The organism is Cupriavidus sp. YR651, assembly GCF_900101625.1.
Lineage (GTDB): Bacteria > Pseudomonadota > Gammaproteobacteria > Burkholderiales > Burkholderiaceae > Cupriavidus.
This window is the reverse complement of sequence record NZ_FMYZ01000005.1, coordinates 226,125-283,795: the sequence shown is the minus strand read 5'-3', so window position 1 is coordinate 283,795 and position 57,671 is coordinate 226,125. Positions and strand designations below refer to the sequence as shown.

At 63.7% G+C, this 57,671-nt stretch carries 48 protein-coding genes (2 of these 48 cut by a window edge); 21 read left to right on the top strand and 27 right to left on the bottom strand.

Going from position 1 to position 57,671, the window contains the following annotated elements; all coding sequences use genetic code 11:
- The 5 genes from BLR29_RS16350 to aspA form a co-directional block, all read right to left on the bottom strand.
- A protein-coding gene (locus BLR29_RS16350) for an AMP-binding protein (protein ID WP_092138061.1) crosses the window boundary here: on the bottom strand, positions 1-1,646 show its 5' portion. The gene continues 1,186 nt to the left of window position 1, outside the view; only the first 1,646 of its 2,832 coding nucleotides appear in the window; it begins with the start codon at positions 1,644-1,646; its stop codon lies off the left edge, out of view.
- 191 nt (positions 1,647-1,837) lie between these two features.
- A complete protein-coding gene (locus tag BLR29_RS16345) occupies positions 1,838-2,737 on the bottom strand; it encodes a hypothetical protein (RefSeq protein ID WP_092138060.1) in 900 nt (299 codons plus the stop codon).
- 80 nt (positions 2,738-2,817) lie between these two features.
- Entirely contained in the window at positions 2,818-4,284 is a 1,467-nt protein-coding gene (locus BLR29_RS16340) for a cysteate racemase (RefSeq protein ID WP_092138059.1), read from the bottom strand.
- A 51-nt stretch (positions 4,285-4,335) separates the two neighbouring features.
- Complete coding sequence (locus BLR29_RS16335; protein ID WP_092138058.1) at positions 4,336-5,649, bottom strand: dicarboxylate/amino acid:cation symporter; 1,314 nt, start codon at positions 5,647-5,649, stop codon at positions 4,336-4,338.
- 55 nt (positions 5,650-5,704) lie between these two features.
- A complete protein-coding gene (gene aspA, locus BLR29_RS16330) occupies positions 5,705-7,138 on the bottom strand; it encodes an aspartate ammonia-lyase (protein ID WP_092138057.1) in 1,434 nt (477 codons plus the stop codon).
- A 255-nt stretch (positions 7,139-7,393) separates the two neighbouring features.
- Here aspA and BLR29_RS16325 point away from each other — a divergent pair, with 255 nt between their 5' ends.
- Positions 7,394-8,347 carry a LysR substrate-binding domain-containing protein gene (locus BLR29_RS16325; protein ID WP_092138056.1) on the top strand — a complete coding sequence of 318 codons (954 nt, stop codon included), beginning with the start codon at positions 7,394-7,396 and terminating at the stop codon, positions 8,345-8,347.
- A gap of 13 nt (positions 8,348-8,360) precedes the next feature.
- On the opposite strand, the gene pcp is transcribed toward BLR29_RS16325, so the two are convergent.
- The gene (gene pcp / locus BLR29_RS16320; protein WP_092138055.1) at positions 8,361-9,008 is read right to left on the bottom strand and encodes a pyroglutamyl-peptidase I; all 648 of its coding nucleotides are present in this window, start codon (positions 9,006-9,008) and stop codon (positions 8,361-8,363) included.
- Between the two features lie 92 nt (positions 9,009-9,100).
- Here pcp and BLR29_RS16315 point away from each other — a divergent pair, with 92 nt between their 5' ends.
- Positions 9,101-10,036, top strand: coding sequence for a LysR family transcriptional regulator (locus BLR29_RS16315; protein ID WP_092138054.1), 936 nt, complete (start codon positions 9,101-9,103; stop codon positions 10,034-10,036).
- A gap of 1,563 nt (positions 10,037-11,599) precedes the next feature.
- Here the strand turns inward: BLR29_RS16315 and BLR29_RS16305 are convergent.
- Positions 11,600-13,138, bottom strand: a complete 1,539-nt coding sequence (locus BLR29_RS16305) for a sensor domain-containing diguanylate cyclase (protein WP_092138052.1) — start codon at positions 13,136-13,138, stop codon at positions 11,600-11,602.
- A 214-nt stretch (positions 13,139-13,352) separates the two neighbouring features.
- Here BLR29_RS16305 and epsC point away from each other — a divergent pair, with 214 nt between their 5' ends.
- Positions 13,353-14,288, top strand: a complete 936-nt coding sequence (gene epsC, locus BLR29_RS16300) for a serine O-acetyltransferase EpsC (protein ID WP_092138051.1) — start codon at positions 13,353-13,355, stop codon at positions 14,286-14,288.
- Between the two features lie 54 nt (positions 14,289-14,342).
- Here the strand turns inward: epsC and BLR29_RS16295 are convergent, their stop codons facing one another.
- The 8 genes from BLR29_RS16295 to BLR29_RS16260 form a co-directional block, all read right to left on the bottom strand.
- Positions 14,343-15,695 carry an LLM class flavin-dependent oxidoreductase gene (locus BLR29_RS16295; protein ID WP_092138050.1) on the bottom strand — a complete coding sequence of 451 codons (1,353 nt, stop codon included), beginning with the start codon at positions 15,693-15,695 and terminating at the stop codon, positions 14,343-14,345.
- A gap of 2 nt (positions 15,696-15,697) precedes the next feature.
- Positions 15,698-16,627, bottom strand: a complete 930-nt coding sequence (locus tag BLR29_RS16290) for a TauD/TfdA dioxygenase family protein (protein WP_092138049.1) — start codon at positions 16,625-16,627, stop codon at positions 15,698-15,700.
- A gap of 21 nt (positions 16,628-16,648) precedes the next feature.
- Positions 16,649-17,446: an ABC transporter ATP-binding protein gene (locus BLR29_RS16285; protein ID WP_092138048.1), complete on the bottom strand. Its 798-nt coding sequence runs from the start codon at positions 17,444-17,446 to the stop codon at positions 16,649-16,651.
- 20 nt (positions 17,447-17,466) lie between these two features.
- Entirely contained in the window at positions 17,467-18,273 is an 807-nt protein-coding gene (locus tag BLR29_RS16280; RefSeq protein ID WP_092138047.1) for an ABC transporter permease, read from the bottom strand.
- Between the two features lie 12 nt (positions 18,274-18,285).
- Positions 18,286-19,119, bottom strand: coding sequence for an ABC transporter permease (locus tag BLR29_RS16275; RefSeq protein WP_092138046.1), 834 nt, complete (start codon positions 19,117-19,119; stop codon positions 18,286-18,288).
- A gap of 2 nt (positions 19,120-19,121) precedes the next feature.
- The gene (locus BLR29_RS16270) at positions 19,122-20,222 is read right to left on the bottom strand and encodes an ABC transporter substrate-binding protein (protein WP_092138045.1); all 1,101 of its coding nucleotides are present in this window, start codon (positions 20,220-20,222) and stop codon (positions 19,122-19,124) included.
- Positions 20,223-20,434: 212 nt separating this feature from the next.
- Positions 20,435-22,165, bottom strand: a complete 1,731-nt coding sequence (gene araD / locus BLR29_RS16265) for an L-arabinonate dehydratase (protein ID WP_092138044.1) — start codon at positions 22,163-22,165, stop codon at positions 20,435-20,437.
- A gap of 18 nt (positions 22,166-22,183) precedes the next feature.
- A complete protein-coding gene (locus BLR29_RS16260; protein WP_092138043.1) occupies positions 22,184-23,590 on the bottom strand; it encodes an MFS transporter in 1,407 nt (468 codons plus the stop codon).
- Positions 23,591-23,877: 287 nt separating this feature from the next.
- On the opposite strand from BLR29_RS16260, the gene BLR29_RS16255 reads away from it, so the two are divergent.
- Positions 23,878-24,966, top strand: coding sequence for a mannonate dehydratase (locus BLR29_RS16255; RefSeq protein WP_092138042.1), 1,089 nt, complete (start codon positions 23,878-23,880; stop codon positions 24,964-24,966).
- Positions 24,967-24,995: 29 nt separating this feature from the next.
- On the opposite strand, the gene BLR29_RS16250 is transcribed toward BLR29_RS16255, so the two are convergent.
- On the bottom strand, positions 24,996-26,015 hold the full coding sequence (locus tag BLR29_RS16250; protein ID WP_092138041.1) for a LacI family DNA-binding transcriptional regulator: 1,020 nt from the start codon (positions 26,013-26,015) through the stop codon (positions 24,996-24,998).
- Between the two features lie 221 nt (positions 26,016-26,236).
- On the opposite strand from BLR29_RS16250, the gene BLR29_RS16245 reads away from it, so the two are divergent.
- The 4 genes from BLR29_RS16245 (at position 26,237) to BLR29_RS16230 (ending at position 31,252) form a co-directional block, all read left to right on the top strand.
- On the top strand, positions 26,237-27,451 hold the full coding sequence (locus BLR29_RS16245; protein ID WP_218132703.1) for a UxaA family hydrolase: 1,215 nt from the start codon (positions 26,237-26,239) through the stop codon (positions 27,449-27,451).
- Between the two features lie 47 nt (positions 27,452-27,498).
- Complete coding sequence (locus tag BLR29_RS16240) at positions 27,499-29,028, top strand: UxaA family hydrolase (protein ID WP_092138259.1); 1,530 nt, start codon at positions 27,499-27,501, stop codon at positions 29,026-29,028.
- Between the two features lie 76 nt (positions 29,029-29,104).
- The gene (locus tag BLR29_RS16235; RefSeq protein ID WP_092138039.1) at positions 29,105-30,094 is read left to right on the top strand and encodes a Bug family tripartite tricarboxylate transporter substrate binding protein; all 990 of its coding nucleotides are present in this window, start codon (positions 29,105-29,107) and stop codon (positions 30,092-30,094) included.
- A gap of 24 nt (positions 30,095-30,118) precedes the next feature.
- Entirely contained in the window at positions 30,119-31,252 is a 1,134-nt protein-coding gene (locus BLR29_RS16230; RefSeq protein ID WP_092138038.1) for an L-talarate/galactarate dehydratase, read from the top strand.
- Positions 31,253-31,425: 173 nt separating this feature from the next.
- On the opposite strand, the gene BLR29_RS16225 is transcribed toward BLR29_RS16230, so the two are convergent.
- Both BLR29_RS16225 and BLR29_RS16220 read right to left on the bottom strand, forming a co-directional pair.
- Complete coding sequence (locus tag BLR29_RS16225) at positions 31,426-32,316, bottom strand: LysR substrate-binding domain-containing protein (protein ID WP_092138037.1); 891 nt, start codon at positions 32,314-32,316, stop codon at positions 31,426-31,428.
- Positions 32,313-33,254, bottom strand: coding sequence for a TIGR03571 family LLM class oxidoreductase (locus BLR29_RS16220; protein WP_092138036.1), 942 nt, complete (start codon positions 33,252-33,254; stop codon positions 32,313-32,315). The genes BLR29_RS16225 and BLR29_RS16220 overlap by 4 nt, the downstream gene beginning before the upstream one ends.
- A gap of 394 nt (positions 33,255-33,648) precedes the next feature.
- Here BLR29_RS16220 and BLR29_RS16215 point away from each other — a divergent pair, with 394 nt between their 5' ends.
- From BLR29_RS16215 to BLR29_RS16200, 4 genes are all read left to right on the top strand, one after another.
- Entirely contained in the window at positions 33,649-34,023 is a 375-nt protein-coding gene (locus tag BLR29_RS16215) for a hypothetical protein (protein ID WP_092138258.1), read from the top strand.
- 78 nt (positions 34,024-34,101) lie between these two features.
- Positions 34,102-35,286 (top strand): efflux RND transporter periplasmic adaptor subunit, encoded by a 1,185-nt coding sequence (locus BLR29_RS16210; RefSeq protein ID WP_092138035.1) that lies wholly within the window; start codon positions 34,102-34,104, stop codon positions 35,284-35,286.
- The gene (locus tag BLR29_RS16205; RefSeq protein WP_092138034.1) at positions 35,283-38,474 is read left to right on the top strand and encodes an efflux RND transporter permease subunit; all 3,192 of its coding nucleotides are present in this window, start codon (positions 35,283-35,285) and stop codon (positions 38,472-38,474) included. Before BLR29_RS16210 ends, BLR29_RS16205 begins: the two co-directional genes overlap by 4 nt.
- The gene (locus tag BLR29_RS16200) at positions 38,471-39,862 is read left to right on the top strand and encodes an efflux transporter outer membrane subunit (protein WP_092138033.1); all 1,392 of its coding nucleotides are present in this window, start codon (positions 38,471-38,473) and stop codon (positions 39,860-39,862) included. The genes BLR29_RS16205 and BLR29_RS16200 overlap by 4 nt, the downstream gene beginning before the upstream one ends.
- Before the next feature lie 214 nt (positions 39,863-40,076).
- Here BLR29_RS16200 and BLR29_RS16195 read toward each other — a convergent pair whose 3' ends face one another.
- Complete coding sequence (locus BLR29_RS16195) at positions 40,077-40,985, bottom strand: LysR family transcriptional regulator (RefSeq protein WP_092138032.1); 909 nt, start codon at positions 40,983-40,985, stop codon at positions 40,077-40,079.
- 127 nt (positions 40,986-41,112) lie between these two features.
- Between BLR29_RS16195 and BLR29_RS16190 the strand changes: the two genes are divergently transcribed.
- Genes BLR29_RS16190 through BLR29_RS16170 form a run of 5 tightly spaced genes read left to right on the top strand, consistent with a single transcriptional unit; the run spans position 41,113 to position 47,235 of the window.
- Complete coding sequence (locus BLR29_RS16190) at positions 41,113-42,117, top strand: Bug family tripartite tricarboxylate transporter substrate binding protein (RefSeq protein ID WP_092138031.1); 1,005 nt, start codon at positions 41,113-41,115, stop codon at positions 42,115-42,117.
- Entirely contained in the window at positions 42,110-44,206 is a 2,097-nt protein-coding gene (locus BLR29_RS16185; RefSeq protein WP_255371279.1) for an acetate--CoA ligase family protein, read from the top strand. The genes BLR29_RS16190 and BLR29_RS16185 overlap by 8 nt, the downstream gene beginning before the upstream one ends.
- Before the next feature lie 3 nt (positions 44,207-44,209).
- Positions 44,210-44,980, top strand: coding sequence for an enoyl-CoA hydratase/isomerase family protein (locus BLR29_RS16180; RefSeq protein ID WP_092138029.1), 771 nt, complete (start codon positions 44,210-44,212; stop codon positions 44,978-44,980).
- The gene (locus BLR29_RS16175) at positions 44,977-46,392 is read left to right on the top strand and encodes an aldehyde dehydrogenase family protein (protein ID WP_092138028.1); all 1,416 of its coding nucleotides are present in this window, start codon (positions 44,977-44,979) and stop codon (positions 46,390-46,392) included. The genes BLR29_RS16180 and BLR29_RS16175 overlap by 4 nt, the downstream gene beginning before the upstream one ends.
- A gap of 24 nt (positions 46,393-46,416) precedes the next feature.
- Positions 46,417-47,235 (top strand): enoyl-CoA hydratase, encoded by an 819-nt coding sequence (locus BLR29_RS16170; protein ID WP_092138027.1) that lies wholly within the window; start codon positions 46,417-46,419, stop codon positions 47,233-47,235.
- 236 nt (positions 47,236-47,471) lie between these two features.
- On the opposite strand, the gene BLR29_RS16165 is transcribed toward BLR29_RS16170, so the two are convergent.
- The 4 genes from BLR29_RS16165 to BLR29_RS16150 are packed head-to-tail and all read right to left on the bottom strand — an operon-like array spanning position 47,472 to position 50,552.
- The gene (locus BLR29_RS16165; protein ID WP_092138026.1) at positions 47,472-47,765 is read right to left on the bottom strand and encodes a Dabb family protein; all 294 of its coding nucleotides are present in this window, start codon (positions 47,763-47,765) and stop codon (positions 47,472-47,474) included.
- Entirely contained in the window at positions 47,759-49,246 is a 1,488-nt protein-coding gene (locus tag BLR29_RS16160) for an aldehyde dehydrogenase (NADP(+)) (RefSeq protein ID WP_092138025.1), read from the bottom strand. Before BLR29_RS16160 ends, BLR29_RS16165 begins: the two co-directional genes overlap by 7 nt.
- A gap of 18 nt (positions 49,247-49,264) precedes the next feature.
- The gene (locus BLR29_RS16155) at positions 49,265-49,726 is read right to left on the bottom strand and encodes a nuclear transport factor 2 family protein (protein WP_092138024.1); all 462 of its coding nucleotides are present in this window, start codon (positions 49,724-49,726) and stop codon (positions 49,265-49,267) included.
- 16 nt (positions 49,727-49,742) lie between these two features.
- A complete protein-coding gene (locus BLR29_RS16150; protein ID WP_092138023.1) occupies positions 49,743-50,552 on the bottom strand; it encodes an RraA family protein in 810 nt (269 codons plus the stop codon).
- Positions 50,553-50,751: 199 nt separating this feature from the next.
- On the opposite strand from BLR29_RS16150, the gene BLR29_RS16145 reads away from it, so the two are divergent.
- Entirely contained in the window at positions 50,752-52,356 is a 1,605-nt protein-coding gene (locus BLR29_RS16145) for an IclR family transcriptional regulator domain-containing protein (protein WP_092138022.1), read from the top strand.
- A 15-nt stretch (positions 52,357-52,371) separates the two neighbouring features.
- Here the strand turns inward: BLR29_RS16145 and BLR29_RS16140 are convergent, their stop codons facing one another.
- From BLR29_RS16140 to BLR29_RS16125, 3 genes are all read right to left on the bottom strand, one after another.
- Positions 52,372-52,623 (bottom strand): DUF1488 family protein, encoded by a 252-nt coding sequence (locus BLR29_RS16140; protein WP_092138021.1) that lies wholly within the window; start codon positions 52,621-52,623, stop codon positions 52,372-52,374.
- Positions 52,624-52,688: 65 nt separating this feature from the next.
- The gene (locus tag BLR29_RS16135) at positions 52,689-53,006 is read right to left on the bottom strand and encodes a hypothetical protein (RefSeq protein ID WP_092138020.1); all 318 of its coding nucleotides are present in this window, start codon (positions 53,004-53,006) and stop codon (positions 52,689-52,691) included.
- Between the two features lie 515 nt (positions 53,007-53,521).
- Complete coding sequence (locus tag BLR29_RS16125; protein WP_092138018.1) at positions 53,522-54,847, bottom strand: aminotransferase-like domain-containing protein; 1,326 nt, start codon at positions 54,845-54,847, stop codon at positions 53,522-53,524.
- 79 nt (positions 54,848-54,926) lie between these two features.
- Between BLR29_RS16125 and BLR29_RS16120 the strand changes: the two genes are divergently transcribed.
- The 3 genes from BLR29_RS16120 to ydfG all read left to right on the top strand — a co-directional run bounded on the left by BLR29_RS16120 (position 54,927) and on the right by ydfG (position 56,964).
- Positions 54,927-55,556 carry a LysE family translocator gene (locus BLR29_RS16120; RefSeq protein WP_092138017.1) on the top strand — a complete coding sequence of 210 codons (630 nt, stop codon included), beginning with the start codon at positions 54,927-54,929 and terminating at the stop codon, positions 55,554-55,556.
- A gap of 104 nt (positions 55,557-55,660) precedes the next feature.
- Positions 55,661-56,179: a metal-dependent hydrolase gene (locus BLR29_RS16115; RefSeq protein WP_092138016.1), complete on the top strand. Its 519-nt coding sequence runs from the start codon at positions 55,661-55,663 to the stop codon at positions 56,177-56,179.
- Between the two features lie 35 nt (positions 56,180-56,214).
- Entirely contained in the window at positions 56,215-56,964 is a 750-nt protein-coding gene (gene ydfG, locus BLR29_RS16110; RefSeq protein ID WP_092138015.1) for a bifunctional NADP-dependent 3-hydroxy acid dehydrogenase/3-hydroxypropionate dehydrogenase YdfG, read from the top strand.
- A gap of 30 nt (positions 56,965-56,994) precedes the next feature.
- Here the strand turns inward: ydfG and rhmD are convergent, their stop codons facing one another.
- Positions 56,995-57,671 carry the 3' portion of an L-rhamnonate dehydratase gene (rhmD, locus tag BLR29_RS16105; RefSeq protein WP_092138014.1) on the bottom strand. The gene runs 511 nt beyond the window's last position, so only the last 677 of its 1,188 coding nucleotides appear in the window; its start codon lies beyond the right edge, outside the window; the stop codon is at positions 56,995-56,997.

Here is a 57,671-nt window from a genome sequence, read left to right as displayed (position 1 = left end):
TCTTCACCCGCGACATAGGCATAGTCCCCCGTGTTCAGCCAGTCGCGATCGAACAGCAGCCGGGTTTGCTGCGGATTGCGGAAATACCCGCTGGTGGCCGAGGGGCCGCGGAACTGCAGCAGCCCCTCGTGACGCTCGGCCAGCTCCCGGCCCGTGGCGTCGACAATGCGGACCTCGTGGCCGGGCAGGGGGCGGCCACAGGAGGGGTATTCCAGCGGGTCGTCCTCGTCCGCGCCGGCGGGAACCGCCACGGCAGCGCGCGCGAATTCCGCGCGGCCGATACGATCGACAACCAACCCGCGGCCCGGCGGCGGAAAGGTCAGGCCCAGCGAGGCTTCCGCCAGGCCGTACACCGGGCTGGCGGCTTCCGGGCGCAGGCCGTACCGCGCAAAGCGCTGCAGGAAGGCGCGCACGGTCGGCACGCTCACCGGCTCGGCGCCATTGAAGGCAAAGCGCCAGCTACTCAGGTCGAGCCCCTCCAGTTCGGCATCGCCCAGCTTGCGGACGCAGCGCTCATAGGCAAAGTTGGGGCCGCCGGACAGCGTGCCACGATATTTGTGGATGGCCAAGAGCCAGCGCTCGGGCCGCGCCAGGAAGGCCAGCGGCGACATCACCACCAGCGGATAGGCGTAGTAGAGGCTGCCCAGCCATGCCCCGATCAGGCCCATATCGTGGTAGAGCGGCAGCCAGCTGACGAAGACGTCCTGCGCGCTGACGTCCAGCGCCTGGCCCATGGCCCGCAGGTTGGCCAACAAGTTGGCATGCGTGAGGACGACGCCCTTGGGGGAGCCGGTGCTGCCCGACGTGTACTGCAGCAATGCGATGTCGTGCGTGCGTACGGTGGCGTGGACTGGCGCGCCGGCACTGGCTTCCAGCTCCGCCGGTGTCAGCACGCTGTGCAGCATCCCGGTGCTGGCCTTGAGCAGAGCGGCCAGCGGCCTGGCCTGCGGGACCGTGATCAGGATCGGCACCTGCGCATTGGCCAGAATGCCTGCATGGCGCTGCAGATGGTCGCCAATCTGCGCCAGCCGCACCGGCGGATAGAGCGGCACCGGGATGCCGCCCGCCAGCAGGACGGCGCAGAAGCAATAGAAGTACTCGGGGCTGGTGGGCAGCATGATGGCCGCGGCCATGCCCGGCCGCAGGCCGTGCTCGGCCAGCCTTGAGGCGATGGCCGTGGCGCGGCGGTGCAATTGCGCAAAGCTGATCGACGTGTCCTCGCCCGCGCCGTCGTGCAGGATGATATGAGCGCGATCAGGGTGGCGACGCAGATGCCAGTCCAGTACGTCCAGCAAGGTGTCGGCGCTGTCAGGGGCTTGCGCCGGCAGCGGACGGGCGCGCTGCAGGATCGCGCCGCTTGTGCCGGGGGGCAGGTCCTTGGCGGCGAGCAAGGCGCGCAGCAACGCGCGCGGCGTGTCGGCCTGGGCCAGAACCTGTTCGGGCAGGCTGACGCCAAAGCTGTGCTCGATGCGGGTCAACAGCTCGGCGCGCGTGAGGCTATCGAAGCCCAGATCCCCTTCGAGGGTGCTGTCCAGCGACACCGGCATCCCGGCATCGGCCGGCTGGCGCATGGCCACCGACATCTCCCGGACAAGGCCGAGCAAGGCTTCATCGAATGTTTCCCGAGGAGGTAAATCCTGTCTCATGCGGGGACTGCGGCTGGGACTGACACACCCTTAAGATAGGCGTCGTGGAGGAATTGTCGAGGCGGGCGCAAGGCCGCAACTGTCGGATTCAGCACTCGAAGGCGGGATTCCGCGTTCGATCTCTTCCTGCCCACCCAGTGTCTGAACGAGATCGGCGTGCGCGGTGCCGGGACACTGTCTCCGGCTCGCGGTCATGAGGCGGACTTTTCCGCCATGGCGCGCCGCAGTTGCGGCAGCACCAGTGTCTCGAGCCCCGATACACCGTGCCCCTGTGCCCAAAGGTGATCGTCTACGAACGCCGCAAAAAATGGGTAGCCGCGGGTATGCAAGAGAGGCTTGCCGTCGGCCTGTGGCGCCATCGCCCACCTCAGGCTTTCGGGGAGGTCGTCGGCTCGAATGGGCGCGCGGAAGCTGCCGAGCTTGACCTTCTCGTACGTGATGGCTTTGAACTCGGGGAATGTCGACGCCATCTTGTCCATGCGGCCAAAGTACTCGGCCTCGTAACCCCGGCAGCCTGGGCAGTCAAACGACCCGACATAGAGGAAGACGATGCGCGAACTCCTGGATGCATGGTATTCGCCACCGGTAGCGACAACCTGGTCATTTGCGGCCGGCGAGGAGGGTTTCTGGCTCGGGCTCGATCTTGCAAGTCGCGCCGCTTTGGCTGCAGCACGTAGATCGGCGATCTCGGCGGGATCGAGCTTGGTGAAACGCACCATCCTGGCAGGCTTGCCCGTCGCCTGAAATGTACCGCTCAAGGATGTTTCGCCGGCGTTGAGCGTGACCTGAATCGCGGAGGACGCCGGCGTGATGAAGTTCAGCAGGAGTTGGTTCCCATCGACCTTGCCTGTCCAGCCCTTGACCGGAGCCATGCCGGCGTCAAGCCAGCCATAGACGGCGTCGTCGACCCGGATCGCACCGGCGTCCGAGCGAGCCCCGGTGATCAGCAGGAGGCGTTCACGCTCCTGACCTTCGACGGACACCAGCCAGTATCCGTCGAGTGCTTCACCAACCTGATCCGCGGCAAAGACGTTGGCGGCATAGCTCACGCCAAGGCCGCCTGCCAAATAGATGAAATGCCTGCGCTCCATGTCGAACCTCCTCGATCGCATACTTCTTCAACATAGCAATGGGCGGGGTTCGTGTCCAATTTCTCCGGTCGCTCTTGCACTCAGACGCGTTGGTGAAGGCGGTCGTTGTCGGCAACCCCCGGCCGAGCAAGCTGAACGCAGCGCTTAGCGAGCACATCCGTGGGGTCCACCAATGCAACGGTCTCCTCGGCAACCCGAAAGTTGTCGGTCTGAGCGAAGATAAGTGGAAGCTCGGTGCAGCCAAGGATCTGGACCCTGGCATCTCGGCCTTGAAGATGCGAGATGGCGGCTCGCAGCTGGTCTGCACAATGGCCTTGGGTGTAGCCTGCCTTTACGCCTTCGGGCCCATAGATGGCATCCATGACCATCTCCTGATACGCGGGCTCCGGTGCTACCAACTCCAACTGTCCTGCTGCGGCATCGTGATAGACCCGGCTTTCGACAGTGCCCGACGTAGCCAGCAATCCCACCTTGGTACATTTTCCGTACTTGTTGACGATGTGCGTGACCGTCTCGGTCAGCATATTCACAATCGGCACGGAAAGATGTGGCTGGATGCGTTCCACATACGCATGCGCCGTGTTGCAAGGTATTGCGATGGCATTCGCTCCCTCGGACTCGAGGCGCTTGCAGGTCGCGTAGAGCGCGACAGTGGGGTCGGCCTCGTGGCGAAGCAGGTTTGCCGTTCGGTCGGGAATCTGAGGATTCTGCTCGACAACCATCTTGATATGGTCCTGGTCCTTTGACGCAGTCGTGTTCTTCACCACCTTGCCCATGAAGTCCACGGTTGCGGCGGGGCCCACTCCACCTACGATGCCGAGCTTGAAGACAAGATTGACCTGCCCGTCGGCAAGCGAGGTTGCGTAGTCGGCGTAGACCTGGTTCACATCGACGATTGCGATTCCGCGCCGCTGCAGTGCCGAGGCGACCAGGGAAAGCTCGGTCATGCCCGGAACAATCAGTGCCGCTCCGGCATCGACCAGTTCCTGGCATGCCTGATGTATGTGCTCGAGGCACAAACCTTCGGTATTCCCCGCCTTGATGCCGTCAATGCCATACATCGCCTCCATCAGCGTTGCCTGCGTGGCATCGGTTGGATAGACGATGTCGTAGCGCTCTCCAAACTGCGCCTCGAAGAGCCGGGCATGGCGAACGTAATCGGAAGCCAGTATGCCAATTCGACCTCCATCAGGAAGGGCGTCTCGCAGAGCTTGTCCGAGCGCGTCCATCATGTTCACGATGCGCACGGACAGTTCCGCCTGAAGCTCCTCGCGGAACGTGTGCGAGGCAAAGCATGGCATCAAGACAGCATCGGCCGTCCTGCTCTCGAACGACTGACAGGTCTTGAAGACGTAGAGCTTTCGTCCCGTCATGCTCGCATCGCGCGTCAGCGGCACGGCAACGTCGCGAAACGGGTGCTGCTCGAACAGGAAGTGATACCGGCCCTGGTCCGCCATGACGGCGCGGCTCTTCACGAGCTTGAGGAACAAGTCAGCCCCGGCAAGCGTCCCAAGGCCGCCGATGATTCCGAAGGTAAGGTCTTGCATTCTGTTTGGAGGATTTGGTTGTCGAGACTGACTTCAATACTCAGTTCAAGCTTAGGTGATGGATACGCGGTTTGTCGTCTGAACTGCGAGTACACCTTCTGCAGCGTCCACATCCTCCGCACCATGGGATGCAGGTGATGTTTCATTCTCAAGTTTGGCAACAACGGCCGTAGCGACGCTGTTTCCCACGACATTGGTAGCGGTTCTTCCCATGTCAAAGAACTGGTCGATACCGATGATGAGCAGCAAGCCAGCTTCCGGCAGATGGAACATGGGCAAGGTTGCCGCGACGACCACGAGCGATGCCCGCGCGACGCCGGCCATGCCTTTGCTTGTCACCATGAGAACCAGGAGCATGGTCAGTTGCTGCATCAAGCTCAGTTCGATGTTGTACGCCTGGGCGATGAACATCACCGCAAACGCCTGATACATCATCGACCCATCGAGGTTGAACGAGTAGCCCAGCGGCAGAACAAAGCTCGAGACGCGCTTGGACACGCCGAATCGCTCAAGGGCGGTAATGGTCTTCGGATACGCGGATTCGCTGCTGGCCGTGGAGAACGCAAGCAGGATGGGTTCGCGAATGAGCTTGGCGAGCTGACCCGTGCTGCGGCCGAGAAACAGAAAGCCCACGCCGAACAAGATTGCCCAGAGGATGGCAAGACCAAGATAGAACTCGCCAATCAGCTTGCCATAGCTGACGAGGACGCCGATGCCTTCCACGGTAATGGACGCAGCCATGGCAGCGAAGACACCAACCGGCGCGAAGCGCATGACATAGTCGGTGATGCGAAACATGACCTTGGTCAGTTCTTCAATGGCGCTGACGATGGTCGACTTGCCAGTGCCCTTGACGAATGCGAGTGCCGAACCGAAGAACAGCGAGAACACCAGGATTTGCAGTATCTCGTTGCCGGCCATGGCCTCGAAGATGCTCTTCGGGAACACATGGGTAATGAATCCCTTGAGACTGAAGTCTCCGGTCTTGAGATTCGTAGCTGCAGCACTCGCTTCGGGAATCGTCAGGTTCAGGTGCGCGCCGGGCTGGAACAGGTTGACCAGCAGCATGCCCAGTGCCAGGGAGATTGCCGAGGCAGAGACAAACCAGATCATGGCCTTGAGGCCGATTCGACCAACGGCGCCCCCGTCGGCCATGCTGGCCAGGCCGCCAACAAGGGTTGCAAATACCAGCGGCGCGATAATCATCTTGATCATGCGCAGGAAGATGTCGGTCACGATACTGAAGTAGCTGGCCATCTCCTTGGCCGATTGAGCATCCTTGGCTAACGTGTGGCACAGCCAGCCAACGGCTATACCCGCAACCATCGCGGCCACGATATGCGTGGTCAATCGTTTTGTGTTCATTGTTTCCTCCACCCACTGATAGTGTTGCCAGGAATTCTCGGGGTTCCCTGGTTCTTTACTTGCTGAAGGCGATCGGCGCGCGGGGAGCGGTTAGCACCTCGGGCCGAAGAATCTCGCTTAGCGCTTCCTTCGAGAGAAGGCCGCGCTCGAGAACGATGTCAGCCACCTTCCGTCCTGTTTCCAGGGCCTCTCTGGCGACTTCCGTCGAGTTGGCGTATCCGATATACGGATTCAGCGCGGTGACGAGCACGATGGAACGGTCCAGCATGTCGCGCATATGCTCGCTGTTTGCAGTAATGCCGCGCACGCACTTTTCTTCGAGCGTCGCGCAGGCCTGCGTCAGGTGGCTGATGCTCCGGAAGAGCGAGTAGGCGATGATGGGTTCGAAGGCATTGAGCTGCAGTTGGCCTGCCTCGGCTGCCATCGTGATGGTCATGTCATTGCCGATGACTTCAAATGCCACCTGGTTCACGACTTCCGGAATGACCGGGTTGACCTTGCCGGGCATGATGCTTGAGCCGGCCTGCACCGGAGGCAGGTTGATTTCACCCAAGCCAGAACGGGGGCCACTCGAGAGCAGCCGCAGGTCGTTGCACACCTTGGAGAGCTTTACCGCAATGCGCTTGAGGACGCCCGATAGCTGGACGAATGCGCCGCAATCCTGAGTCGCCTCGATGAGATAAGGGGCAGTGTGCAGCGGCAGCCCGCTGACGGCACACAGATGCTGCCGGACCAGTACCGCGTAGTCAGGGTGGGCGTTGATGCCTGTGCCGATGGCTGTGGCGCCAAGGTTCATCTCGCTAATCAGCGGTAGTGCCTCGCCGAGACGCTGCCGGTCTTCGTTGAGCATGACCGCATACGTGCCAAATTCCTGTCCCAGGGTCATGGGAACGGCGTCTTGCAACTGTGTCCGCCCCACCTTCAGCATGTCGCGGAACTCGGCGGACTTGCGGGCGAAGGACGACTCGAGCAGCGCCATCTGGTCAAGCAGGCGCAGCACGCTGCGATACGTGGCAATTTTCAACGCCGTCGGATACACGTCATTGGTCGACTGACTCATGTTGACGTGCTCATTCGGATGCAGCAGGTCGTATTCGCCGCGCTGGTGGCCCAGGATTTCCAGAGCTTTGTTGCAGACGACCTCGTTGGCATTCATGTTGGTCGACGTACCCGCGCCACCCTGAATGAGATCGACGGCAAACTGGTCGGCATGCTGGCCTGCGCGAATCGCCTTGCACGCCTCGATGATGGCGTTGCAGCGTTTTTCATCGAGCAGTTCGAGCTCGCGATTCGCAAGCGCCGCCGCTTCCTTGATGTCGACCAGGGCGACAATCAGTTCCGGATGCTTGGAAATCGGGTCGCCGGAGATGGGGAAATTCTCGAGCGCCCTCAGCGTGTGAATGCCGTAGTAGGCGTCTGCCGGAACCTCTCGGTAGCCCAGCAAATCATGCTCGCGCCGCGTTCCATTGAAAGTTTGTTGAATAGCCATCGCGTTCCTCATCAGTGCGCCTCGTTTGCGCAAACGGATTCTAGGAGCGCAAGAGAATCCACTTGATGAGGATGTAAAATGAAACTATTCCATACCAGAATAGTTTTAGAAAGTCGGTTATCGAGCTCTGCTTTCGCAGCGATTTTGTGCGCTAACCGGCTTTTTTGAGAGGAATGTCCCGGAATTTTCCGGGTTTACGATAAGCGAAGCTGGCTTCGCGAGATTCGTGGTCGTTCGGCCGCGCGGAGACGCACCATGCAGTTGAAGTGGATAGAAGACCTCCTGGCCATCGAGCAGACGCGAAGCTTCTCAAGAGCGTCCGAGCTCCGATTTGTGACGCAATCGGCCCTGTCACGAAGGGTCAAGTCGCTTGAGGACTGGGTTGGCGTAGAGCTCGTGGATCGCGGCACATACCCGGTGGAGCTAACCCCTGCTGGTCGACGATTCTGCGAGCAAAGCAAAGAGTCGGTCGGCGCTCTGACTGAACTTCGCTCGGAGCTGCGCCAGGAAGCGAGGATGCCGGGCCGGTCCATCCAGATTACCGCCGGGCATACGCTCTCACTGACCTTCTTGCCCAAATGGCTGAAGCAGTTCCATCAGCAGACCGGCGATTTCAATGCGCGGGTTGTCGCAGCCAACGTCCATGATGCCGTGGTGGCGCTGGCAGAAGGTAGTTGTGACCTGATGATTGGCTACCATCATCCACTGGTGCCGATTCTGCTCGACCGGGACAAGTTCGTCAGTCTTACGCTCGGTCACGAAGACTTCATTCCGGTATCTGCGCCGGACGACCGAGGGAAACCGCTTTTCTCCTTGCCTGGTTCACCTGACGCGCCACTTCCCTATTTGGCATACACGGCCACGACTTTCATGGGTCGTGTGGTCGAGATGATTCTGAACAGCTCAGATACTCCATATCACCTGCGAAGTTGCTATGAGACTGACATGGCGATGCTGCTGATGAAGATGGTCGTGGAGCGCTATGGAATTGCCTGGCTACCTGTCAGCGCGGTATCCGGGGAGATTGAAGCCGGGCGTCTCGTTCGCGCTGGCGGCGAAGAATGGAGTGTCCCGCTGGAGATTCGGTCGTATCGGGCCATATCGAACACAAATCCGACGATGCAAGACCTCTGGGCATCCCTGGATACGACCGTTTCGGTTGCCTTCCCCGACGACGAGCATGATCACGTAAGCAAACAAGGAGGGTGAGTGGCGTTATGCGTCAGTGCGTAGCGCCTCCCGCAACCTTGACATCCTTGGTGACGGCGAGAGAAGTGCCAATCATGACCTCGATGGCTTCTATCAGCGTATTGACGTCGAGGCTCGGTGCGCCGGGGTGGCGAGCTGCCATTTGCGGCAGGTATGGCACGTGGATGAAGCCGCCACGCAGGGAAGGGCGCTCCGTCGCAATGAAATGAAGCAACGAGTAAAAGATGGCGTTGCAGTTGTAGGTCCCCGCTGTCTGAGAGACGCTGGCGGGAATGCCCGCCTCGCGCAGCCGCTTTACGAGTGCCTTGATCGGCAGCGTTGAGAAGTATGCGGCTGGGCCGCCTTCGATCACAGGTTCGTCTACTGGCTGCTTTCCAGCGTTGTCGGGAATTCGAGCATCGACGACGTTGATGGCGACGCGCTCGACCGACACGTCGCAACGCCCACCAGCCTGGCCGAGGCACAGCACGAGAATTGGATCCGCCTCGGTGATGGCTTCGATTAGTGCTTGCCGTACTTCGGAAATCACGCAGGGGAGTTGTCGTGCCACCACACGCACGCCGCTGACCATTTGCCCGTGCACCGCCCGGGCAGCTTCCCAGGAGGGATTCAGCAATTCGCCATCGAAAGGCTCGATGCCGGTGACAAGCACTGTATTCATGAGCACAGTCCAGGTGGTGGATTGGAGCGCCCATCGTACGGATTTGCGTGGAATTCTTGAAATGGATATTCAATATCCGTTAAATTCACAGCATGAATCTGTCCCGTGTCGATCTCAACCTTCTCGTGGCCTTCGAGGCGCTGTATCAAACACGCAATGTCACGCTGGCCGGCAAGCGGCTGAATCGGGCCCAGCCGTCGGTAAGCAACGCGTTGACCCGGCTGCGGGTTCTATTTGGGGACGATCTGTTTGTGCGCAGCAATGCGGGTATGCAGCCGACTGAGCTTGCGCATACCCTGATGCCTGCGATATCGCTCGCTCTGGATCAGATTCGCCAAGCCATGGGCCAGTCGGTGGCATTCGACCCAGACGCACCGGCAGGGCGCCGCTTCACCATCGCAGCCAGTGACTATGCGGATATCGTCCTGCTTCCGCATGTCATCGGCCGACTCCGTCGATTGGCGCCCGGCATCGATTTGCGGATTATGGCTTTGGACCGGGTGTCCATCTATGAGCAACTGGATCACGGCATGGTCGGTGTCGCGATTGGCGGGCACCTCTCCGCGCCGAAGCGAATGGTGCGGAGCAAGCTTTTTGAGGAAGACCTGGTCTGTATTGCGAGTCGTGACCATCCGTTGCTCGGTGGGACCCGCCGCCGCCGTAGCCTGGACCTCGATACTTACTTGCGATTGCCGCACGCACTGTTTGTGCCGAGCGATGACGGGTCGCGGCGAGGTATTGTCGACGCCAAGCTGGACGGTCTGGGGAAGCAGCGACGCGTCGCTGCAACGTTTTCGCACATCGTAGCGTTACCGCTTGCTGTCGCTCACAGCGATCTGGTGGCAACGATTGCCAGGCGGGTCGCGCATCGCGTGGCATTCGCCAACTTGCAGATCCATGAGGTGCCGGCCGAACTCACCGGCATGGCTTTTGATATCGAATTGATTTACAACCGACGAACCCAAGCCGATGCTGCCGCCACCTGGCTAAGAGGCGAGATCAAGTCCGCGATAGCCGACATGCATTGAAACTCCACACGTGCATATGGGTGAACGGCGGGCACCATAGGGTCGCCAAGGATCGTCGAGCCATAGCGCCTCGCAAGGATGCGTTGGTGTCGAGCCCGCGTACCGTGGGCGCTAGTTAGCCTGAAAGGCGGCGTCCGACCCTAGGTGGCGATTAATGCCGGTGTGAGTCAATGGCGGATGGCGGCCGAAGCTAGTCGTCCGGCGTCTCTGCTTCATTTGCAACACCTCCACTGCTCATGCAGCGTCTAGTATGTTGCATCGACCGATTGAATCCACAACCCTTAGCGGCCAGCGGCGAGAGCGTGTGTCACTTCAACGGTTTCTCCCTTGCAGCAGTCCATCGATCGAGCGGAGAATTCTGATTCGATTTCGCTTGAGGGTGGCGAACTTCGGGATACGCCCCACGATTCTTGCAAGCCGCCAGTCGGACAACAGCAGCTTTCGCAGCAAAACCTTGTCTCCAGCGACAAGTGCGCGAATGGCAAATAGTTGCTCAGTGTTCCACGACCATAGGATGCCTTCCGGCACGCTGATCTTGATGCGCGCCGCTTCAGGCCACTGGACGGAAGTTGAAACTCTTCCGCAAGTTCCACAAGCGCCATGGCCCGCTATGAGGCCGCAGATATCCCCCCGAAGGACTAAATCCCCACTATCGGGATTGTGGCGGTGGGTTGGGGTCGGGGCGGGACGAAACGGGAGCGGTTGCCCACAACGGTCGCACAGGGCTTCAATAATCGGCGGGCGCTCGTATGCGTAGTACCTACTCTCTACCGGGTTCCAGAATCGTCGGATACTGCGACGTCGCGGAAAAATTGGATCGTCTGACATAGCGATAGTTGAAACCGTAGGCCCTAAAGTTGATTTCTGGCGCCACCTTGCCCCCACCAGATGCAAAAAGCTCGCGCAGACGGTACTCGCGGCTGCCACCAGCATCCTAGGCAGCTTACAGAAGGGTCAGGTTTCTCTGCCGGGCTCTGATTTTCTCAAACACCGGGAATGCTGAATCGAAATTGATCGCTGCGAACTATCGCAAGCGCGGGGTGGGGCGCGGAGGATATGGTTGCGGTACAAAACCAGGCACCTGGATGTACGGCGCGACGATATACGGGTATGGCGTAGATCCATTAGCCGGCTGCTCATAGGGTGCCGCAATTGGCTGTGTTGCGAAGACACCCTGGTGCGAAAGAGGCCCTGTATGCAACTCAGTCCCGTCGCTCCGGCCGTCGGTGATCCCGCGTTGGGTACTCAGAATCTGTGGTCGACTGCTTGCTTGTGGAGCGGCAATTACCGGAGTCAATCCCGCCGTCCAAAGCACGATTATTGCTGCGGATCTCAACATATTCACTCCTCATATTTCCACGCTCGAGCTGGCCAATACGGAGCACCTGCATGCCCATACTCGTCCTTCTGCCGGCAAGGCTGGAAGTCTCCGACTTCGGGGAGCAAGGTACTCAATCGACAATCATACCGGCATAGCCAGTATCCGTATTCACCCGGGATGTAGCAAGACAGCGGGCACCAACGAGACCAGGCTCTCCTGGGCGCCAGGAACCCGGTGCGGCCTTAAATGGCCATGATGGCCGTGACAGTGGCGTCGGCACTGGCCACGCGGTTCCGGCCGGTTCGCTTTGACTGGTAGAGTGCCTCGTCGGCGGCGCGCAGGAATGCGCGCAGGTCGGCGAAGGTGCGGCCGCCGCTTGCGTCGGTCGTATCGGTTACCGCGCCAATGCTGATGGTCAGTTCGCCGAACGTGCTGCCGGCGTTCGGGATTTGCATTGCCTGCACGGCAGCGCGAATGGTCTCCGCAACGGCTACGGCACCAGCCGCTTCGGTACTCGGCAACAGAATCGCGAACTCCTCGCCGCCATAACGGCCGGCAAAGTCTCCCGGCCGGCGGATGGTCTGCTGGATGCAACGCGCCACCGATGCCAGCGCGTCGTCGCCGGCCAGGTGCCCATAGCGGTCGTTGAACTGCTTGAAATGGTCCACGTCCACCATCAGCAAGGAGAGCGACTGATTATGGCGCCGGGCGCGGCGCCATTCCAGATCGGCGGCGTCGTCCAGCGCGCGCCGGCTGCCCAGGCCGGTCAGGCCATCGGTATCCACCATCAGGCGCAGGTGCCGTTCGATGTCCATGCGGCGGCGCCATTGGAGCGACAGCAGCACCGACAGCGCGATGACCAGCACGTCCATGGCAGCGATCAGCGCGGCGGATAGCCAGGCGCGGGCGCGCCAGGGCGCCAGCACGTCGTCGACGGACAAGCCCACCACGACAATCAGCGGGAAGCCGGGCACCCGGCGGAAGCTGTAGAGACGCTCCATGCCATCGAGTGCCGCCGTGCCAAGAAAGGTGCCATTTTCTCCCTTCAGCAGCGGCGCAAACGAGGGACTGCTAGAGATATTGCGCCCGATCGATGCATCTTCATATGGCCGGCGCATGACGATGGTGCCGTCGGTATGCACGAGCGTCAGCGAGCCTCTCGGCCCCAGGATCATGCCGTCAAAGAGCTTGCGGAAATAGTTCAGGCGCAATGTCCCCACCACGATGCCGGCAAAGCTGCCATCGGGCGCCGACAAGCGGCGGCTGATGCCGATCGACTTGTTATCTGCCGTCATGCGCGGCTGGAACGGCTGGCTGACGAACACGCCCGCGGTCGGCGACTTGAGGTGTGCCTGGAAGTAGTCGCGGTCGGCCACGTTCACCGGCCGGGGAGGCCAGATGCGCGAGTCCAGCACAAGGTCGCCGTGGGCGTCCGTGACCAGCAGCGACCCCATGTCCTCGGCATTCATCGACCAGTCGAACAGTAGCCGTTGGCGGACGGACGGCGTTAACGCCATGATCTGCGGGTCCTGCACGGCATCCGTGACACCGTGAATGGACAACTCGTAGATCTGCAGATTGCGCGTGATGCTGCGCTCCAGTGTCAGCGCAAGGTTGGACGAGGCCTGGCTGGCATGCTCGATGGCGTCCCGCCGCATCTGCATGAGGGCGACAGCGCCCAGCCCCGCGATGGCAACCGCCAGCACGATACTGGTGGCGACGATCAGGGCCGGCGGATTGATCCTGGTGCGGAAGCCTTTTCCTCTTGCGAGGTGGAACATTGGACGCAAAGGTGGCAAGACCTTGGTTTGGATAGCGCGTATTGTAATGCCGCAAGTGGGCGTGCCAGTGGCGCGGCTCTGAACCCGATGTTCCGCCGGCGCATTTGGATAGCCGGTTTTCCTGCTTGGGTTCCGGACGCCGTTCCTTCATAGTGGCCGCCTGACGGCAGCAGGCATACGCCTGCCATACAGAAAGGGAAGCAGGAGAACAACCGTGGCTGTGTTTGACGTAGCAGAGATTGTCGATGCGCTGCGCGCCGTGCGCCATCAGTGGCGCGAGGCGCAGAAGCGCTCGCTGGACCCGGGCGGCCGTGATCTGCCGGCGCGCGAAGCGCTAGGGGAAATCGTCGATACGCTGAAAGGCGTGCTGTTTCCGATGCGGCTGGGCCCGCCGGATCTGCGTCAGGAAACCGAGGACTTCTATGTTGGCCATGCGCTGAATGCGGCACTGCACGCGCTGTGGGCGCAGGCGCGGCTCGAGCTGCAATTCAAGGCGCGACACGGGCGCGTGGATGCTACGGAGATCGACGCGCGCGCGGACGAGGCCGTGCGTGCATTCGCCGGGCGACTGCCGGCCATCCGCCAACTGCTCGACAGCGATGTGCTGGCTGCATTTCATGGCGACCCGGCCGCCGGCAGCGTCGACGAGGTGCTGCTGTGCTATCCCGGCGTGCTCGCGCTGATTCATCATCGGCTTGCACATGAACTCTACAAGCTCGGCCTGCCGCTGCTCGCGCGGATCATCTCCGAGCATGCGCATGCGGCGACCGGCATCGATATTCACCCGGGTGCGCAGATCGGTGGAAGGTTCTTCATGGACCATGGCACCGGTGTGGTAATCGGAGAGACCGCGATCATTGGCGAGCGCGTGCGGCTCTATCAGGCCGTCACGCTCGGTGCCAAGCGTTTTCCGCGCGATGCGGACGGTCATCTGGAGAAGGGCCACCCCCGGCATCCGATCGTGGAGGACGACGTGGTGATCTACGCGGGGGCCACCATCCTCGGGCGGGTGACGCTTGGGCGCGGCGCGGTGATCGGCGGCAATGTCTGGCTGACCGAGAGCGTGCCGCCGGGCGCGCATATCACGCAGGCCACCTCGCGCCACGAGGCGCGGCCTGCCGGCGCCCCCGAATCACCAGGTAGCGTGTAGCCGGCAGGCACCCACACGCGCTCGATCGCAATGGCATCGCGCGTGGGTGATGGATCAGGCGGTCTTCGCGTGGTCGCGGCGCAAATGGCCGGGCCGCGCGAGTCCCAGGTGCTCACGCAGCGTGGTGCCCGTGTACTGATCGCGGAACAGGCCGCGCCGGCGCAGTTCGGGCAGCACCAGATCGATGAATTCATCGAGCCCGCCGGGCAACCATGGCGGCATGATATTGAAGCCATCGGCCGCCTCGCCCTCGAACCATGCCTGCAACTGATCGACAATCTGTACCGGTGTGCCATGAATGGACCAGTGGCCGCGCGCCGTCGCCACGCGCCGGCACAACTGGCGAATGGTCAGGCCTTCATCGCGCGCGAGGCCGGTCACCAGCTGGAAGCGGCTCTTCGCGCCATTGGGTTCCTGAAGGTTGTCCGGCAGCGGGTCATCGAGTGGATAGCCGCTGAGGTCGATTCCGCCCAGATGTTGCGACAACAGTGCCAATCCCACTGATGGCAGGATCAGATCCTGCAACGCCTCGAACTTCTCGTGCGCCTCCGCGGCGCTACGGCCCACGACCGGAAAGACGCCGGGCAGGATCTTGAGCTGGTCCGGTGAACGGCCGTAGCGTGCGAGCCGCCCTTTGAGCCCCTTGTAGAAAGCCTGTGCGCCCTCCAGCGACTGCTGCGCGGTAAAGATGACCTCGGCGGTGCGCGCGGCCAGTTCCTGTCCGGCTTCCGAGGAGCCCGCCTGTACGATGACAGGGTGACCCTGCGGCGGTCGGGAGACGTTGAGCGGTCCGCGCACCTGGAAATGCTTGCCCCGATGGTCAAGCCGATGCAGCTTGGTGGCGTCGAAGTGCACACCGCTGGCCTTGTCATAGACAAAGGCATCGTCCTCCCAGCTATCCCAGAGTCCGGTTACGACATCGACAAACTCCTCGGCACGCGCATAGCGGTCCGCATGTTCGGGGTGCTTGTCGAGATTGAAGTTGCGGGCTTCGGCGTCGGACCACGACGTCACCACGTTCCAGCCCGCGCGGCCGCCACTCAGATGATCCAGTGATGCGAACTTGCGCGCTACGTGGTACGGCTCGTTGTAGGTGGTGGACACCGTCGCCACGAGGCCGATGCGCTGCGTGACCGCGGCCAGCGCCGACAGCAACGTCAGCGGTTCGAACGTCGCCGCGCGGGCGGTGTGCGGCAATGTCGAGTCGTCCATGCCGCGAATGGCGACGCCATCGGCGAGGAACAATGCATCAAAGCCGGCCGCTTCGGCACGCCTGGCCAGCGCCGCGTAGTGGGCCAGGCTGCGGCCCGCGTCGGCATGCGCGTCGGGATGGCGCCATCCGGCGACATGGTGGCCAGTGGCCATCACAAACGCACCGAGGTGGAGCTGTCGTGAAGCAGAGGTCATGATCAGGCGGCCTTGCGTTGTTCGGTTGCGTGGGATTGCACAGGAAGTGGCTTGATCGCGCGGCTCGGCTGGCCGTCGACACCGACCGGTACGTCGCCGGCGATCGTTACGCGGCGCACCACGCGGTGGGCATCGCCATAGTCATTGATCGCATAGTGCTGCGTGGCACGGTTATCCCAGATCGCGACGTCGCCGGCCTGCCAGCGCCAGCGCACGGTGTTTTCGAGCCGATGCACGTGGCCCTGCAGCAGCGATACCAGATGCGCGGAGTCCGTCGACGAGTAACCCAGCAGTTTCTTGACGAAGTGACCCAGCACAAGCGTGCGTTCGCCGGTTTCGGGGTGCACGCGCACCACGGGGTGCTCGGTCTCGTAGACCGTGGAGGTAAAGACTTCGCGATAGCGGCGCGCACCTTCGCTGTCAGGTTGCGGCCGCGATGCCGCGTAGTCGTAGTCGTTGGTATGGAGCGCCCAGAGGTTGTCGGCAAGGTCGCGCAGCGGCGCCGGCAGATCCTGGTACGCCGTAGCGGTGTTGGCCCATACGGTGTCGCCACCCGCTGCGGGCACCTTGACCGCGCGCAGCACCGAGACCTGCGGATAGGCGAGGTCGAATGTCACGTCGGTATGCCAGGAATTGGCACGGCCGCCATGCTCGGAATCGAGCTCCAGCAGATAGCGCGTGCCGTCGCGTACGGGGACCGTCGGGTGTGCCACGGGCGTGCCGAACAGCTTGCCGAACGCTTCCTGCGTGGCATCGTCAAGGTGGTCCTGACGGCGGAAGAACAGGACCTTGTGCCGCAGCAGCGCGGCGCGGATCGCGTCAAAGGTGTTCGGCGGCAGATCGCCATCGAGCCGCACATCGCGGACTTCGGCGCCGATGCGGCCCGCTACCGGATGAATATCGAGATCGACCTGGGAAAGGGCTTGCGTCATCTGGATCTCCTGTGAGGACATTTAGTAAGACAGCGCTTCGTGTTGTTCAGGTGTCGTAGCAGTCTGCTGCGCGCCGAACTCGCGCATGACACCGTCCCGTACACGTGCAAAGGCGGCGGATGCGCGATCGCGCGGATGCGGCAGTTCCACTTGAAGGATGCGGCGGATGCGGCCGGGCCGCGGTTCCATGACCACGACCCGGTCGCCAAGAAACACGGCCTCTTCCACATCGTGGGTGACCAGGATCATCGTGATGCCCTCCGTCTGCCAGATTCGTCGCAGTTCCTGCTGCAGATGCGCGCGCGTCAAGGCGTCGAGCGCGCCAAATGGCTCGTCGAGCAGCAGGATGTCCGGCCGCGTGACCAACGCGCGTGCAATGGCCACGCGCTGCGACATGCCGCCCGACAACTGGTATGGATAGGCATTCTCGAAGCCGTTGAGACCGACGAGCTCGATATGCGCATGTACGATGCGGAACTTCTCGCCTTCGCTGATCTTGCTGTTGATCAGCGCGAGCGCGATGTTTTGCGATACCGTGAGCCACGGAAACAGCCGATGCTCCTGGAACACGATGCCGCGCTGCAGGCTGGTGCCCACCACGCGACGGCCATCCACGCGGATCTCGCCGCGATAGTCGTCCTCGAGGCCCGCCACAAGCCGCAGCAACGTGGACTTGCCGCAGCCGCTCGCGCCGACGATGCTCACGAATTCGCCGGGGGCGATTGACAACGAGATATCGTCGAGAACGGGCAGTGCCTTGCCCTTGACTTCGTATTGCTTGTGCAGATGCGTGATATTGAGGGTGCCGGCGTGGGGCATGACAACTCCGGTTGAAAGATTCAGGCAGCCGCGACGGAGTGGCCGCGCCAGCGCAACAGGTGGGCTTCGATGCGTGCCGCGATCCAGTTCAGCGTGAAGCCGACCAGGCCCACTACGATCACGCCAAAGATCACGAGGTCCATCCAGAAGTTCTCGCGGCCGTCGATCATCGTGTTGCCGATGCCCTTGCCGGCGACGAGCAGGTATTCCGCGCCGAGCGTGGCCAGCCACGCATAGATCAGTCCGAGGTGAATGCCGGCAAAGATCGAGGGCGACGCGGACGGCAACACCACGCGCCAGAATGTCTGCCAGCGCGTAAAGCGCAATACGCGCGCCACTTCGAGCAGGTCCGCCGGTACCGCGCGTATGCCCTCGAAGGTATTGAGCACCACCGGGAAGAATGCGGCGAGCGACAGGAACACCACCTTGGCCGCATCGCCAAGTCCGAACCAGACCGAGATCAGCGGAATCCATGCAAACAGCGAGATCTGCTTCACGGTATGGAAGGTCGGGCCAACGAGTTTTTCGAACAGGCGCGAGAGGCCCAGCGCGGCACCGAACGCCAGGCCGGCCGTGGCGCCGATGGCAAAGCCGACCAGATCGCGCCACAGGCTTGCTTGCAGCGCTCCGAACAGCTTGCCGCTGCCGACCTGGTCGACCGCGGTAGCCCACACCTTCGAGACCGGTACCAGCAGTGGCGAGGTCGACCAGCCGAACGCGACCGCGGCCCACCACAGCGCAAGCAGGACCAGCGGCGGGACCCATCCGCGCAGCGCGCGAGGAATATGAGGAATACGAACTTTGCGAACCTTCCGAACTTCCTGCATGACCGGGGCTCCTCAGAAACCAGGCTTTCGCCAACGCAGCACGGCGCGCTCGGCGAGTGCCAGGCTCTTGTCGAGCGCGAATCCCACGATGCCAACCACGATCACGGCGGAGATCACCATATCGAGCTGAAACAGCTGGCGGCCGTAGACAATCATGTAGCCAAGTCCCTCCGACGACGCGAGCAGCTCCACGACCACGAGGGCCAGCCATGCGTGCGTCAGGCCATAGCGCACACCATTCCAGACCGGCGCCGCCGCGGCGGGGAACACCACGCGCGACAGCGTTTGCCAGCGCGTCAGCCTGAGCACGCGCGCGACTTCCAGGTAACGCACCGGGACGTTGTGGATGCCCTTGTAGGTATTGATGGCGATCGGCACAAGTGCCGCCTTGGCGATCAGAATGATCTTGAGCGCCTCGTCGATGCCCACGAGCAGCATCAGCAGTGGCAACCAGCCCAGCACCGGCACCTGGCTGAATGCCTTGAACGTCGGATAGACGTAGTCGCGAAAGCGCGACGACAGGCCCATTGCCGCGCCCAGCGTCAGCCCTCCCGCAAGCCCCACTGCAAAGCCACCGGCCACGCGCAACGCGCTGACCTGCAGGTTGGCCCAGAGCTCGCCGCTCCGATACAGCTCGCCGAAGGTCTGCGCCACCGCCTCGGGCGTGGGCAGTACCTGTGGCGGCACCCACTCGTAGCGCGCGGCGATATACCAGATCGCCAGCAGGGCCAGCGGCACGGGCCACGCCAGCACGGCGTCCGCGAGCCAGCGGCGATGACGGGCCGGCGCCTGTGCGGGCGCCGGTAACTCGTAGGGGGCTTCGAGCGCGATGGGGTTGGCCGCCATGGTCATGCTCCGAGGATCTTGCCGTTTGGTTGATAGATCGGCCAGTAGCTCTGCAGACGCAGGTCGTCCAGCGCGGCCCGCAGGTAGCGCTGGTCGATCCATTGATCGACATCGAAGCGTGCTCGGCTCAGGCGAAAGCGGAACGCCTGCTCGCTGGCGTCCTTGTAGCGCGAGACCAGGAACGGGTCGAAGTTCGGATTGATTCGGACGCGCAGTGGCTCTCCGTCGAAGTCCTCTTTCCAGTGCTCGTAGGGCGTACCCGCGCGCGCCCAGGTGCGCAGCACCTCCTCGCGATGGGATTCGTCGGACGCCCAGCGCGCGGCTTCGACGGCGGTCTTGACGAACTGCTGCGTCGCTTCGGGGTAGCGGGTGCTGAACTCTTCGGTCACCAGCACGTGGCTCTGCCGCGTGTAGATCGGCGACTGGTTCTTGCTGGTATAGAGGATGCGTACGGCGCCCTTGTCGCGGAGCCGCAGGATGTCCATCGCGCCGATCGCCGCATCGATATCGCGCGTGCTCAGCGCGGCCAGATAGCCGGCGGTGTCCAGGTTCAGCAGGCGCAGGTCCTTGTCGCTGAGCCCGTTGGCCTCCAGCAGACGCAGCGCCGGCAGGTGCATATTGGTGCCTTTGAACAGCGACACGCGCTTGCCGCGCAGATCGGCAACGGACTTCAGCGGGGAATCCGGCGGCACGCCGATATAGATATTCGAACGCACGCCCGTGGCCAGCACGAGCCGCGTCTTGAGGCCGGCGGCACGCGCCACGATCGACGGCAGGTCGCCCTGTAGCGCGAAGTCGAGCTGGCGATTGGTCAGCGCTTCATTGACTGCGGGGCCGGCGCCCTTGAAGAAGAACCACTCGACCTTGGTCCCGGCCGGCTTGAACGCCTCCTCGAACCAGCCCTTGGCGTGGGCGATTGACAGCGAGCTGCCCGCGAACGTCGGCGGTGTGCCCGTGGCGGGTTGCGCCACGCCAATGCGGATCACATCGGGACGTGTGGCGGCCGACGCGTGGAACGTCGAGAACAGCGCGGCGGCACCGAGGCCATATCGGCCAATCTGGCGCATGGCGGCGCGGCGTGCAGGATTGAGGCGCAGGGTCATCGGGGCGTTTATCGATTGAGAGGGCGGGTCTCACGATAAGCGCCATGACCATCTGTACTGAAGGAATGATTTTGGTATTAGTTATCGGCTGCGCCGGTATATCGGCATGCAGATTTCTTTGTTCCCGCCCGCCCGTGCGCTGCCTATGCTCATAGTCCTGGCTACCGGACTCTGTCACCGAGTTCGCGCTGGAAGCGTTCAAGGGCGCGAATCTAGAAAATGTCAGGTTCGCCCGCGGTTTCGCCAAACGACGTCTGCAAGAAGTCCATGTCACACCCTTCGTCAGCCTGGAGAATGTGCTCGCTGAACATCCATCCGTAGCCGCGTCCGAAGCGAGGTTTTGGCGGCTCCCACGTCGCGCGGCGCCGTGCCAGTTCCTCGTCCGAGACCCTGACCTCGATGCGCCGGTTTGGCACATCGACCGCGATGAGGTCGCCGGTCTTGACGAGCGCCAGGTTCCCGCCGACAAACGCTTCGGGCGACACATGCAGGACGCAGGCGCCGTAACTCGTGCCGCTCATGCGCGCATCGGAAATGCGAAGCATGTCGCGCACTCCCTGCTTCAGGAGCCTTTGGGAGATCGGAATCATGCCCCACTCGGGCATGCCGGGGCCGCCCTTGGGGCCCGCATTGCGCAAGACGATCACATGATCTGCGGTGATGTCTGCGTGCTCGTCTTCGAGCATGGCTTTCAGGCTGGGATAGTCGTCAAAGACAATGGCCGGCCCCTGATGGACGAGGAACTTCTCGCTCATCGCGCTCGGCTTGATCACGCAGCCATCGGGTGCCAGGTTGCCACGCAGTACAGCCAATGACCCTTCCGCATAGACCGGGTTGGAAAGCGGGCGAATCACATCATCGTTGAAGACGCGCGCATCGGCGATGTTTTCACCGATCGACTTGCCAGTCACGGTCAATACATCCGTGCGCAGGTACGCGCCCAGCCTCTTCATCAGCGCCGGCAGCCCGCCCGCATAGTAGAAATCCTCCATCAGATACTGGCTGGTGCCACTGGGCCTGACATTGGCGATGACCGGGATCTCGCGGCTGATACGGTCGAAATCGTTCAGGCCGATGTCGTGGCCGGCGCGACGCGCCTGGGCGATGACATGGATGATGGCGTTGGTGGAGCATCCCATCGCCATGGCCACGGTAATCGCGTTCAGGAAGGCGTCGCGCGTCTGAATACGCGAGGGGCGGAGGTCCTCGGCCACCATCTCGACGATGCGCCGGCCCACGTTGGTGGCCATGCGCTGGTGACTGGCGTCAACGGCGGGGATCGACGAGGCACCGGGCAGCGTCATGCCAAGTGCCTCGGCAATCGCGGTCATGGTGCTGGCCGTGCCCATCGTCATGCAGGTGCCGTGGCTGCGGGCGATGCCACCGACAATGGCGTCCCATTCATCGTTGCTGATGATGCCGGCGCGCTTGTCGTCCCAGTACTTGAACGCATCGGAGCCGGAGCCGAGCGTCTTTCCACCCCAGTTGCCGCGCAGCATCGGCCCGGCCGGCAGGAAGATGCTTGGCAGGTTGGCGCTGGTGGCGCCCAACAGCATCGCGGGTGTGGTCTTGTCGCAACCACCCATCAGCACCACGCCGTCGGCCGGATAGGCGCGAATCATTTCCTCGACTTCCATCGCCAGCATGTTGCGATAGAGCAGGGCGGATGGCTTGATCAGGTTCTCGCCCAGGGAGACCGTCTGAATTTCGAGGGGAAATCCACCCGCCTGCAGGACGCCGCGCTTGACCTCCTCCACGCGATGCTTGAAATGCATGTGGCAGGGGTTGTAGTCCGACCAGTTGTTCAGGATCGCAATGACCGGCTTGCCTTCCCAATCCTTCTTGTCGTAGCCCATCTGCATCACGCGGGAGCGATGATTGAAGGTACGAAAGTCGTCTCGCCCAAGCCAGCGCTCGCTGCGCAGCGTCTTCAGTTCAGCCATGATGTTCTCGGTTGCATGTCATGCGGAGGATTTGGCGTCGGTGGCCGTAGCGCCGAAGCCATGGCCTCGCCGAGGGGATGAGTCCGGCCTGCGCGGGGCGGCTTCCCCGGACAACTCCATGCGCTCGATGCGGCCTACCACGAGCCAGTAGCAGAGGATTGCGATGAGGCCGTGCGCGCCGACATAGACCAGCGCGCCATTGAATGAGTGCGTCTCGGCAATGATGTAGCCGATGACGATCGGCGTGACGATGCCCGCCACGTTGCCCACGGCGTTGAACACGCCGCCCGTGCTGCCGACGATGCGCGCCGGTGCCGTGTCGGCCACGACAGTCCAGCCGAGCGAGCCGAAGCCCTTGCCGAAGAACGCGAGACTCATCAGCGCGATCACCAGCCAGTCGGTATCGACGTAGTTGCAGGCGATCATGCTGGCGCTTAGCAGCAGGCCCACGGTAATCGGCAGCTTGCGTGCGAGCGTGAGCGAACCTGTGCGACGCAGCAGTGCATCGGACACAAAACCCGTGGAGACGCCGCCGATGAAGCCGCAAATGGCCGGCACGGCGGCAACGAAGCCCGCTTGCAGGATCGAGAAGCCGCGGCCGTTGACCAGATAGCTCGGAAACCACGACACGAAGAACCACGTGATCGACGTGATGCAGTACTGCGCAATGAAGATGCCCACCAGCATCCGGCTGCGAAAGAGTTGCCCGAGATCGCCCAGTCGCGGCGCGGCTGCATCGCTGCTGCGCTTGCCGCCGAGGTGGACCAGTGCGCCACCCGCCTCGATATGTGCAATTTCCGCTGGCGACACGCGTGGATGCTCGGCTGGGGAAAAGTATTTGCGCATCCAGACCAGCGCCAGCAGGATGCCCAGGCCACCCATCACCGTGAAGATGTGGTTCCAGCCGAACTGGTGGTCAAGCCAGCCCATCAGCGGTGTGAAGATGACCAGTGACAAGTATTGGGCGCTGTTGAAGATGGCGCCTGCCACGCCTCGCTCGGATGCCGGGAACCACGCGGCGATGACGCGGCCAGAGGCCGGGCCCACCGGAGACTCCATCGCACCGAGCAGGAAGCGCAGCACCAGCAGCGCGGCAAACGCGAAGCTGAACCAGTGGACGGCACCCATCAGCAAGGTGGTGGCCGACCAGAGCACGAGGCCGGCCGTGATCGCTGCCTTCGCGCCGATGCGATCGACCAGCCAGCCGGCCGGCACCTGGCTCAGCACATAGGCCCAGGCAAACGAAGAAAACAACCAGCCCATCTGCACGGCGTCCAGACCAAGATCCTTCGACATATGCGGACCGGCCACCGACAGCGTGGCGCGGTCGCCGGTGCTCAGCGCCAGCACGATGGTGATCAGCGCGAGGGTGATGTAGCGATGGAAGCCGGCTTTAGGGGCAGCCGGGTGATGTGAAGCGGACATACAGCGTCTCCGGATAGATCTTGTCGTGCCCGCGAGATGTTGTTTCGGGCTACCTGGCCGCATCGTAGTGAACACGTGCACATCGGGAAAGGCCGGATTCGCCGAGCATTGGAAAGCGTCCCACACAGTGGGACAAACGGCGCCGTCGCTGCAGAGGGTGCTGCCGGCGCTTCTTGTCGCTCCGGCCCGTAGCGGCAACAATGAACACGTGTTCATTTGAAGATTTGTGGCTGGCTTTGGGGGCGCGTTCCCCACCAACCCGCTAACGGAAGTAACGGAGACATCTCATGTATATCAGCGAACAATTGCTCAACCCCGATGCGCGACGCCTCACGCTTTCCACGCAGCTCGGCGTGGAAAGCGTGGTGCTCGACAATCGCGGCACCGACCTTGTCTCGGCGTCCGGCGGGGTCAGCGCGTGGGACGCGTCGAAGTTGGCTGACTATCGCAAGTGGGTGGAGAGCTTCGGTCTCAGGCTCGATGTGTTCGCGCTGGACGTGGGATCGATCCTGCTCGACGCGCTGGTGGATCTCGACAGCGCCCGCAAGCAGCGTGATGTACTGGCGCAGAACATCCGGAAGGCCGCCGACGCGGGCATCACGTGCCTCAAGTACAACGTGCAGATGGTGGGCATCACGCGCACGGGCCTGAAGCCGGGCCGCGGGGGCGCACGGAACTCGGGCTTTGTATATGCCGAATATTCGCCCGAGGAGGATCGCAAGCACTCGTACTGGGGCGTGGGCTATCCCACCAACCAGGAAGAGGGGGATGCGCGGAGTGCAATGTTGTGCGGCCAGAAGATGGCGCGCGACGTGCCGTCGGTGACGGAAAAGGCTGGCTGGGACGCCATCGAGTTCCTGGTGGAGGGTCTGGTGCCGGCAGCGGATCGCGCTGGCGTGCGACTGGCCTGCCATCCGCATGATCCCGCCTATCCGGTGGGCGGGCTGAACGGTATCGAGCACGTGGTGGGATCGGCCGACGGCATCCGCAAGTTTCTGGCGCTGAGCCCGAGCAAGAACCACGGCCTGAATTTCTGCCAGGGCACCGTGGCCGAGATGTTCACGGAGCCCGGCAAGGCGATGATTCCGGTGATCGAGGAGTTTGCGTCGACGGGCCGCATCTTCATGGTCCACTTTCGCAATATTCGTGGCGGATACCTGGACTTCCAGGAAGTGTTTCCCGACGAAGGCGACGTGGATATGTTCCAGGCCATCAAGGCTTATCAGCGCGGCGGCTATCAGGGCCCGCTGTGTCCCGATCACGTGCCGGTTTCAGACCTCGACGAGAACCGCGAGCGCTTCATGTCGTTCGCGCTCGGCTATACGCGTGGCCTCTTGCAGGCCGCCGGTGTCTGGTCGACGCCGAGCGGGGCCTGAGGCTGGCGCGAGTCGCCAGGCGCCAGGCGTTAGCTGCTTTCGCGGCCGATCACGCTGAAGCCGAGATCGGCCACTGCGGGCATCGGCGTGCCGGCAACGTCGGAAAGGCGGGCGAGCAGCATGCGCGCTGCCTGCCGGCCCATTTCACGCGCCTGCACCCGCACGCTCGATAGCGCAGGCTGGCTTGCCGAAGCGATGGCCAGGTCGGAGAAGCCCACCACGGCCATCCGGCCTGGAACGGCCCAGCCTTCCTGGCGGCATGCCAGCAGGGCGCCAACGCCGAGGGTGTCATTGCTGCAATACACAGCCCGCAGTTCGGGGGAACGTGTCACCAGCACCCGTAGCATCCGTGCGCCATCGTCGATGGTCGACGGGGGCGCCACCACCTCGGTGTCGATGTCGGGCAGGCCCAGTCTGGCCGCTTCACTGCGAAAGCCTGCCAGCCGCTTGTTGGCGCGATGCTCGTGTGCGCCGAGAAAGCCGAGATGCCGATAGCCGCGTTCCGCCAGATACCGCGCCACAGCCGCCCCCGCGCCTTCGTTCGAGAACCCGGCGACCATGTCGATGGGGTCATCGGTCAGGTCCCAGGTCTCGACCACCGGCTTGCCGAAGGCCCGCAGCTTTCTCCGCACCGCGTCGCCATGGTCGACACCTGTCAGGACCAGTGCATCGACCTGACGGCCGATGAAGGTATCGATCAGCGCCTCCTCGCCGGCGTCGCGGTAGCGCGACTGCCCCAGCAGCAACTGGTAGCCGCGTGCCTCGAGCACCTCACCCAGCCCATCCATGGTCTCCGCGAACCATGCGTTCGACAGCGTGGGAACAATGGCGCCGATGATGCGCGAGCGGCGCGTGGCCAGGCTTCCTGCATTGAGGTTCGGCACGTAGCCGAGTTGGGCGATGGCCGCCTGCACTTGCGCGAGCGTTTCGGGCGATACGAGCTCGGGGTGGCTGATGGCGCGGGATACCGTGACACGCGACACGCCGGCCATCCGGGCCACGTCGATCATCTTGCTGCCGCTGGTGTGCGAGGGCGAATCGGTAGGCATGGAGTCTGTGGTGCGATGCGGAAAGTGTCGTTCCCGTCGGGTCTGCCGTGCCGACCGGGCATTCCGTCCCAATGGCTGGGACGCGCTGCGCGCCGGGCGTGCGGACGGCTTGTATTGTCCGTGAGCTTCTCGAAGAATGGAAGCACGACAGATCCACAGAGAATCGTCTGCCGCCGTGTCTACCCACGGGAACACGACAAGACGGACATCGCGAGACACCCATGCAGTCAGATTTCATCCTCCCGGCAGATACGGTGAAGCCCACGTTCGACGGCATCGTGCGGGCCGACGGCCGCGTGGCCACCCGCAACTACCTGGGCGTGTTCGTGGTTGGCAACTGCGGCGCGACCGTGGCCCGCAAGATCGCCGACTGGTTCACCGAAGCGCGCCTTGCCGACTTTCCCAATGTCGATGGCGTCGTGCCGTTCGTCCATGAAATTGGTTGCGGCATGGAGATGACCGGTGAACCGATGGACCTGCTGCGCCGGACCATCGCCGGCACGCTGCGCAATCCCAACATCGCCGGCGGTCTCGTGATCGCCCTGGGCTGCGAGCGCAACAACATCTATGGCTTCATGGAGCAGGAGAAACTGGTAACCGGCCCGTTGCTCAAGACTTTGGTGATGCAGGAGCTGGGCGGTACGGCGAACACGATCGAGGCGGGGATCGCCGAGATCGAGCAGATGCTGCCCATCGCAGACGACTGCCGCCGCGAACCGGTCTCGGCGGCGTACCTGACGGTTGGCCTGCAAACGGCTGGCCGCGAAGGCACCGCCGCCACGCATGCCGATCGCGCGCTGGGTGCCGCTGTGGATCTGCTGGTGGCCGCCGGTGGCACGGCGCTGCTCTCTGGCACCGCCGATGTCGTGCAAAGTGGCGCGGACCTGGCCGCACGCGCCGCGTCGGCGGAAGTTGCCGCGGCGTTGCAGGCGCGTGTCGACTGGTGGCGCAGCTATCACGCGGGCCGCGACACACGACTGAAGCCGGCCAGCACACGCTCGGCCGGGATCGCCGCTGCTGGGCTGCAACGCGCCGGCCACACCGCGCTGGAAGCGGTCACCGCGTACGCGCAGCCGGTGACGTCGCACGGACTCGTCTTCATGGATGCGCCAGCCTATGTTGCGGTATCCGCGACGGGCCAGGTCGCCGCAGGCGCCAACCTGATCTGCGTGACCACCGCCACGGGTACGGCGTTTGGCGCCTTGCCAACCCCCACGCTGAAGCTGGCGGACAGCAGTGCGCTGTATGCGAAGTTCGAAGACGATCTCGATATCGACTGCGGGCCCGTTGCCGACGGGGCGATTTCCGTGGAGGCCATGGGGCAGCGCATCTTCGCCGAGATCCTTGCGCACGCATCGGGAAAACAGACGCGCAGCGAAAACCTTGGAGTGGGGGAGAACGAATTCGTCCCCTGGCCTATCGGTGTGCTCGCATGATCGCCACCACCACGTCCGCCGCCACGCCACCGATCTTCGCCAACATCATGAACACCACCCGCAATCCCTTCATCCGGCTCGACCCTCTCGACAATGTCGTGGTGGCCCGCATGGAGGTTCCCGCCGGAACGCCCGTTCCATCCGAGAGCCTGGTTACGCTGCATGACGTGCCGTCCGGCCACAAGATCGCCGCGCGCTTCATTGCCCGGGGCGAGCCGGTCATGAAATACAACACGGTGATCGGTTTTGCGACGGAAGATCTGCCGCCGGGCACCTGGATGCACAGCCACAACATTGCGTTTGGCGACCTGGAGAAGGACTACCGCCACGGGATGGACTATCGCGCCACGGACTTCGTGCCGCAGGCGGAGCGTGCGACGTTCCAGGGTATCGTGCGCGCCGATGGGCGGGTCGCCACGCGCAACTATATCGGCATCTTCGTGGTGGGCCATGGCGGCGCCACCGTTGCACGCAAGATCGCCAGTTCGTTCGATGCCGAGGCATTGCGTGGCTTCCCGCACGTCGACGGCGTGGTGCCCTACATCCACGAACAGGGGGCGGGGATGGAGCGCAGCGGGGAGCCGATGGATCTGCTGCGCCGCACGCTCGGTGGCTACATCCGCCACCCGAATACCGCGGGCGCGCTCGTGATCGCACTCGGCGACGAACACAATGACCTCGACGACTTCCTCGCGCATCAGCGGTTGCAGGCCGGCCCGATGCTGAAAACACTCAACATCGCCGATGCGGGCGGCACGCGTCGCGCCATCGCGGCAGGCGTGGAACTGGTGCGCGAGATGCTGCCGCAGGCTGAAACGGCAAGGCGCGAGCCGGTGTCCGCCGAGCACATCATGATCGGCATGCAATGTGGTGGCTCGGACGGCTTCTCGGGCTTGTCCGCGAATCCCGCGCTGGGTGCCGCGATGGAGATCCTGATCCGGCACGGCGGCACGGCAATCCTGTCCGAGACCTCCGAGATCTTCGGCGTCGAGCACACGCTGACCGCGCGTGCGGTGACGCCCGAGGTCGGCAAGAAGCTGGTGGCACGCATCGACTGGTGGCTTGACTACAACAAGGGCCGCGACACGCAGATCAATGGCCGCGTGAGCCCCGGCAACAATGCCGGTGGCCTGGCCAACGTATTGGAAAAAAGCCTGGGTGGCGCGAAGAAGGGCGGCAATGCGCCGCTGATGGAAGTCTATCGTTACGCCGAACCCGTGACCCAGCATGGCCTGGTCTTCATGGACACGCCCGGTTACGACCCGGTTTCCGCGACGGGCCAGATCGCCGGCGGCGCCAATCTGATCTGTTTCACGACGGGCCGTGGTTCGTGCTTTGGCTCCGTGCCGGCGCCGACCATCAAGCTGGCCAGCAACACGCCCATGTACACGCGCATGGTCAACGACATGGACGTCAACTGTGGCGTCGTGATTGACGGCGACGCCACCATCGCGGAAATGGGCGAGCGCATCTTTGCGCAGATCCTGCGCCACGCGTCTGGCGAAGCGACCCGGAGCGAAGCACAGGGCGTGGGCCTCAATGAATTCGTGCCCTGGCCGATCGGGGTGGTCGACTAGCGCGGAACCGTTTTCGACATCGGGCCCGCGCCGCAAGAGCCTTCACAAAGCGGGCCATTCACAATCAGGAGACAACATGCTGCACCGCAGAGGATTTCTCGCGGCGTGCACGGTCACGGCCGTCGCCACGCTTTGCACACTGCCCGGCGCATTCGCGCAGGCTGCCGATAACTGGCCTTCCCGCCCCGTGCGGATCATCGTGCCATTCCCCGCTGGTGGCACCAGCGACATCATGGGGCGCCTGATAGCCGACCAGCTCGGCAAGGTGCTGAAGCAGCCGTTCATCGTGGAAAACAAGGGCGGCGCGGGCGGCACCATCGGTGCGGAGCAAGCAGCCAAGGCACCGGCCGACGGCTACACGCTGCTGCTATCGGGCATCGGCAGCAATGCCATCGCCCACGGCATGACACCAAAGCCCAACTACGATTCCTCGAAAGACTTCATCCACATTTCGCAGCTGGAATCGGGTCCGAATGTGCTGGTGGTCAATCCATCGTTTCCGGCCAAGACCTTCAAGGAATTCATCGCCTACGTGAAGGCCAACCCGGGGAAGGTCAACTACGGCGTGACCAATGCCTCCTCGGGCCATCTGGCGATGGAACTGCTGCGGCAGACGGCCAAGCTCGATATGGTGGGCATTCCGTATCGCGGCGGTGGCCCGGCGCTGACCGATGTGCTGGCCGGGCAAATCCCGACCATGTTCGTCAATCAGGATGCGGTGCTGCCGTATGTCAAGGCGGGCAAGCTGCGCGCACTGGCTGTCACGAGCGAGCAACGCAATGCGCTGTTCCCCGATGTCCCCACCGTGGCGGAATCGGGCTTCCCTGGCTTCACGGCGGTGTCGTGGGTGGGTCTGTCGGCGCCGAAGGGTACGCCCAAGCCGATCGTCGACAAGCTCGAAGCGGCAATGGTTGCCTCGTTCAAGCAACCCGCCGTGCGGGACAAGCTCGAAGCCAACGGCTTTGTGGTCGTGGCTTCCAACTCGCACGACTACACCTCCTTCATCAAGGCGGAAACGGATCGCTGGACCAAGGTAATCCAGACCGCCGGCATCAAGGCCGAGTAACGTTCATTCCTTCTCTCGCAAACCATGTCCACTTCAGACCGCATTGATTCCATCGACCTGTCTCTGGTCATCCTGCCGCTGGCAGCACCGATCAGCGATGCCAAGGTACTGACGGGCCGCCAACGTCCATTGACCGAGATCGCCTTCATATTCGCGGAGATCTCCACGCGGGATGGCCACACCGGCATCGGCTTCGGCTACTCCAAACGCGCCGGTGGCCCGGGGATGTTCGCCCATGCCCAGGAAATCGCGCCCGAGCTGATCGGAGAAGATCCCAGCGATATCGGCCGATTGTTCAACAAGCTACTGTGGGCGGGGGCGTCGATGGGGCGCAGCGGCATGACCACGCAAGCCATCGCACCGTTCGACGTGGCGCTTTGGGACCTGAAGGCAAAGCGGGCGGGGCTGCCGCTGGCCAAGCTGCTCGGCGCCCATCGTGACTCGGTGCAGTGCTACAACACGTCCGGCGGCTATCTGTCGATGCCGCTCGATCAGGTGCTCAAGAACATCGACAAGTCGCGCGACAACGGCATCGGCGGCATCAAGATCAAGGTGGGGCAGCCCGACACCGCGGAGGACCTGCGACGCGTCAAGGCCGTGCGCGAACATCTGGGCGACGCGTTCCCGTTCATGGTCGATGCGAACCAGCAATGGGACCGCGCCACGGCGCAACGCATGGGTCGCACGCTGGAGCCCTACAACCTGGTGTGGATCGAGGAGCCGCTCGATGCCTACGACATCGAAGGGCATGCGGCGCTGGCCGCCTCGCTCGACACGCCCATCGCCACCGGCGAGATGCTGACGAGCTTTGGCGAACACGCGCAGTTGATCACGGCCGGCGCCTGCGACTTTGTCCAGCCCGATGCCCCGCGCGTGGGAGGTATCACGCCGTTCCTGCAGATCATGAGCCTGGCCGATTTCAAGGGCCTGCGTCTGGCGCCGCATTTCGCGATGGAGATCCACCTGCACCTTGCCGCCGCCTATCCGCGCGAACCATGGCTCGAGCATTTCGAATGGCTGGAGCCGATGTTCAACGAACGGCTGCAACTGCGTGACGGGCGGATGGTGGTGCCGGACCGGCCGGGCCTGGGGTTCAGCCTCAGCGAACAGGCCCGGCGCTGGACGAAGGAGACGGCGAGCTTCGGCAAGCGGCCTTGACGGAATAGAAGGGCTAAGAAAAGGCTATTCGCTGATTTGCGGGGTGAGGGGTCGTCCCGGAACGACCCTTCCGGGACATCCGGCCACCTTGATGCGAGTGACAGGTCCGGCCGAAACGCGGTCATCCGAGTGTCGCTGGTGAAGGTCACCAGAATTCTTCTATGAAATTGTTGCTATTTGTTGGCTAGAGTTTCGCTCAAATAGTTAATGAAGAACGCGATGCGATGGGATAGTTGTGTGTTTCGATAGTAGACCGCGTGAATGGGTTGCCGAATCTCGATAGTATGACTCGGCAGGAGCTCGACCAGATCCCCTTTGGCTCGATCCGCATCCGTCATGAAATCGGCGAGGCAAGCGATACCCTCGCCAGCTAGCGCCAGCAGTCGCAACGTCTCGCCGCTCGAAGCCCTGATGCTTGGCTCGATCTGAAGCAAATCGCCGTGTTCATCGCGTACCGGCCACTGGTTGAGCGATTCAGGGTGCGTAAAACCCAGCAGACGGTGATTGACGAGAGACGCCGGATCTTTTGGGGTTCCATGCGCCTTGACATAGGCAGGGCTCGCCAGCAGTCTGAGTTGGCTAGTGCATAGCAACCTTGCGTGAAGCGTGGAGTCCCGAAGTGTGCCGATCCGGATGGCAACGTCAGTTCGGTGTTCCAGAAGGTCGATGATTTGATCACTGGTGTTCAGTTCCAGTTCGATTTCCGGGTATCGCTTCAGAAACTCGCCAATCTTTGGCAGGATGCCGTGATGCATGAAGGGCGTTGCGGCATTTACCCGGAGCTTTCCCGCAGGCTTCAGCCTGCGTATCGCCATTTGTTCTTCCGCGGTGTCTACGGCTTCCAGGATATGGCGAGCGTGTGTAAGGAAGGCAGCGCCTTCCTCCGTGAGCTCCAGCCGACGCGTGGTTCTGCGAAGCAACGTCGTCGCCAGCTTTTCCTCCAGTCTGCCGAGCGCGCGACTGACGGCTGATACCGTTTGTCCGAGTTGCTCGGATGCTGCGGTGATGGAGCCAGAATCCACCACCACGGTGAATGTGAGTAACTCGTCGAGCGTTGTTTTCATGATCGAGTGGCGGCGGGCGGCGTGTGGAAGTGCGGCAGCACGTAAGCTGCGATCTCTTCCATGGCGTCCTTTACGGGCCGCTGATTGCGACGGAAGTGCAAGCCAATGTGATTGACGCCCGCCTCGCGCATGGCGTGAAGCTCCGCCACAAGGCCGTTGCGCCCCACGGCGCCACCAAAACGGTGGCGTTGCATCGGTGCGTCTGGGTTGGCCAGTAGATCCAGGTGGATGAACGTGATGTAGGGCTTGTTGCCGGCGACACCGCGCCACAAGCCGCTGCGCCGGACATGGTCTTCAGGCGTGCCGGGATAGGCAAGCCACCCGTCCATGTGCTGTCCGACCCAGTTTGCCGTCTGTTGTGCCAGGCCTGCGACAAGCAAGGGCAACGCGCCCCGCGTACGTGGCAGCAGCGTGACGCCGGACGGAAGATGAGACGCGCCGTCGCGCAGCATCGATACCTGCGTCCGGAAGTTGACGCCTCTGTTCTCGAAATCCCGACCGAAGATGGGGTACTCGACCGGCCTGTCGCCACTCGCTACGCCAAGCAAGAGACGGCCATTGCTAAGGTGATCGAGTGTGTTTGCCGCCTTGAGCGTCAAGAGCGGATCGCGAATGGGCAGCACGATTGCAGCCGTGCCAAGCAGTATGCGATCGGTGATGCCGGCCAGATATCCCAGGTAGGAGAAGGCTTCGAAGACCTGGGCGGCATCGCCGAACTGGGGGTCGTAGAGCGGTACATCGCGGACCCAGAGCGCACGAAAGCCGGAGCGATCCGCCAGGCGTGCCAGTTCGTCGTGATGTGCAAGATCGGGCTCGCCGGGCAGTCGACCATCGCGCTGGCGGGCAGCCTGGCCAGCCGGCGTCCAATCGTTATCCAGTGGCAGCTCCACACCGATACTGAAGCTGCCGGAAGTCAGTGTTTCCAATGCGTTTGCCATATGACGGATCGTGTTCCTCATCTGAGTGACGCCAGCCGGCACGACGTCGGATCGCACCTGTCAGGCCATGAGGCGATTGTCGGCATGGTTCCTGCCTCGAAAAACCCGTGCTTTCGCAAATGATCCTTGCGCCGGGATCAACGATCGCGGCCCCGATGCTTCCCATCGGCTGCGCCGCTTGCCCTGCGTGCGCGCGATCAAGGTGATCGGATTGTTGCCTGGGATTCAAATCATTTCTGTTCCTTCGCGGGTTTTTCTCGCGACTGTCGCTGTCCATACTTCGCCCTGTCGGCTCGCGAGCCCTGGTGTTGAACCCCTGCATGCCGACGACACGGAGATGTTCGTGTCAGCGGCTCAATGCGAAGTTCCACACCTTTCTCGAATGGAGATGTTCATGAATACCAAGATCCTTGTGATTTCCGCCACGCTTCTGGCAGCGTTCTTCGGCAGTCAAGCCCATGCTCAGGCCGGTTACGGCAATGTTCTGCGGGACCGTAGTCCCTTTGTCGATGGGGCACGCACGACCGTGAACACCAACGATGACCGTAATCGCCAGGTCGACATGTTCACAGATGGCGCACGAATCGCCGGTATGGACCGTACCGGTCCTTCGGCAGATCCGTCCCGCCAGCGGGATGTCTTTTCTGACGGCGCACGCGAAGTCAGCCCCTTCACTGATGGTGCACGTTTGGCAGGTATGGACCGTTCGGGCGTGTCGGCATCGCCTGCCCGGGAAGATGACAACCACGTCCAGGCCACAACCGTCTGATATCGGAAGGGCTGCTGAGGGGAGCGTCCGGCGAGTACCTGGCCGGTGCTCCCTCACTGGTTCTGAAGAGGGGAAATCATGAAGCAACGACTGAACGCCGGTGCGTTGAAGAGGGTGGTACTCGCCGCGATCCTGTCGCTGAGCGTGGTCGCGATCGTTACGGGCTGCAAATCCGAGGCCACCGCCGAACCTGCCGCCCAGGCAGTGGTGGTGAGCCAGCCTGTGGTTCGGCAGGTGACCGACGTCGATATCTTTACCGGGCGGTTCGAGGCCATCGATACGGTGGAGGTCCGGTCACGCGTGGGCGGCTATCTGGAGAAGATTGCCTTCAAGGATGGGGCGATTGTAAAGAAGGGCGACCTTCTCTTTGTCGTCGATCCGCGGCCATTCCAGGCAACGGTGACCGAGGCGGAAGGCGCGCTCGCCCGGGCACGCTCGCAACTGAGCCTGAGTCTGCAGGAGTACGAACGGGCCAAGGTGCTGATCAGTACCAACACGATTGCCAGGAGCCTGTTTGACCAGCGTGAGCAGGCGGTACAGGGTGCGCGGGCGGAAGTGGCCAGTGCCGAGGGCGTCTTGTCCCGCGCAAAGCTCGATCTGTCGTTCACTCGCATTACCGCACCCATGTCCGGCCGGATCAGCCGCAAGCTCGTGAGTGAAGGAAACCTGATCACGGGCGGCAATACCAGTGCGACGTTGCTGACGACCATCGTTTCGCAGGACCCCATCGATTTCTACTTTGATGTCGATGAGCAAAGCTACCTGCGCTATACGCGAGATGCTGGTGGCGGCCAGGCAACGGCTCGCGAAGTCAGGATTTCCCTGCCAGGCGATACGCAACCGAGCCTGGTCGGTGGCATGAATTTTATTGACAACCGCCTGGACAACTCCACCGGCACGCTCAGGCAGCGCGTGCGGTTGGCGAATCCCCAGCTGAAACTGACGCCGGGTCAGTTCGGCCGGGCGCATGTCGCGGGGAATGGTGCACACCAGGCCCTGCTGGTGCCGGATGTGGCCGTTGCCACCGATGCAACACGACGCGTGCTCTATATCGTCAAGCCAGACCAGACCGTGGAAGTCAGGCCAGTCGAGCTTGGCAGACTGTTTGGCAATCTGCGCGAGGTCTCCACAGGGCTGAAGGCGGGCGAAAACGTCATCGTCGAAGGCGCCCAGCGCGTGCGGCCAGGAGAAATGGTCAAGGTCACCACACGCGCCGCCGCAAGGCAGGATGATCTGCAGGCTTCCAAGGGAGTCAAGCCATGAACATCGGCCGAATCTCCGTCGAACAGCCGGTGCTGGCCATCGTGCTGTCCATCGTCATGACCATTGTTGGCGGGCTTGCATATTTTTCGCTCGCAGTATCCGAGTATCCGGAGATTGCACCGCCTACCGTAGTCGTTCAGGCCAGCTATCCCGGCGCCTCTGCCGAGACCGTGTCCGAGACAGTATCGACTCCCATCGAACTCGAGGTGAACGGGGTCGAGGACATGATGTACATGTACAGTCAGGCTACCTCGGACGGTGGCCTGAACCTCACCGTAACGTTCAAGCCCGGAACCGACGTGGACAAGGCGCAGGTGCTGGTGCAGAACCGTGTGGCGCTAGCCACGCCACGCCTGCCGGAGCCGGTGCAGCGCAGTGGCGTATCGGTTCGAAAGTCTTCGCCCACACAATTGGGAACGATCTTCCTGTACTCCCCGGACAAGAGCTATGACCAGCTCTACGTATCCAACTACGCGATCCGCAACGTGTCCGACGCGCTCAAGCGCATCGATGGTGTAGGAGACATCAACCCACTGGGGGCACGCGAGTACTCGATGCGGATCTGGCTCGATCCGGAACGCGTCGCATCGTTCAATCTGAGCCCGCGCGACGTGATCGCCGCGGTGCGCTCGCAGAACACGCAGGTGGCCGGCGGGGTTGTGGCGCAGCCGCCCGTGACGGACCAGGCCTTCCAGCCGAACCTGATCTTCGAGGGCCGATTGAAGGAGCCGGCGAAGTTCAGTGACATCGTGGTCAAGCAGGGCAACGACGGCCGCGTGGTACGCCTCAAGGACGTTGCTCGCGTGGAGGTTGGAGCTCTCGCCTATTCGACCGACAGCTACATGCTGCGAAATCCGACCATTGCACTTCAGGTGCTGCAGCGCCCCGGCGCCAATGCCGTCGCGACGATGGATGCAGTCCAGAAGAAGATGAAGGAGATCAGCAAGGAATTCCCGAAAGGCATTGTCTATAACATCGGCTACAACCCCACGGAGTTCATCGGCGACAGTATTCGCGAACTCGTGAAGACGATCTACGAAGCGGTGGTGCTGGTGGTTCTCGTGGTGCTGGTGTTCCTCCAGGGCTGGCGACCGTCGATCATCCCGATTCTGGCGATTCCCGTATCGCTGGTCGGGACGTTCGCGGTCATGGCGATGCTTGGCTACTCGATCAACAACCTCACGCTGTTTGGCATGGTGCTGGCTGTCGGCATTGTGGTCGACAACGCGATTGTGGTCGTGGAAAACGTCGAGCGACACCTGGCCCTTGGTGCCACGCCGAAGGAAGCCACGCTGCTGACCATGAAGGAAGTGGGGGGCGCGCTGTTCGCGATTACGCTGGTGCTGTGCGCGGTGTTCGTGCCGACGGCGTTTATTACCGGCATTTCGGGTCAGTTCTTCCGCCAGTTCGGCATCACGATTGCCGTATCGACGGCAATTTCGCTGTTCAGTTCACTGACGCTGGCGCCAGCGCTTTCCGCAGCCATCCTGAAGGCTCACAAGAAAGAGGACGATCACGGCCGTGGGGGTGTGTCCCGACTGGGCGGCCTGCGTGCGCGGGTCGCGCGGTTAGCCGGGGCTTTCAACGCCGGATTCGACAGGTTGTCCACCGCCTACGCCGCGCTCGTGCGTCGTGTGGTGGCGATCACGCCGACCATGCTCGTGCTTTATGTGCTGCTAATCGCGGGAACGGTGTACCTGATGATCTCCACCCCAAAGGGCTTTATCCCGCCTCAGGATCGCGGCTATGTGGTGGTGCTGATCCGCATGCCGGATGGTGCGACGCTCGAGCGTACCAGCGCCGTGGCGCGCAAGGTGGAAGACATCGCCCTCCAGGTGCCAGGGGTGGCCCGTGTGCCCGTGTTCTCGGGTGTGTCCGCTGCGACGGGTACAAACTCGGCAAGCAATGCCGGCTTGTTCCCTGTGTTCCGGCCGTGGGAGGAGCGCAAGCCGCTGGGCCTGACCATCGAGAAGATCGCGGCCGATCTGCGCCAACGCCTGGCAAGCATCACGGAGGCTTCCATTGTTGTAGCGATGCCGCCGCCGGTGCAGGGTCTCGGCAGTACGGGGGGCTTTGCGATGCGGCTGGAGGATCGCAGCGGGCTGGGCACTGCGGCACTGGCGAAGGCGACCGAGGACCTGATTGCGGCGGCCAACAAGACGCCAGGGATGGTCGGGGTGTATTCCCCGTACTCTGCCGCGACACCACAAGTCTTCGTGGAACTGGACCGCGAGAAAGCCGAGATGCTGGGCGTGCCGAGCCAGGAGATCAATGACGCTGTCGAGACGTACTTCGGCTCGACCTACATCAATGACTTCAATATTCTGGGGCGCACCTATCGCGTGACCGCGCAGGCGGACTTGCCATTCCGAATCACTGCGGACGACCTGGCTCGCCTGAAGGTGCGTAACAACGATGGCGCGATGGTACCGATTGGCACCGTGACACACGTTCGGGAACGACTGGGTGTGGATCGTGCCCCGCGCTACAACCTCTATCCCGCCACCGAGATCAACGGCGATACCTTGCCTGGATTGGGTTCGGAGTACGCGATCAGCACGATGGAAAAACTGGCCGCGGAAGTGCTGCCGCCAGGCATCACGTTCGAGTGGACCGACCTGTCCTATCAGCAGACAACGGCAGGCAATACGGGATTGCTGGTGTTCCCGCTGTGCGTGCTGCTGGTCTATCTCGTGCTGGCAGCCCAGTACGGTAGCTGGAGCCTGCCCGTGTCGATTCTGCTGATCGTGCCGATGTGCCTGCTGGCTGCTTCGCTTGGTGTGCGGGCGATGGGGCAGGACATCAACATCCTTACGCAGATCGGCTTCATCGTGCTCGTAGGCCTGGCTGCAAAGAACGCCATCCTGATTGTAGAGGTCGCGCGGCAGCTCGAGATGCAAGGTGCCAGGGTCGTGGAGGCGGTCGTGGAAGCCTGCCAGCAGCGTTTGCGGCCGATCATCATGACGTCGCTGGCGTTCATTCTCGGTGTGCTGCCGCTGGTCATCTCGGAAGGCGCAGGTGCGGAAATGCGCCAGGCGGTAGGGGCGGCGGTGTTTTTCGGCATGATTGGCGTCACCGTTTTCGGCCTGCTCTTTACGCCAGTGTTCTATGTCGTCGTGCGAAACCTTGCGGGTGCGGGGAAGTCGGCGGTCTCAATGACGAGCATGGCGCAGGAGGCAGGACAATGAGATTCATACGATTGATCTCGGCGCTCGCCGCCAGTGGTGTGTTGCTGGCGGCATGCGCGACACCGGAGGCGATCACGCCAACGCCTTTGCCGCTGGCCAGCAACTATGTCAACGAGTCGCTGGCGCAGGCTGGCGCCGTGCCGGACATGGCGAACTGGTGGCAACGCTTCAACGATCCAGTGTTGAATCAACTGGTCGATGCGGCGCAATCCGGGAACCTCGAGTTGAAGCTGGCAGTCTCGCGCATCGATGCAGCCAGAGCCATTCGCCTTGGGGCATCGTCCGCCGGCTTGCCCCAGGTTGACTTGAGCGCAAGCGCCGGTCGACGACGCCAGTCCGATTCGCAGGCAAGCTCCGGCATCGCCAACGTCAACAACAACTTCGAGGGTGGGCTGGGTGCGTCATGGGAAGTGGATCTGTTCGGCCACATTCGTCAGAACGTGGCGGCCGCAGAAGCGGACGTCCTGTCGGCGACCGAGATGGTCAGCGCAGTCAGGCTGGCCATCACGAGCGAGGTGGTGCGGACCTACCTGACGGCGCGTAGTCTGGAGCATCGTCTGTCATTGGTTGGCGACAATGCGCGAAGTCAGACGGAGACAGCACGGCTCACAAGGCAGTTGTTCGATGCCGGTGCTATCCCTGTTGCCGATGTGGACCGTGCAGATGCCCAGGCGGAAGCAACGCTTGCGGAACTCCCCGTTCTCGAACTCGAGCGGCAGAATGCCCTGCATCGTCTGTCGATACTGACGGCTTCCGGCCCACAGGACGTCTATGCGCAGATGGATGCCCTGGCGGCAATGCCACACTGGAAGGCGCCGTCAGGGGTCGGCACGCCTGCCGATCTGCTGCGGCAGCGTCCGGACGTGAAGGCGGCGGAGGCTGCCGTGGTAGCGGCCTACGCGCGTGTGGGTGTGGCGCGGGCAGAGTTGCTGCCGCATCTGCAACTGGCTGGCTTCATTGGTGCGGCGGCGGACGGCCTCTCTGGTGCCGGACTCGCGCGTTCCCTGGCGTGGGCCTTTGGTGCCGGCGCCACTGCGCCGATCTTCGACGGTGGACGCCGGCGCAGCAACGTCCTGCTGCGTCAGGCCGAAGCGGAGCAGGCGCTACAGCGCTATCGGTCGACCGTGCTGATGGCGGTCAACGACGTTGAGGGTGCTATCGCGGCAACGGCCAGGAATCGGGATCGTGTCGCGCGCCTGCGCAAGTCAGCCATTAGCGCACGCGCCGCGTATGAGCAGATCAACCAATCCTGGCGCGCGGGGGAGTCAGCATTTATTGACACCCTTCAGGTCCAGCGATCGCTGCTTGAAGCAGAGAATGCACTATCCATTGCCGAGGTACAGCAACTTCATAGTGAGGTGAGTTTGGTTACCGCACTTGGTCAGTGAACGGCGGTGACTGGCCGAACTCGGTCAACTGGGGCGCGGGCAGCGGTGATGGTCGCTTCCCGCCCCTTCTCTGCCATCTGACGCTTGGCGATCCAGGACGGCTCTACGCTGCAGAATGGTCTCGGCGGCTGGCTCAGCAGCGCGAAACCTTGCCGGTCCGCGTTTCATCGAAAATAGGGTCGCAGTCATCGCGCGGATGCCATGCAGAGTCCAACTAGGCAGTACCGCTCCTTGCGACTTCAGGCACCAGGTCATGAAGGCGAGAAAGAACGAGTCGTGCTGCCCGGGACAATGGATGATGGCGCGTGACGCCCATGGCAATGGTCCGCGGCAAGCGCGGGTCGACAATCTCGACGGCGCATAGACGTCCGGCGGCAACTTCGCTATCGACCGCGAGGATCGGAAGTATCGTCAACGCGCTCCCCGAAAGCGCTACCTCCTTCATCGTATTCAGCGATTCGACTTCCAGCGGCACATCCAGTGAGATGCCGAGTTGACGCGCGTGCTGGTCGAGAATCGATCGCAGACCGTTGGGAGCCGGCGGCAGGACGAGCGGCGCGCCATCGAGCTTGCGGAACGACACCGTCGGCACACCGGCGAGCGGATGCCCGGGCGTGCAAATCAGGTAAGTGGCGACCTCCGCAAGCACGTCCTCTCCCTGGCGGGGCCCGGGACCATAGCGATTGATGACCGCGAGGTCCAGATGGCCCGATTCCAGTTCCTCGTCGAGTTGTCCGCTAAAGCCTTCGGCCACGCGGAGGCGGACACCTGGCGCCGTGGCGCGCAGGTCCTCGAACAGCGCCGGGATCAGGCGTGGCGCCATTGACGGCAGCACGCCGATTCTTACCTGCCCGAACGGGACGCCCGCCGCATCCTTGACCTCGTCGCGCAGCCGTGCCGACTGGGCCAGCAGCAACTGGACATGCGGGAAGATTCGCTGGCCGAATTCCGACAACACCACGCCCCGGCCGGTTCGTTCGAACAGTCGGTCGCCCCATTCCGCCTCGATCTGGGCAATCGCACGGCTTACCAGTGACTGGGCAATCCCTTGCGAGCGTGCCGCACGTGACAGCGAGCCCACTTGTGCCACCAACGCCACGGTTTCGAGCTGTTTCAGGTTCACGCTGGCGCTCCATCCAAAAAGTAGATATCAGATATCGATGATTCTACTCTTTTGAGTTGGCTAGGGACTCCATACACTGAGGGCATCCCTCCCTGTAGAGAGGGCCTACGCAACATCTGGAGACAACATGCCGTGCCTTTCCGCTGTGCTTCGCGCATTCCGGCGACCGTTATGCGCCTTGCTGGTTGCTGCCACCCCGGCCGCCTTCAGTGCCGCCGCTGCCGCCTCGACCGGCTATCCCGCCAAACCGATCCGCCTGGTCGTGCCGTTTCCGGCCGGCGGGCCCACTGACGCGATGGCGCGACTGATCGGCCAGCAATTGTCGCAGCAGCTTGGACAGCCGGTGCTGGTCGATAACCGCGGCGGCGCTGGCGGCACCATCGCCACCGAAGCCGCCGCGCAGGCGGCACCCGACGGCTATACGCTCTTCTTCTCCACCACCGGCACCATGGCGATCAACCCGTGGCTCTACCGCTCGCTGAAGGTGGACCCCCTCAAGTCGTTCGATGCCGTAGGCTCGGTGGCCTCCACGGTCAACGTGCTGGTCGTGCCGAACAACCTGCCGGTCGGCAACATCAGGGAACTGATCGCGCTGGCAAAGCAGAAGCCGGGCACGCTGACGTTCGGTTCGGCTGGCAACGGGAGCTCCAACCATCTGTCCGGCGAACTGTTCAAGTCGATGGCCGGCATTGATATCGTCCATGTGCCGTACAAGGGCTCGGCCGCGGCGTTCACGGATCTGCTTGGCGGACGCATCTCGATGATGTTCGACACGGTGTCGAGCCAGGGGCAGTACATCAACGCGGGCAAGGTCAAGGCGCTAGGCGTGACCGGCGCGACCCGTTCGGAAGCGCTGCCCAAGGTGCCGACGATTGCCGAGGCCGGCCTGCCGGGCTTCGACGTGACGATCTGGTTCGGCCTGTCGGCACCGAAAGGAACCACGCCAGACGTGATCCGCCGCCTGAACAGCGAACTGCAGGCCGTGCTCGCGCTGGCAGACGTGCAGAAACAGCTTGCCGCGCTGGGTGCCCGGCCGCTGCCGGGTACGCCCGCCGACTTCTCCAGGCTGATCCAGCATGACGCGGGCAAGTGGTCGCCGGTGGTCAAGGCATCGGGAGCGAGCCTTGACTGAGACCACTGCAACCTTCCACGCCCTGTTCTCGCCGGCCTCGGTGGCCGTGATCGGCGCCTCGGACAACCCCAACAAGGTAGGCGGACGGCCGATCCACTACATGCGCACCTTCGGGTACACGGGCGAGGTGTTTCCGGTCAACCCGGGGCGCGAGGTCATCCAGGGCTATCGTGCGTACCCCGATCTCGGTGCGATCGGCAAGGCGCCGGACGCCGTGGTGATTGCCGTGTCCGGCGATGCCACGCTTGAACAGGTGCGTCAGTGCGGCGCCGCCGGCGTCAAGGCGGCCGTCATCATGGCATCCGGTTTCGCCGAAACGGGCGATGCGGGACGCCAGCGGCAGCAGGAACTGGTGGCGGCGGCCAAAGACAGCGGCATGCGGCTGGTGGGGCCGAACGCGCAAGGCACGGCCAACTTTGCCAGCGGAGCGGTGCTCAATTTCTCGACCATGTTCATGGAGGTGGCACCCCAGGACGGCCCGATCGCGATCATCAGCCAGAGCGGCGCGGCGAGCGTCATGCCCTATGCGTTGCTGCGCCAGGCCGGCTACGGCGTGCGCTACCTGGTAGCGACCGGCAACGACGCCGATCTCGACGCCTGCGCGATGATCGCGGCCGTGGCGGCGGACCCTGAGGTGCGGCTGATCCTGGTCTACCTCGAATCGGTGTCCGACCCTGCCCAGCTCGCCCGCGCGGCGGAGGTGGCCCGAGCGCGTGGCGCGAGCATCGTGGCGATCAAGGCCGGCAACAGCCAGCGGGGTGCAAAGGCGGCTGCCTCGCATACCGGTGCGCTGGTCGGCAACGACGCCGCGATCGATGCGTTCCTGGCCCGTCACGGCATCTGGCGTGCGCGCGACATCGGCGAACTGGTCCGCGCGGTGCCGCTGTATTTGCAGCAGCGCGCCCCGGGGCAGGGCCGCACGGTCGTGATGAGCCATAGCGGCGCGGTAGGTGTGATGGCGGCCGACCTGGCCGAACGGCACGATCTGCCGCTGACCGAACTTCAGCCCGCAACGCTGCGCGAACTGGGCGCGATCCTGCCCGAGTTCGGCACGGCCAGCAATCCGCTCGACATGACCGCGGCGCTGCTGGGCAAGGGCGACATGTTTCCGCGCGTGCTCCAGGCGCTGGGCGCCGATCCGCAGGCCGACATGGTGATGGTCGGCATTCCGGTGGCAGGTCCCGGCTACGACGTCGAGGCACTGGCGCGCGACGCCGCCGCCTTCAGCGCGAGCCAGGCCAAGCCGTTGGTGACCAGCGCGCCGCAACAGTCGGTCCGCGAGGTCTTTGTGCGACACGGCGTGCCCGCATTCGTCACTGAAGCCGATGCCATTGCCGCGCTGGCGCAATACGCCGCGCATCATCGGCTGGCCGAGGCGGCACCGGCGACGGCGCCGGTCTGCCCCGACGCCCAGCAGCTCGACGGCAGCGGCCTGCAGGATGAAGTCCATAGCCTGGCCTTGCTCGCGGAAGCCGGCGTACCGACCGTGCCGCACCGGCTATGCGACAGCGTGGATGCGGCAGTGATGGCGTTCGACGCGCTCGGCGGGGTGCCGGTGGTGGTCAAGGGTTGCGCGGCGGAGGTCCCGCACAAGAGCGAGCATGGCCTCGTGCACCTTCGACTCACCGATGCCGCGAGCGTGGCCCGCGCGACGCGGGCCTGCCTCGACACACTGCAGCGGTTGGGCGTGGCATTGCCACGGGTGGTCGTGGCGGCGATGGTCAAGGGCCAGCATGAGTTTGCGCTGGGCGTCTCGGTCGATCCGGTGTTCGGGCCGCTGGTCATGATCGGGGAGGGAGGCACGCTGCTCGAACTCCGCAAGGACGTCGTGACACTGCTCGCGCCGTTCACGGCGCAAGACGTCAAGGCAGCCTGCGCGCGGCTGCGCCTGGCACCGCTGTTCGACGGCTATCGCGACATCCCGGCGCTCGACCTGGAGGCGCTGGCGTCGTCGGCGGTCGCGCTCGGCGATTGGGCATTGCGTCATCGAACTGCGCTGGCATCGGTCGACATCAATCCGCTGATGGTGATGGCGGCCGGCAAAGGCGTCATGGCGGTCGATGCCGTGGTGGAACTCAAGGGGAGTTGAAGCATGGAAGCTGTACGTGTCGAACAGGATGGCGAGATCGCCATCGTCACGCTAAATCGCCCGACCCGCATGAACGCGGTCAACGATGCCCTGCGCGGCGAGCTGATCGAAGCGCTGGGCCGGCTCAACGCCGAACCGTCCGTGCGCGCCGTCATGCTGACCGGTGCCGGCGAGCGGGCGTTTTGCGCCGGGCAGGACCTCGATGAGGCGGCCACCGTGACCTGGCAGCAGCTCGTGCCCTGGCTGAACCGGCAGCGGGCGATGTACCAGGCCGTCCGCGACCTGGACAAGCCCTGTGTGGCCGCGGTGCGGGGCGTGGCTGCCGGCGCGGGCTTCCAGTTGGCGCTGTGCGCCGACTGGCGCCTGACAACGGCGGATAGCCGCTGGGGACAGCCGGAGGTCAAGGCAGGCCTGGCGAGCATCGTCGGGTCCTATCTGATGACGCTGCACGTGGGGCACACGCATAACGTGCAGATGTCGCTATCGGGCGAACTGGTCAGTGGCCAGCGCGCCTTCGACATTGGTCTGGTGACGGCGCTGTGCGGCGAGACCGAACTGATGACGCAGGCGCTCGCACAGGCCAGGTCGCTCGCGGCGCTGCCGCCGACCGCCGTGCGCCTGTCCAAACAGCGCCTTCGCGCCATGACGCAGCCGGGTTTTGATGAGGCCTGTGTCGCCGGCATCCGGGCGCAGCTCGAATGCTATGCCGACGGCGAACCGCAGCGCGTGATGGCTGCGTTCCTCGATCAACGCAAGACAAGGGAGTCGCAGTGAAGCAGTTGACCCAACACTACATAGACGGCGCACGTCGCCCGATGCGAGGTGGCGAATCCATCCGCGTCTACGATTCGGCGACCGAAGCCCCATTGGCCGAGGTCCGTCTCGGCACCACGGACGATGTGACGGAAGCCGTCGCGGCGGCAGTGCGGGCGCAGCCAGACTGGCAAGCGTTGGGCGCAGGCGGGCGAGCGCCGTATCTGCATGCGCTGGCCGATGCGCTGGAAGGCTGCGCAGCGGAGCTTGCCCATGAGATATCGCGCGAAGTTGGCATGCCGCAGAAGCTGTCGCGCCGCATCCAGGTCGATGCGCCGATCGCCGCGTGGCGCGCCACGGCAGCGCTGGCCGATACGTTCGCCTTCGTCCGGACCATCGGTAATTCCCGCGTGACGCTGGCACCGGTTGGTGTGGTGGCCGCCATTACGCCGTGGAACTACCCGTTGCACCAGATCACTGCCAAGCTGGCGCCTGCGTTGCTGGCCGGCTGCACGGTGGTCCTGAAGCCGTCAGAGTTGGCGCCCGCCGTCACGGAACGGCTGATGGTCGCTTGCGAGCAAGCGAAGCTCCCGCCGGGCGTCCTCAATCTCGTGCTGGGTGGCGCTGCGGTCGGTGAGGCGCTGGTTTCGCATCCCGACATCCACATGGTGTCGTTCACCGGCTCCACGGCGGTCGGCCGCAAAGTCGCCGCGCAGGCAGGCGGCGACATGAAGCGCGTGTCGATGGAGCTGGGCGGGAAGTCGGCGGCCGTCGTGCTGCCGGGCGCGGATCTCGCCAGGGCTGTCAAGGCGACGATCAGTTCCTGTTTCCTCAATTCGGGGCAGACCTGCAGCGCCACAACCCGGCTGATCGTTGCACGCGAGGACTATCCGCGCTGCCGGCAACTGTTGGCGGAAGCTGTCGCGGCGATGAAGCTCGGTGACCCCGCCGATGGCGAAACCCGAATCGGCCCCTTGCTGTCGGCGCTGCAGCGTCAGCGCGTGCAGGCACATATCGCGGCAGCGGAAGAGGCCGGCTTCGACCGGATCGCCGGCGGTGCCGACGCACCTGTGCCGGCGACCGGCTACTTCGTCGCGCCGACCATCTACGGCAACGTCGCACCAGACAGCCGGCTGGCCCAGGAGGAAGTCTTCGGGCCGGTGCTGGCGGTGCTGTGCTACGACAGCGTCGACGAGGCGATCGCGCTGGCCAACGGCACGCGCTACGGGCTGGCCGCCACGGTCTGGGCTGCCGATGACAACGCCGGCGAAGTAGTCGCCAACGGGCTGCGGGCAGGGCAGGTGGACGTCAATGGCGCCCGCTTCAACCCGGCGGCACCGTTTGGCGGTTTCGGTATGTCCGGCGTTGGGCGGGAAGGCGGCGTGCATGGGCTGGAGGAGTTCCTGGAGCCCAGATCCGTTCAGCTCCCTTAGTACGACATCGAAAGGAATCGCAACATGTACAGTCAGGTTACCGTTGCTCGCGCGGGAAAAAGCGAGCGGATCGCCGTGGTCACCATGAACCGGCCGGACAAGCTCAACGCGCTGACCAAGGTCATGGAGGCCGAACTGCGCGACGCCATGGAGGCCGTTGATCGCGACGACAACGTCCGCGTGGTGGTACTGACCGGCGCCGGCAAGGGCTTCTGCGCCGGCATGGACATCAACGAACTCGAAGTGCTGCCGCCTGGCGACATCCGCGCCGCCCAGTGGATGCGCCCGTTCGACATGAACCGGCGCGCCGACTACCAGACGCGCTATGGCTACTTCCCGGCCATGCGCAAGCCCGTGATCGCGGCAATCAACGGCGCGGCAGCGGGGCTGGGGCTGGTGTTCGCGCTGTACAGCGACATGCGCTTCGCCAGCGCCAACGCCGCGTTCAGTACTGCGTTCGCACGTCGAGGCTTGATTGCCGAGCATGGTATCTCCTGGCTACTGCCGCGCGTGGTCGGCCCCGGTCATGCGGCCGACCTGCTGTACTCGGCGCGCAAGGTGCTGGCAGACGAGGCGCTGCGAATCGGCCTGGTCGACCGTGTAGTGGATGCGGATGCTCTCATGGCGACGACGCTCGACTATGCCGACGACCTGGCCGAGAACGTTTCGCCCCGATCGATCCGCGTGATGAAGCGGCAACTGTGGGAGCAACCGTTCCAGTCATTGGCCGAAGCCACACGGGTTGCCAATGCCGAGATGTTCGAAAGCATCCAGAGCGAGGACTTTACGGAAGGGGTTGCGCACTTCATCGAGCGCAGGCCCGCCCGGTTTTCCGGCCGCTGATGGTCCCAAATCCGACGTACTGCAAGCGTTACCTTTGATGCTGACCGAGAAGCCACCGCGGCTTCTCAGTCGTCTTACCCGAACCTGCATCACCGCGCGGAGATACTGGTTGGAGAAGCCGGATTGCTCCCGATCCAGGCGGCCTTCCCACGGAATTCTTCGAAGCCCCCATACAAAGGGCGCCTGGTTCACAGGCGCCCCTATTTACTGCGGCCAACGCAACCAGTGTCGCGCGATCACACGGTGTAATCCGCCGCCGCCCATTCGAAGTACGGCTTCAGGTCCGCCACCAATGCCTGGTGCAGCGGATGAAACAGATAGTCATCAAGTGCCTGTGCATCGGCGACTTCGGATTCCAGCACGTAGTCCCAGCAGATTGGCCGGTCCATTTCGTTCTTCGCGAAGCGCCAGGACGTAATGGCCGGAATCCTGGCGCCGAGCGCCAACATGCGCGCAGCCAATGCGGATTCCAGCGCAGCGTCCTGCGCCACGTCGGGCTTGCGTCGAAACAACACGACATGTCTCAGCATGGCACCCCCTTGCGGTCGACCAGCCAGGCCGGTGCGTCCTGCAGCGCGACCGGGCGCAGGAAGCGATCGAGCGCGGCGTAGCCTACAGAGGTCGTGGCGGGTGCGGTGGAGGCTGGAAACGGCCCGCCATGGTGTTGGGCGGCCGTGACGGCTACGCCAGTGGGTACGCCGGCAAACAGCACGCGCCCGGCAATTTGCGTGGCGGCGCGCACCAGCTCGAGCGTCGTGTCGTCAGGCGACGTTGCGCTCTTCTCGATGCCCCACAGCGTCACCGTCAGCGATCCGCCCACCGCACGCAGTATGTCGATCGCCTGCGACGGCGTGTCGGTGCGCACCACGAGCGCTGCGGCGCCGAACACTTCCTCATGCAATGAGGCGTTAGCCACGAAGTCGCCGCCATCGACTTCGGCCAGATACGGACGCGGCGTCGCATTGGCCTCGGCGATATCGGCCACCAGCGGCCGAACGCCGGCCGCATCGCGCCAACGCACGAGGCCCTTTTCGAAGGCGCCACGAATGCCTGGCGTCAGCAACGCGTGTGGAGACAGGCTGGCCAGGTGCGTGGCGAGCGCGTCAACGAACGCATCGCCTGCCGCGCCCTTCGTGACCACGATCACGCCAGGACTGGTGCAGAACTGGCCGCTGCCCAGGCAGATCGAACCGGCCAGCGATTGCGCGAGCTCGGTGCCGCCTTCGCGCAATGCATCGGGCAGCACGATCAGCGGATTGACGGAGCCGAGTTCACCGAAGAAGGGAATGGGCCGCGCGCGCTCCGCGGCGATCCTCGCCAGTGCGGTGCCGCCGGCGAAGGAGCCGGTGAACGCCACCGCCGCGATGCCATCGGCTTGCACCAGTCGAACGCCGGCTGCGATCGACGTGCCTTCCACGAAGCCGATCAGGCCGGAGGGCAGTCCCTGTGATGCAATGACCTGCCGCGCGAGCGCCACGGTCTGCCGGGATAACTCGGGATGCGCCGGGTGGCCCTTGATCACGACCGGGCAACCGGCGGCGAGCGCCGATGCGGTGTCACCGCCGAGCACCGAGAACGCGAACGGGAAGTTGCTGGCCGCAAACATGGCCACGGGGCCCAACGGTACGCGCACGCGCGTGAGGTGAGGCCGGCCTGCCGGCGGTGCACCGGCCACGGTTGGGTCGTCCAGAAAGGCAAATGCGTCGCCACGTTCGGCGACGTCGGCAAATCCGCGTAGCTGGAACGCGGTGCGATCGAGTTCGCCGTTCAGGCGCGGCAGGCCCAATGCCGTTTCGCGGTCGGCCAGGGGCACAAGGTGTTCGCGCGCGGATTCAAGGGCATCCGCCAGGCCGCGCAGCAGGCGGGCGCGGGCGGCGCCATCGCTGGTTGCCCACGCGGGTGCCGTGGTGGCAGCGGCCGTAACGGCCGCGTCGATTTGTGCCGGTGTCGATTCCGGCCACGCTTCCCCCACGGGTTGTCCCGTGCGGGCATCGATGGATTGCAAGGTCATGGTCTGTGGCACTCGCGACTACTCGCTCTTGAGGTGATAGCCGCGCGCGGCGTAATCGAAGTCCACCAGTTCATTGATGGGCGCTGTCTTGTCCGCGGGCGAAGCGTAGTAGGCGCGGATTTCCTTGATCTTGCCCGTTGCCGGATCGAAGTCATACCATTCCGCGCCGCGCAGCGCGGTGCCGCTCTTGTTCTTCCAGTGCGTCCATTCGATCATCGCCTCGGGGCGGTTGTGGCTGATCAGGATCCGCTCGATGGTCCATTGCGAACCCAGCGTGTCGACGCACCAGACCCATTTCCTGGCAATCGTATCGGCGGAGCGCCAGGGCACTTCGGGCAGGCCGGCCGGGAAGTAGTGCACGGCGTCGGGCGTGAAGCAATCCACCAGTGCCTGGTAGTCGGCCGCGTTGCAGGCGTCGAAGTAGCGGCGGATCAGTGCTTCGTAGTACTCGGGGGTGAAGGTCTCGTTGACTGGGGGCATGTGAGTGTCCGTGGGGTCATCGGCTGGCGGCGGGAACTGCCGGGGGGATGGGCGGGCGGCCGGCTGCCACCCACTCGCGATGCTCGGCACGCGTGGTTTCGCTGGGCGGGTAGAGGCCCCACAGTGCTTCACCAGCCTGCACGCGCAGGGCCAGGTAGGCTTCGATGTCATCGCGGCGTTCGCACAGATCGGCCATTTCCTCGGCGAGGTGGGCGGGCACCACGGTGATGTTGTCGCCATCGCCATGGATGACGTCGCCGGGATAGATCGCCACGCCGGCACAGCCGATCGGCACCTGGAGATCGGCCACGTGGTGGTAGGACAGGCGCGTGGTGGCGGTCACGCCAGTGCACCAGATCGGGAAATCCATCTGTGACAACTCGGTGCCGTCGCGGAACGATCCATCCGTGATCACGCCACGCGCACCGCGCATCATCATCCGTGTGATGAGCATGTTGCCCATCGACGCGGCACGGCCGTCGCGGTTGCTGTCGATCACGAGCACATGGCCCGGCTCGATCTGCTCGACGCCCACCCACTGCAGATTGTCCGCCGACGGCTCGGTGGTCAGGTTGCCGTACACGTCGATGTCCTCGCGCGCCGGTATGAAGCGCATGGTGTAGGCGCGGCCCGCAAAGGGCTTGATCTTCGTGTTCAGCGGCGTCAGGCCGTGAAGCACCGGTTGCCGGAAGCCCTTGATGTAGAGCTGGGTAGTCAGGGACCCGCTGGTGACCCTGGCCAGGCGATCCAGTACGGAGTCGGGCACATGGGGCGCGGGAGCGCGTTGCGGAATGTTGGTTAGCGGGGGCGGAGTGGTGATACGCATGCTCGGACTCGTCGGAAGGAAGGGAGGGAATTCACCGTTTTGTCCCATATACTGGGAATCGCGTTGGCGGGCGCCAGTTGCTGCGTCACGCCGTTGCCTCGCTCACATCCTAGTCAGCTTTCCGCGGTTTTAGAATGACTGCCAGGCCGTCTCCCATCGGGAAATGGCCGCTGATTTCCAGATACTGAGACAAACCGATATGTCCGCGAATCCTGGTGACGGCACCGGCGCAATCGAAAAGGCGATCGACGTGCTCGAAGCAGTGGGGGCTGCCCCCGATGGCCTGAGCCAGACCGACCTGAGCACGCAACTGGCGCTGCCCCGAACGACCATCTACCGATTGCTGGCAACGCTGGTGGCGCGCGGCATGCTGCGGCGTGATCCGGCGCGCAAGGTCTACCGGCTGGGCTTCCGCTGCTTCGAGATGTCCCGGCAGGCCTATACGATGCCCGATCTCGTGGCCGCCGCCGCCAACGAGATGCGTGGCCTGCGCGACCTGACCGGCGAAACGTGCTACCTGGCCACCCTCGATGGGCTCGAAGTGATATCGCTTGAACGCTGCGATGGCGCGCACAGCGAGCGATCCGCTGCCGCGTTGGGGGAACGCAAGCCACTGCATTGCACCAGCCAGGGCAAGGCCATTCTCTCGGCGATGGCCGGTCCTGCGCGAGACGCCATCGTGCGCGATCTCACGCTGAAGCCACTGACGCCCCTCACGATTACCGATCGCCGCCGTCTCAATGCCGAGCTGAACATCACGGCGGCACGCGGCTATGCCATCGACGACGAGGAGATCGTGCTGGGTGTGCGTTGCGTGGGCGCGCCCATCGTCGATCCGCAGGGCGCGGTGCGCGGCGCGATCAGCGTGGCGGGCCCGGCATACCGCCTGACCCGTGAAAGGCTGGAACTGCTCGGTCCGGAGATCGCCCAGGCCGCCCGGCGCATCGGTGCGGAAATGGGGGCGCTCAAGCCAGCGATCCATGACACTGCGGTGCAACCCGTAGCGGGCCCGTGGGCATTCCAGGGCGGCTATCCATTCTGGGATGCCGCCACCCGCCGGCTGCTTTGGGCGGATGTGCTGGCGCCAGCGGTGCGTTGCCTGGACGTGGCGCCGGACGGCACTTCGCAGGATCGCGTGCTTGCGCGGATAGAGACACCGATCCGCGCGCTCTTGCCAGATGGCAGCAATGTACTGGTATTGCACGATGGCGGGGTAGTCAGCGTCGCCCCCGACGGCACCGTCAGTCCTGTCGAAGGATGGCCGGCCACAGTACGGGAAGCCATGGCGCTATGCGAGGGGGAGAGCGGCGTCCTGTGGGCGGCGGTGGCGGCTTCCTCCGGGAGCTGTATCGTCGGTTCGTATCGCCGTGGCGGTGCGTGGCAACCGCAGTGGACCATTGCCGAGCCTGTGCAGGCGCTGCAATGGTCGGCGGAGGAAGGGCGCCTGTATGCCACCACGCCTGAATCTGGATCCATCCTCGTACTGGAGCCCGAGAGTCAGTCCATACGGCGGCTGGCAACGGTGCCGAAGGGAGCCGGCAAGCCGCACGGCCTGGCCCTGGACGCGGGTGGCGGGATCTGGACCGCGCTCTGCGAGGGTTGGTCCGTGATGCGCTTCCTGCCCGATGGAACGCTCGACCGTGTCGTCGGCATGCCCGTACCTTGCCCGTCTGATGTCTGCGTTGGCGGTGAGAACGGCGATCGCTTGTTCATCACGTCATCGAGGCAGCAGGTCCCACTCGACGTACTTGGCAAGGCAGTGTCGTCAGGATGCCTCTTCGAGCTGGCGTTCTCATCGCCTTGACTCGGGCGGGGCTTCCTAGTGCAGCGTATAGATCGTTTGTTGCCCCTCGGCATAGAGGGCCATCGCGATTCTCAGGATCTCGTCGCGATGCCGGTCGAAGGACGCCAGCGCCGTGGATTCGTCAGAACTGAGCGTGGAGTCGAGACTCATCAGCACGCGGTCTTCCACAAGGAAAGTAATCTCGCGTGCGTTGTCATAACCCCAGAACCACACGCCATGCCGGGCTCCGTCATAGCTGCGGCTGGGGTTGGGAAAACTAAGTGCCATGTTGTCGTCCTGTGTGCTACGCCTTTGACGGACCGGGTCGCTACGATCACTGCCAAGCGGGTCCGCTAGTGCATATCTCCTTTCATGCTCTCGGCTTCCATCGCGGCATGCAATTCCTCGTACGCCTCGATTGGCTCCATGTCCTGGTCGACGAACGCGGCCGCGCGCTCTGCGGCGGCGAACGCGTCGCGGGGAATATCGCTCTGGTTGTCGTCCTCGGTACTCGGCGGCAGCAGCATGTCCTCAAGCATTCCGCGTAGCTCGGGGGTATTCCATGGCTTGCCCAGCCTGGTCTTCCTGTTCAGGTAGTGACGAATTTCCGAGTCTTGCTCGGCGGTGAGGGGAAGCCCGCGAAAAGTGGGGTCCGTGTTGTGATGAATCATGATGCGCCTCCCGAAGCGGTCTGCGCTTTCAACTTTCAATGTAGATATCGATGCCCTGCGGTGAGCGCTACAAGTTGCGTGTGATCACTGTGCCGCGTCTCCGCGGCCCCCGGATTTACGACTTTTTCTTGGCGACACCTTCGTTGCCAACCCTCGAATGAACTGTGCTGAACGGGGTTGCTGGCACTGACGGCTTTTTGGGCTGCTTGGGCTTTTTTGCTTCGCGAGTGCTGCGTAGTTGACTCTTGGCCATGATTGGCTCCTGGTGCGTTGCTTGCCAAGGTGGCAGTTCCAGCATACGCGCTTGTAAGCTCTCACGGCAGAATTTCATGATGTCCGCACGAAAAAGGGCGCTGGACGCCCGCGCTGTCCCCGGCGCTCATGCGTGCGCGGAATCATCCCGGCAGATCGGGGGAGAGGAGGCGCGACGGCGCTTGCCTGTCCCTTGGGGTGCTTCGCGCAACGCAATCCGGCCGCTCGGTTGGCAGCATCGAACGGGCCGGACGCGCTCCCGATCACTGCCTGACCACGGCCCGGATTTCGCAAAGCGCCCGCTGCAGTGTTCCCAGCCCAATCGATCCCAGCGCCACCCGCAATGCGTGAGGGACGTAAGGCGCTGCGGCAAATGGCTCCGCGGTCGTCACCAGTACCCCCTTGCGTTCAAGTTCGGCTACGACACGGTCGGCGCGCAAGCCTTCTCCGAGTTCCAGCCAAAGGTAATAGGAGCAAGGGTGGGCAATGACCGTGCAGCCTTGCAAGACCTGGCGGGCAAGGTCCTGGCGCTGCCTGGCGTCCTTGCGCTTGCGGTCCTCCAGGGCATCCACCGTACCCGCTTCGATCCAGCGGCAGGCCAGGGCGACGGTCAGCGAAGGGGTGTTCCAGGTGGATATGCGAATGGCCTGTTCGAGGGCGGGAATATGGGCGTGGGGTGCCGCGACGAATCCAAACCGCAAGCCGGACGCCACGCTCTTTGAAAGGCCCGACACGTAGATGGTCCGATGCGGGGCATGGGTAAAGACGGGTTTCGGCGACGGCTCGGCCAGGAAGGCATAGGCGCCATCCTCGATGATCAGGAAATCGTGCGCATCGGCAAGCGCCGCCAGGCGGGCGCGATCCGGCTCCGGCATGACCGTTCCCAGCGGATTGTGCAGCGTGGGCATCGTATAGATGGCCCGCACGGGCCGCCGCTTGCAGAGCGCGGCCAGGGCATCAAGGTCAGTGCCGCGGGCGGACTGGGGGAGCGGCTCGAGATCCAGCCGATGCGCGTGCGCCAGCGCCTTCATGCCGGGATAGGTGAGGGCGTCGACAGCCAGTACGTCGCCAGGCTTGAGCAGGGCCATGACCGTCACGGCCAATCCTTGCTGGGCGCCGTTGACGATCAGTACCTGGTCGCCGCCGACGCGGATATCCCGGTTCCGCAAATGCCTCGCCACGGTCTGCCGCTCGTGCAGTCGGCCGCCCTGGGGCGCCGAATGCAGCAGCGCATCGAGATCGCCCGACACGGCCAGGCTGCGCAGGCCTTCACGCAGCAATTCCGCCTGGTCCGGCAGCGAAGGGTAATTGAACGTCAGGTCCACCGCGCCGGCCTTGAGCGGGTGCTGCTCCAGCCCGAGCCCGCGCGGTAGCGAGGTATCGCGTACGAAGGTGCCACGGCCGGGTTCGCAGACCACCAGCCCGACCGCCTCGAGTTCGCCATATACCCGCAAGGCCGTGGCCAGCGCGACGCGATGCTCCCGCATCAGCGCGCGAACTGTGGGCAGCTGCGCGCCCGGCAGTAGTTCGCCCGCGCGGATGCGTGCGGCTATCCGATCCACGATCGATTTGTATCGCGCCCTGGCCATGGTTGTATCTAGAACAATTTTTTGGTTGTTTCAGGTTGTGGTCGTACTCTACCAGCATTCAACCAACAGGCAGCACTGCATGACGGATCTGGCAACCCTCTCTGTATTCGCCGTGGCGGTGATGTTCCTGCTGATGTCCCCGGGGCCCAATATGATGTTCGTGGTCACGCATGGCGTGACCTACGGCTGGAGCGGCGGCGTGGCTTCGGCGCTGGGCATTGGCGCGGCGGACCTGGTGCTCACGATACTCACCGCCACGGGTATCGCAGCCGTGGTCGGCAGCATGCCGATGGCCTTCGACGTCATTCGCTATTGCGGGGCCGCGTACCTTTTGTGGATGGCCTGGAAGTGCCTGCAGGCACCGGCGGCACCGGGCGGCGCCATCGCGTCGCAGGCGACGCTGAAAGCCGTGTTCGCGCGTGCCATGCTGAACAGCCTGCTCAACCCCAAGGCCTTGCTGTTCTTCGTGGTGTTCCTCCCACAATTCGTCGTGCCGGGCCATGGGCCGGTCGCGCGGCAATTGCTGATCCTCGGGAGCGTGCTGACCGCGATTGCCATCGTGTTCCACGCCGCCCTCGGCGTGGGCAGCGGCGCCGTCCGCCGCTTCCTGGATGGCAATCCGAAGTTCGCGCGCCTGCAATCGCTGGGGCTCGCCACCGTACTGGTGCTGCTGGCCCTCCGGTTGATCGTGATGGTGCGTCCGGCCTGAGCGGCAGGGCGCGGCGACAGGCAGCCCGGCGCTGGCGTTTCACGGGCATATCTGCCAAGATTGCGGCCCTTCATCGACCACCGGCTCACCCGCGCAGCTCCATCATGGCCTCAAGCAAAGCACACCACGCCACCGGATGGGCGGCGGCCGTCATCGCCGCCGCCGTGATCGCGAAGCACGGTGGTGGAGGGTGGCACTGGGCTAGCGCGGCTGGCTTCGTGATGGCGCTGCTCGGCAGCACCGCCCCCGACTGGCTGGAGTTGGCCTGGTGGTCAAAGTCGCGCCGCCTGTGGATTACCCATCGGACCTGGACGCACTGGGGTATCGCCTGGATCGGCCTCCTGGTGTGGGCATACCGCGCACTGGGAACCCATACGCTGGCTGCGCCGGCATTCGGCTTCGCCTGCGGTGGCGTCATGCACCTGCTGGCCGACTGGCCAAATCCGCTGGGTGTGCCCTGGATCGCCGGCCGCCACTCCCTGAACTGGTGGAACAGCGGGCGCTGCGACCTTCTCATCGTCGCGGCGTCATGGCTGATTGCCCTGGTTGTTTCCGATGACCTCTGGTTTCACGGGCAACATAGCCTCGAGCTCATCCATCATCTGCGCCTTGGGCAGGTGTAGTATCTTGGCCGAACCTGTCCCAGTTGGAGAGCAAGATGATCGTTTTCGTTACCGGCGCCACCTCAGGATTTGGCGCCGCCATTGCCCGACGTTTCGCCAATGCGGGCCATCGCGTGATCGCGGCCGGGCGCCGCGAGGATCGCCTGGCAGCGCTGGCCGCCGAGCTTGGCCGCGACAAGGTGTTGCCGCTGATCCTGGATGTGCGCGACCGCGATGCCGTGGCCGCCGCCGTGGCCAATTTGCCGGCCGATTTCGCCGACATCGACCTGCTGGTCAACAACGCCGGCCTGGCACTCGGGCTGGAACCGGCACAGAGCGCCGACCTGGACAACTGGGACACGATGGTCGACACCAACGTGAAGGGGCTGATGTACATGACGCGTGCCGTCCTGCCCGGCATGGTCACGCGCAACCGGGGCCATGTGATCAACATTGGCTCGACCGCAGGCGCTTACGCCTATCCGGGCGGCAACGCGTATGGCGCGACCAAGGCATTCGTGCGCCAGTTCTCGCTGAACCTGCGCGCCGACCTGCAAGGCACCCGCGTACGCGTTACCGATGTGGCGCCAGGTCTGGTTGGCGGCACCGAGTTTTCGGCGGTGCGATTCAGCGGCGACCAGGCACGCGTCGAAAAGGTCTATGAAGGCGCCGACGCCCTGACGCCCGACGATATCGCGGATACGGTGTTCTGGGCCGCGACGCTGCCCGCGCGCGTCAACATCAACTTCGTGGAAGTCATGCCGGTCACGCAGTCGTTCGGACCGCTGGCGATTCATCGGCAGTAAGCTGGCCGGCGCCGGCAACCCGGAGGCGCCTCAGCGTGCGAACGGCCGGTGCAACGGCAGTTCGGGGTTGAGGCGCACACCGAAGCCGGGGGCATCCAGCGCGGAGGCCTTCATGCGCCCGTTCACCGGTATGGGCTCGTCAAGCAATTGAGGATGGAACATCGGCACGATCTCGTCCGCGCCCGGCGACATGTTGAGGAATTCGGCAAATGGACTGTTGTGGCGCGTGATGACGAAGTGATAGCTGTAGACCGATGAGCCGTGGGGAACCACCAGCTTGCCGCGCGCGTCGGCCAGTGCGGAGATCTTGATCAGCTCGGTAATCCCGCCGCACCAGCCGACGTCCGGTTGCAGGATGTCGCAGCACTCCATCTCCAGCAGCATGCGAAAGCCCCAGCGCGTTGCCTCATGTTCCCCGGTGCTCACGAGCATGCCGCGCGGCACATTGCGACGTAGCTCGGCGTAGCCCCAGTAGTCGTCGGGCGGCAAGGCTTCCTCGATCCATTTCAACCCGAACTCGTTGTAGGCGGCCTGCGCGAGACGCGTCGCATAGTCGACGTCCAGGCTCATCCAGCAGTCGTACATCAGCCAGAAGTCCGGGCCGCATTTCTCGCGCATGTCGGCGAGCAATTCCAGGTTTTTCCTCAGGCCTTCCTTGCCTTCCGCGGGGCCGTGGTGCAACGGCAGCTTGCCGCCGATGAATCCCT

Excerpts from the sequence above, each read along its gene's own strand:
- BLR29_RS16345 (WP_092138060.1), bottom strand. The coding sequence starts at position 2,737 with ATGGAGCGCAGGCATTTCATCTATTTGGCAGGCGGCCTTGGCGTGAGC.
- BLR29_RS16340 (WP_092138059.1), bottom strand. The coding sequence starts at position 4,284 with ATGCAAGACCTTACCTTCGGAATCATCGGCGGCCTTGGGACGCTTGCC.
- BLR29_RS16335 (WP_092138058.1), bottom strand. The coding sequence starts at position 5,649 with ATGAACACAAAACGATTGACCACGCATATCGTGGCCGCGATGGTTGCG.
- aspA (WP_092138057.1), bottom strand. The coding sequence starts at position 7,138 with ATGGCTATTCAACAAACTTTCAATGGAACGCGGCGCGAGCATGATTTG.
- BLR29_RS16325 (WP_092138056.1), top strand. The coding sequence starts at position 7,394 with ATGCAGTTGAAGTGGATAGAAGACCTCCTGGCCATCGAGCAGACGCGA.
- pcp (WP_092138055.1), bottom strand. The coding sequence starts at position 9,008 with ATGAATACAGTGCTTGTCACCGGCATCGAGCCTTTCGATGGCGAATTG.
- BLR29_RS16315 (WP_092138054.1), top strand. The coding sequence starts at position 9,101 with ATGAATCTGTCCCGTGTCGATCTCAACCTTCTCGTGGCCTTCGAGGCG.
- BLR29_RS16305 (WP_092138052.1), bottom strand. The coding sequence starts at position 13,138 with ATGTTCCACCTCGCAAGAGGAAAAGGCTTCCGCACCAGGATCAATCCG.
- BLR29_RS16295 (WP_092138050.1), bottom strand. The coding sequence starts at position 15,695 with ATGACCTCTGCTTCACGACAGCTCCACCTCGGTGCGTTTGTGATGGCC.
- BLR29_RS16290 (WP_092138049.1), bottom strand. The coding sequence starts at position 16,627 with ATGACGCAAGCCCTTTCCCAGGTCGATCTCGATATTCATCCGGTAGCG.
- BLR29_RS16285 (WP_092138048.1), bottom strand. The coding sequence starts at position 17,446 with ATGCCCCACGCCGGCACCCTCAATATCACGCATCTGCACAAGCAATAC.
- BLR29_RS16280 (WP_092138047.1), bottom strand. The coding sequence starts at position 18,273 with ATGCAGGAAGTTCGGAAGGTTCGCAAAGTTCGTATTCCTCATATTCCT.
- BLR29_RS16275 (WP_092138046.1), bottom strand. The coding sequence starts at position 19,119 with ATGGCGGCCAACCCCATCGCGCTCGAAGCCCCCTACGAGTTACCGGCG.
- BLR29_RS16270 (WP_092138045.1), bottom strand. The coding sequence starts at position 20,222 with ATGACCCTGCGCCTCAATCCTGCACGCCGCGCCGCCATGCGCCAGATT.
- araD (WP_092138044.1), bottom strand. The coding sequence starts at position 22,165 with ATGGCTGAACTGAAGACGCTGCGCAGCGAGCGCTGGCTTGGGCGAGAC.
- BLR29_RS16260 (WP_092138043.1), bottom strand. The coding sequence starts at position 23,590 with ATGTCCGCTTCACATCACCCGGCTGCCCCTAAAGCCGGCTTCCATCGC.
- BLR29_RS16255 (WP_092138042.1), top strand. The coding sequence starts at position 23,878 with ATGTATATCAGCGAACAATTGCTCAACCCCGATGCGCGACGCCTCACG.
- BLR29_RS16250 (WP_092138041.1), bottom strand. The coding sequence starts at position 26,015 with ATGCCTACCGATTCGCCCTCGCACACCAGCGGCAGCAAGATGATCGAC.
- BLR29_RS16245 (WP_218132703.1), top strand. The coding sequence starts at position 26,237 with ATGCAGTCAGATTTCATCCTCCCGGCAGATACGGTGAAGCCCACGTTC.
- BLR29_RS16240 (WP_092138259.1), top strand. The coding sequence starts at position 27,499 with ATGAACACCACCCGCAATCCCTTCATCCGGCTCGACCCTCTCGACAAT.
- BLR29_RS16235 (WP_092138039.1), top strand. The coding sequence starts at position 29,105 with ATGCTGCACCGCAGAGGATTTCTCGCGGCGTGCACGGTCACGGCCGTC.
- BLR29_RS16230 (WP_092138038.1), top strand. The coding sequence starts at position 30,119 with ATGTCCACTTCAGACCGCATTGATTCCATCGACCTGTCTCTGGTCATC.
- BLR29_RS16225 (WP_092138037.1), bottom strand. The coding sequence starts at position 32,316 with ATGAAAACAACGCTCGACGAGTTACTCACATTCACCGTGGTGGTGGAT.
- BLR29_RS16220 (WP_092138036.1), bottom strand. The coding sequence starts at position 33,254 with ATGGCAAACGCATTGGAAACACTGACTTCCGGCAGCTTCAGTATCGGT.
- BLR29_RS16215 (WP_092138258.1), top strand. The coding sequence starts at position 33,649 with ATGAATACCAAGATCCTTGTGATTTCCGCCACGCTTCTGGCAGCGTTC.
- BLR29_RS16210 (WP_092138035.1), top strand. The coding sequence starts at position 34,102 with ATGAAGCAACGACTGAACGCCGGTGCGTTGAAGAGGGTGGTACTCGCC.
- BLR29_RS16205 (WP_092138034.1), top strand. The coding sequence starts at position 35,283 with ATGAACATCGGCCGAATCTCCGTCGAACAGCCGGTGCTGGCCATCGTG.
- BLR29_RS16200 (WP_092138033.1), top strand. The coding sequence starts at position 38,471 with ATGAGATTCATACGATTGATCTCGGCGCTCGCCGCCAGTGGTGTGTTG.
- BLR29_RS16190 (WP_092138031.1), top strand. The coding sequence starts at position 41,113 with ATGCCGTGCCTTTCCGCTGTGCTTCGCGCATTCCGGCGACCGTTATGC.
- BLR29_RS16180 (WP_092138029.1), top strand. The coding sequence starts at position 44,210 with ATGGAAGCTGTACGTGTCGAACAGGATGGCGAGATCGCCATCGTCACG.
- BLR29_RS16170 (WP_092138027.1), top strand. The coding sequence starts at position 46,417 with ATGTACAGTCAGGTTACCGTTGCTCGCGCGGGAAAAAGCGAGCGGATC.
- BLR29_RS16165 (WP_092138026.1), bottom strand. The coding sequence starts at position 47,765 with ATGCTGAGACATGTCGTGTTGTTTCGACGCAAGCCCGACGTGGCGCAG.
- BLR29_RS16160 (WP_092138025.1), bottom strand. The coding sequence starts at position 49,246 with ATGACCTTGCAATCCATCGATGCCCGCACGGGACAACCCGTGGGGGAA.
- BLR29_RS16155 (WP_092138024.1), bottom strand. The coding sequence starts at position 49,726 with ATGCCCCCAGTCAACGAGACCTTCACCCCCGAGTACTACGAAGCACTG.
- BLR29_RS16150 (WP_092138023.1), bottom strand. The coding sequence starts at position 50,552 with ATGCGTATCACCACTCCGCCCCCGCTAACCAACATTCCGCAACGCGCT.
- BLR29_RS16145 (WP_092138022.1), top strand. The coding sequence starts at position 50,752 with ATGTCCGCGAATCCTGGTGACGGCACCGGCGCAATCGAAAAGGCGATC.
- BLR29_RS16140 (WP_092138021.1), bottom strand. The coding sequence starts at position 52,623 with ATGGCACTTAGTTTTCCCAACCCCAGCCGCAGCTATGACGGAGCCCGG.
- BLR29_RS16135 (WP_092138020.1), bottom strand. The coding sequence starts at position 53,006 with ATGATTCATCACAACACGGACCCCACTTTTCGCGGGCTTCCCCTCACC.
- BLR29_RS16125 (WP_092138018.1), bottom strand. The coding sequence starts at position 54,847 with ATGGCCAGGGCGCGATACAAATCGATCGTGGATCGGATAGCCGCACGC.
- BLR29_RS16120 (WP_092138017.1), top strand. The coding sequence starts at position 54,927 with ATGACGGATCTGGCAACCCTCTCTGTATTCGCCGTGGCGGTGATGTTC.
- BLR29_RS16115 (WP_092138016.1), top strand. The coding sequence starts at position 55,661 with ATGGCCTCAAGCAAAGCACACCACGCCACCGGATGGGCGGCGGCCGTC.
- ydfG (WP_092138015.1), top strand. The coding sequence starts at position 56,215 with ATGATCGTTTTCGTTACCGGCGCCACCTCAGGATTTGGCGCCGCCATT.